Annotated in this window: 47 protein-coding genes and 1 riboswitch (1 of these 48 running past the window's edge); of the genes, 32 read left to right on the top strand and 15 right to left on the bottom strand. The window is 63.1% G+C overall.

Annotated elements, in window-relative coordinates:
• Positions 1-35 precede the first annotated feature (35 nt).
• Both AC1DYR_RS16280 and AC1DYR_RS16275 read left to right on the top strand, forming a co-directional pair.
• Positions 36-548 (top strand): serine O-acetyltransferase, encoded by a 513-nt coding sequence (locus AC1DYR_RS16280; RefSeq protein ID WP_477687709.1) that lies wholly within the window; start codon positions 36-38, stop codon positions 546-548.
• On the top strand, positions 538-1,572 hold the full coding sequence (locus AC1DYR_RS16275) for a glycosyltransferase family 2 protein (RefSeq protein ID WP_477706018.1): 1,035 nt from the start codon (positions 538-540) through the stop codon (positions 1,570-1,572). Before AC1DYR_RS16280 ends, AC1DYR_RS16275 begins: the two co-directional genes overlap by 11 nt.
• Positions 1,573-1,623: 51 nt before the next feature.
• Here the strand turns inward: AC1DYR_RS16275 and recQ are convergent, their stop codons facing one another.
• Together recQ and AC1DYR_RS16265 are read right to left on the bottom strand one after the other, a co-directional pair.
• A complete protein-coding gene (recQ, locus tag AC1DYR_RS16270; protein WP_477706017.1) occupies positions 1,624-3,516 on the bottom strand; it encodes a DNA helicase RecQ in 1,893 nt (630 codons plus the stop codon).
• A 119-nt stretch (positions 3,517-3,635) separates the two neighbouring features.
• Positions 3,636-4,028, bottom strand: coding sequence for a rhodanese-like domain-containing protein (locus AC1DYR_RS16265; protein WP_457281761.1), 393 nt, complete (start codon positions 4,026-4,028; stop codon positions 3,636-3,638).
• A gap of 209 nt (positions 4,029-4,237) precedes the next feature.
• Between AC1DYR_RS16265 and AC1DYR_RS16260 the strand changes: the two genes are divergently transcribed.
• Positions 4,238-5,284: a homocysteine S-methyltransferase family protein gene (locus tag AC1DYR_RS16260; protein ID WP_477687712.1), complete on the top strand. Its 1,047-nt coding sequence runs from the start codon at positions 4,238-4,240 to the stop codon at positions 5,282-5,284.
• A gap of 249 nt (positions 5,285-5,533) precedes the next feature.
• Positions 5,534-6,517 carry a Bug family tripartite tricarboxylate transporter substrate binding protein gene (locus AC1DYR_RS16255; RefSeq protein ID WP_457281759.1) on the top strand — a complete coding sequence of 328 codons (984 nt, stop codon included), beginning with the start codon at positions 5,534-5,536 and terminating at the stop codon, positions 6,515-6,517.
• A 69-nt stretch (positions 6,518-6,586) separates the two neighbouring features.
• Here AC1DYR_RS16255 and AC1DYR_RS16250 read toward each other — a convergent pair whose 3' ends face one another.
• Positions 6,587-7,195, bottom strand: coding sequence for a Crp/Fnr family transcriptional regulator (locus tag AC1DYR_RS16250; protein WP_477670305.1), 609 nt, complete (start codon positions 7,193-7,195; stop codon positions 6,587-6,589).
• A gap of 93 nt (positions 7,196-7,288) precedes the next feature.
• Positions 7,289-7,385: riboswitch (S-adenosyl-L-homocysteine riboswitch) on the top strand.
• 15 nt (positions 7,386-7,400) lie between these two features.
• Here AC1DYR_RS16250 and metH point away from each other — a divergent pair.
• The 6 genes from metH to AC1DYR_RS16220 all read left to right on the top strand — a co-directional run bounded on the left by metH (position 7,401) and on the right by AC1DYR_RS16220 (position 26,480).
• Entirely contained in the window at positions 7,401-10,220 is a 2,820-nt protein-coding gene (gene metH / locus AC1DYR_RS16245) for a methionine synthase (protein ID WP_477706016.1), read from the top strand.
• A gap of 210 nt (positions 10,221-10,430) precedes the next feature.
• Positions 10,431-11,231, top strand: a complete 801-nt coding sequence (locus tag AC1DYR_RS16240; RefSeq protein ID WP_477706015.1) for a glycine zipper 2TM domain-containing protein — start codon at positions 10,431-10,433, stop codon at positions 11,229-11,231.
• Between the two features lie 174 nt (positions 11,232-11,405).
• Positions 11,406-12,617, top strand: a complete 1,212-nt coding sequence (locus AC1DYR_RS16235) for a M23 family metallopeptidase (RefSeq protein WP_477706014.1) — start codon at positions 11,406-11,408, stop codon at positions 12,615-12,617.
• Between the two features lie 67 nt (positions 12,618-12,684).
• On the top strand, positions 12,685-14,010 hold the full coding sequence (locus AC1DYR_RS16230; RefSeq protein WP_477706013.1) for a DUF308 domain-containing protein: 1,326 nt from the start codon (positions 12,685-12,687) through the stop codon (positions 14,008-14,010).
• Between the two features lie 630 nt (positions 14,011-14,640).
• Complete coding sequence (locus AC1DYR_RS16225) at positions 14,641-22,344, top strand: DUF7933 domain-containing protein (protein ID WP_477706012.1); 7,704 nt, start codon at positions 14,641-14,643, stop codon at positions 22,342-22,344.
• The gene (locus AC1DYR_RS16220; protein ID WP_477706011.1) at positions 22,341-26,480 is read left to right on the top strand and encodes an OmpA family protein; all 4,140 of its coding nucleotides are present in this window, start codon (positions 22,341-22,343) and stop codon (positions 26,478-26,480) included. Before AC1DYR_RS16225 ends, AC1DYR_RS16220 begins: the two co-directional genes overlap by 4 nt.
• Positions 26,481-26,523: 43 nt before the next feature.
• On the opposite strand, the gene AC1DYR_RS16215 is transcribed toward AC1DYR_RS16220, so the two are convergent.
• Positions 26,524-28,068: a YifB family Mg chelatase-like AAA ATPase gene (locus AC1DYR_RS16215; protein ID WP_477706010.1), complete on the bottom strand. Its 1,545-nt coding sequence runs from the start codon at positions 28,066-28,068 to the stop codon at positions 26,524-26,526.
• A 578-nt stretch (positions 28,069-28,646) separates the two neighbouring features.
• On the opposite strand from AC1DYR_RS16215, the gene glnK reads away from it, so the two are divergent.
• From glnK to AC1DYR_RS16170, 9 genes are all read left to right on the top strand, one after another.
• Positions 28,647-28,985 carry a P-II family nitrogen regulator gene (gene glnK, locus AC1DYR_RS16210; protein ID WP_077591625.1) on the top strand — a complete coding sequence of 113 codons (339 nt, stop codon included), beginning with the start codon at positions 28,647-28,649 and terminating at the stop codon, positions 28,983-28,985.
• A gap of 32 nt (positions 28,986-29,017) precedes the next feature.
• Positions 29,018-30,556 (top strand): ammonium transporter, encoded by a 1,539-nt coding sequence (locus tag AC1DYR_RS16205; RefSeq protein ID WP_477706009.1) that lies wholly within the window; start codon positions 29,018-29,020, stop codon positions 30,554-30,556.
• Between the two features lie 227 nt (positions 30,557-30,783).
• Positions 30,784-31,710, top strand: a complete 927-nt coding sequence (locus AC1DYR_RS16200) for an SMP-30/gluconolactonase/LRE family protein (RefSeq protein ID WP_477706008.1) — start codon at positions 30,784-30,786, stop codon at positions 31,708-31,710.
• An 81-nt stretch (positions 31,711-31,791) separates the two neighbouring features.
• On the top strand, positions 31,792-32,913 hold the full coding sequence (glcE, locus tag AC1DYR_RS16195; RefSeq protein ID WP_477706007.1) for a glycolate oxidase subunit GlcE: 1,122 nt from the start codon (positions 31,792-31,794) through the stop codon (positions 32,911-32,913).
• A 3-nt stretch (positions 32,914-32,916) separates the two neighbouring features.
• Positions 32,917-33,693 carry a YoaK family protein gene (locus AC1DYR_RS16190; RefSeq protein WP_477706006.1) on the top strand — a complete coding sequence of 259 codons (777 nt, stop codon included), beginning with the start codon at positions 32,917-32,919 and terminating at the stop codon, positions 33,691-33,693.
• Between the two features lie 4 nt (positions 33,694-33,697).
• A complete protein-coding gene (glcF, locus tag AC1DYR_RS16185) occupies positions 33,698-34,930 on the top strand; it encodes a glycolate oxidase subunit GlcF (RefSeq protein WP_477706005.1) in 1,233 nt (410 codons plus the stop codon).
• 177 nt (positions 34,931-35,107) lie between these two features.
• A complete protein-coding gene (locus AC1DYR_RS16180; RefSeq protein WP_477706004.1) occupies positions 35,108-35,482 on the top strand; it encodes a VOC family protein in 375 nt (124 codons plus the stop codon).
• Positions 35,483-35,488: 6 nt separating this feature from the next.
• A complete protein-coding gene (locus tag AC1DYR_RS16175) occupies positions 35,489-35,974 on the top strand; it encodes an EVE domain-containing protein (protein WP_477706003.1) in 486 nt (161 codons plus the stop codon).
• Between the two features lie 45 nt (positions 35,975-36,019).
• Positions 36,020-36,700, top strand: a complete 681-nt coding sequence (locus AC1DYR_RS16170) for a helix-turn-helix transcriptional regulator (RefSeq protein ID WP_477706002.1) — start codon at positions 36,020-36,022, stop codon at positions 36,698-36,700.
• A 74-nt stretch (positions 36,701-36,774) separates the two neighbouring features.
• Here the strand turns inward: AC1DYR_RS16170 and AC1DYR_RS16165 are convergent, their stop codons facing one another.
• From AC1DYR_RS16165 to lplT, 3 genes are all read right to left on the bottom strand, one after another.
• Positions 36,775-37,269, bottom strand: a complete 495-nt coding sequence (locus AC1DYR_RS16165; protein WP_477706001.1) for a glutathione peroxidase — start codon at positions 37,267-37,269, stop codon at positions 36,775-36,777.
• A gap of 109 nt (positions 37,270-37,378) precedes the next feature.
• Positions 37,379-38,299 carry a DMT family transporter gene (locus AC1DYR_RS16160; RefSeq protein WP_477706000.1) on the bottom strand — a complete coding sequence of 307 codons (921 nt, stop codon included), beginning with the start codon at positions 38,297-38,299 and terminating at the stop codon, positions 37,379-37,381.
• On the bottom strand, positions 38,299-39,579 hold the full coding sequence (gene lplT / locus AC1DYR_RS16155) for a lysophospholipid transporter LplT (protein ID WP_477705999.1): 1,281 nt from the start codon (positions 39,577-39,579) through the stop codon (positions 38,299-38,301). Before lplT ends, AC1DYR_RS16160 begins: the two co-directional genes overlap by 1 nt.
• 189 nt (positions 39,580-39,768) lie before the next feature.
• On the opposite strand from lplT, the gene alr reads away from it, so the two are divergent.
• From alr to AC1DYR_RS16130, 5 genes are all read left to right on the top strand, one after another.
• Positions 39,769-40,863, top strand: coding sequence for an alanine racemase (alr, locus tag AC1DYR_RS16150; protein ID WP_477705998.1), 1,095 nt, complete (start codon positions 39,769-39,771; stop codon positions 40,861-40,863).
• Entirely contained in the window at positions 40,860-41,669 is an 810-nt protein-coding gene (locus tag AC1DYR_RS16145) for a hypothetical protein (RefSeq protein WP_477705997.1), read from the top strand. The genes alr and AC1DYR_RS16145 overlap by 4 nt, the downstream gene beginning before the upstream one ends.
• 44 nt (positions 41,670-41,713) lie before the next feature.
• Positions 41,714-42,175, top strand: coding sequence for an RDD family protein (locus tag AC1DYR_RS16140; RefSeq protein WP_477705996.1), 462 nt, complete (start codon positions 41,714-41,716; stop codon positions 42,173-42,175).
• 13 nt (positions 42,176-42,188) lie between these two features.
• The gene (locus tag AC1DYR_RS16135) at positions 42,189-42,656 is read left to right on the top strand and encodes an N-acetyltransferase family protein (protein WP_477705995.1); all 468 of its coding nucleotides are present in this window, start codon (positions 42,189-42,191) and stop codon (positions 42,654-42,656) included.
• Between the two features lie 182 nt (positions 42,657-42,838).
• Positions 42,839-43,252 carry a Cif family virulence factor gene (locus AC1DYR_RS16130; protein ID WP_477705994.1) on the top strand — a complete coding sequence of 138 codons (414 nt, stop codon included), beginning with the start codon at positions 42,839-42,841 and terminating at the stop codon, positions 43,250-43,252.
• A gap of 6 nt (positions 43,253-43,258) precedes the next feature.
• Here AC1DYR_RS16130 and AC1DYR_RS16125 read toward each other — a convergent pair whose 3' ends face one another.
• The 4 genes from AC1DYR_RS16125 to AC1DYR_RS16110 all read right to left on the bottom strand — a co-directional run bounded on the left by AC1DYR_RS16125 (position 43,259) and on the right by AC1DYR_RS16110 (position 46,750).
• On the bottom strand, positions 43,259-44,152 hold the full coding sequence (locus AC1DYR_RS16125; protein WP_477705993.1) for an NAD(P)-dependent oxidoreductase: 894 nt from the start codon (positions 44,150-44,152) through the stop codon (positions 43,259-43,261).
• 43 nt (positions 44,153-44,195) lie between these two features.
• On the bottom strand, positions 44,196-45,170 hold the full coding sequence (locus AC1DYR_RS16120; RefSeq protein ID WP_477705992.1) for a 2-dehydropantoate 2-reductase: 975 nt from the start codon (positions 45,168-45,170) through the stop codon (positions 44,196-44,198).
• 97 nt (positions 45,171-45,267) lie between these two features.
• The gene (locus AC1DYR_RS16115) at positions 45,268-46,254 is read right to left on the bottom strand and encodes a Bug family tripartite tricarboxylate transporter substrate binding protein (protein WP_477705991.1); all 987 of its coding nucleotides are present in this window, start codon (positions 46,252-46,254) and stop codon (positions 45,268-45,270) included.
• A gap of 88 nt (positions 46,255-46,342) precedes the next feature.
• Complete coding sequence (locus tag AC1DYR_RS16110; protein WP_477705990.1) at positions 46,343-46,750, bottom strand: 5-carboxymethyl-2-hydroxymuconate isomerase; 408 nt, start codon at positions 46,748-46,750, stop codon at positions 46,343-46,345.
• Between the two features lie 80 nt (positions 46,751-46,830).
• On the opposite strand from AC1DYR_RS16110, the gene radA reads away from it, so the two are divergent.
• From radA to waaF, 6 genes are all read left to right on the top strand, one after another.
• On the top strand, positions 46,831-48,210 hold the full coding sequence (gene radA / locus AC1DYR_RS16105; protein ID WP_477705989.1) for a DNA repair protein RadA: 1,380 nt from the start codon (positions 46,831-46,833) through the stop codon (positions 48,208-48,210).
• 20 nt (positions 48,211-48,230) lie between these two features.
• The gene (locus AC1DYR_RS16100) at positions 48,231-49,019 is read left to right on the top strand and encodes a metallophosphoesterase family protein (RefSeq protein ID WP_477705988.1); all 789 of its coding nucleotides are present in this window, start codon (positions 48,231-48,233) and stop codon (positions 49,017-49,019) included.
• 170 nt (positions 49,020-49,189) lie between these two features.
• Positions 49,190-49,624 carry a glycerate kinase gene (locus tag AC1DYR_RS16095; protein ID WP_477695351.1) on the top strand — a complete coding sequence of 145 codons (435 nt, stop codon included), beginning with the start codon at positions 49,190-49,192 and terminating at the stop codon, positions 49,622-49,624.
• Between the two features lie 107 nt (positions 49,625-49,731).
• Positions 49,732-50,670 (top strand): branched-chain amino acid transaminase, encoded by a 939-nt coding sequence (locus AC1DYR_RS16090; RefSeq protein ID WP_477705987.1) that lies wholly within the window; start codon positions 49,732-49,734, stop codon positions 50,668-50,670.
• A gap of 22 nt (positions 50,671-50,692) precedes the next feature.
• Positions 50,693-50,923 carry a zinc-finger domain-containing protein gene (locus tag AC1DYR_RS16085; protein WP_477705986.1) on the top strand — a complete coding sequence of 77 codons (231 nt, stop codon included), beginning with the start codon at positions 50,693-50,695 and terminating at the stop codon, positions 50,921-50,923.
• A 99-nt stretch (positions 50,924-51,022) separates the two neighbouring features.
• A complete protein-coding gene (waaF, locus tag AC1DYR_RS16080; protein WP_477705985.1) occupies positions 51,023-52,042 on the top strand; it encodes a lipopolysaccharide heptosyltransferase II in 1,020 nt (339 codons plus the stop codon).
• A 5-nt stretch (positions 52,043-52,047) separates the two neighbouring features.
• On the opposite strand, the gene AC1DYR_RS16075 is transcribed toward waaF, so the two are convergent.
• The 4 genes from AC1DYR_RS16075 to AC1DYR_RS16060 form a co-directional block, all read right to left on the bottom strand.
• Positions 52,048-52,671 carry a carboxymuconolactone decarboxylase family protein gene (locus tag AC1DYR_RS16075; protein WP_477705984.1) on the bottom strand — a complete coding sequence of 208 codons (624 nt, stop codon included), beginning with the start codon at positions 52,669-52,671 and terminating at the stop codon, positions 52,048-52,050.
• A gap of 309 nt (positions 52,672-52,980) precedes the next feature.
• On the bottom strand, positions 52,981-54,210 hold the full coding sequence (locus tag AC1DYR_RS16070) for an ATP-binding protein (RefSeq protein ID WP_477705983.1): 1,230 nt from the start codon (positions 54,208-54,210) through the stop codon (positions 52,981-52,983).
• 158 nt (positions 54,211-54,368) lie between these two features.
• Positions 54,369-55,085, bottom strand: coding sequence for a response regulator (locus AC1DYR_RS16065; RefSeq protein ID WP_457281718.1), 717 nt, complete (start codon positions 55,083-55,085; stop codon positions 54,369-54,371).
• A 191-nt stretch (positions 55,086-55,276) separates the two neighbouring features.
• Complete coding sequence (locus AC1DYR_RS16060; protein WP_477705982.1) at positions 55,277-56,683, bottom strand: AmpG family muropeptide MFS transporter; 1,407 nt, start codon at positions 56,681-56,683, stop codon at positions 55,277-55,279.
• Between the two features lie 31 nt (positions 56,684-56,714).
• Between AC1DYR_RS16060 and AC1DYR_RS16055 the strand changes: the two genes are divergently transcribed.
• Positions 56,715-57,557 (top strand): M48 family metallopeptidase, encoded by an 843-nt coding sequence (locus AC1DYR_RS16055; RefSeq protein ID WP_477705981.1) that lies wholly within the window; start codon positions 56,715-56,717, stop codon positions 57,555-57,557.
• A 24-nt stretch (positions 57,558-57,581) separates the two neighbouring features.
• A protein-coding gene (locus tag AC1DYR_RS16050) for an HPP family protein (RefSeq protein WP_477705980.1) crosses the window boundary here: on the top strand, positions 57,582-57,671 show its 5' end (the start). It continues 1,068 nt past the right edge of the window; only the first 90 of its 1,158 coding nucleotides appear in the window; it begins with the start codon at positions 57,582-57,584; its stop codon lies beyond the right edge, outside the window.

Below are 57,671 nucleotides of genomic sequence, written 5' to 3'. Positions count from 1 at the left end.
CACGTCTTGATGCATGTTATGAAAGCTCAATAACAATGGCTTTTCTTGAAGACTTGCGTGTGGCGCAGGAAGGCGCCTTGTCCCTGGGCTTCTGGGCGCTGCAGGTATACCGGCTGGGGCACCTGCGCTACCGGTTTCAGTCCAGGCTGGTGCGTTATCCGCTGGGCGCTGTGCACCTGGTGCTGGCCAAGCTGGCTGAAATGTTTTGCGGCGTCACGATAGGCGTCTCGGCCCAGATCGGGCGGCGCCTGGTGATTGAGCATTCCGGTGCGATTGTGGTGCATGGCCGGGCCGTGATCGGGGACGACTGCATCATCCGCCAGGGCGTCACCATCGGCAACCAGCGTATCGACAGGCCGCTCGAGGCGCCGCATATCGGCAACCGCGTCAATATCGGCGCCGGCGCGAAGATCCTCGGAGCTGTGCGGATCGGGGACGACGTCGACATTGGCGCCAATGCCGTGGTGATCACGGACGTCCCCGCCGGAGCCCTTGCCGTGGGTGTGCCGGCCCGCATTATTTTGAGGAGCCGTGACGATGCTTCCTGAAGCCAGCGAAACGCCTTGCACGGTCAGCATCGTCATCAAGGCCCTGAACGAAGAAAAGCGCATCGTGGCCGCGGTGGAAAGTGCGCTGGCGGCCGTTCGGATGGTCGGTGGCGAGGTCGTGCTGGCCGACTCCTGCTCCAGCGACCGCACCGTGGCGCTGGCGTCTGCCTATCCCATCCGTATCGTGCAGCTGGCACGCGCCGATGAGCGCTGCTGCGGCATCGGCCCCCAACTGGGTTATCAGCATTCGGCGGGCGAATTTGTGTACATCCTGGATGGCGACATGGAAATGCTGCCCGGGTTTTTGCCGCAGGCGCTGGCCTTCATGCAGGCGCATCCCGACGTGGCCGGCGTGGGAGGGCAGGTCGTTGAAATGAACACCAGCAGCCTGGAATATGTGGCGCGTGTGGAGCGGGGTTTGGGCCATATGCAGGCAGGCATGGTGGACCGCCTGGACATGGGCGGCCTGTACCGCAGGGCCGCGGTGGAGCAGGCCGGGTATTTTTCAGACCGCAACCTGCACAGCTATGAAGAGTTTGACCTGGCGATGCGCCTGCATGCCCGGGGCTGGAAACTGTGGCGACTGGGCACCGATTCCGTGCGGCACCATGGCCACGATGCGCCTCCCTATCAGTTGCTGGTGCGCCGCTGGCGCAGCCGCTACATCTGCGGCCTGGGTGAAGTGCTGCGCGCGGCCTGGGGCGAGTCTCACCTGGGGCTGGTGCTGACGCGGGTGCGCGAATTGCGGCTGTATGTCGCCGTGCTGGCGTGGTGGGCAGTGTTGCTCGCCGTTCTGGTGGTTCCCATGCCGTGGACAGCACGCATCGGGGCCTTCTCCGGCATTGCGGCGGCACCTCTCCTGTTGATGACATGGCGAAAGCGCAGCGCCACCAAGGCTGTGTTCTCGGTCGTGTCGTGGTGCTTTAACGCCGCTGGCCTGGTACGCGGGTTGTTGACACCGCAGCGCCCTGCGCGGGCCGCCATAGACAGCGTCGAAATCCGCAATACGTCTGGCGCAACTTAAGCGGCCGGGCGGCCGGCACCGCACGGGAATCGGCCATCGGCTTGCGAGGGCCTAATCCGCCCCGGCGCAGACGCGCAGCACTTCGGCCCCGTAGGCCTCGAGTTTTTTGACGCCGATACCGCTGATGCCTTCGAGGTCGGCAATGCCTTGCGGCGCGCGTTCTGCAATGGCTCGCAAGGTTGCATCATGAAAAATCACGAAGGCCGGCAGGTTGTGTTCGCGGGCGACTTCAGCGCGCCAGGCTTTCAGGCGGGCCAGGCGCTCCAGTGCACCGGCGTTGAGCGAGGCTTCGGCCATGCCTTTGGCGGAGGTCTTGGTGCCTTTTTTGGCGCTGCCTTTGCGCCGCTCGCCAGTCCCGGCTGACTGCTCGCGCAGCATCACGCTGACTTCGCCCTTGAGCACCTGGCGTGCATCAGGCAACAGCTGCAACGTGTTGAACGCGTCGGGGTCGACCCGTACCATGCCCTTGGCGATCAGCTGGCGCAACACGCCACGCCACTGCACTTCGGACAGGTCGGCGCCAATGCCGAAGGTGCTGAGCTTGTCGTGGCCGTACTGCAATACTTTTTCGGTCGCCTTGCCGCGCAGGATGTCCATCAGGTGGCCGGCGCCAAAGCTGATGCCGCTGGCCTGCTGCACGCGGTAAATGCAGCTGAGCATCTTGCGTGCGGCTTCGGTCGCGTCCCACACGGCTGGCGGTTGCAGGCAGTTGTCGCAGTTACCGCAAGGCTGACTGTCTTCGCCGAAGTAGCCCAGCAGGCTGACCCGGCGGCAGCGCGTGTCCTCTGCCAGCGTCAGCAAGGCATCGAGCTTGCCGCGCATGACCTGCTTGAACTCTTCGCTGGCGGCTTCGCTGGTGTCTATCATTCGGCGCTGGTTCACCACGTCCTGCAGGCCGTAAGTCATCCAGGCATTGGCCGGGAGGCCGTCGCGGCCGGCGCGGCCTGTCTCCTGGTAGTAGCCTTCGATGTTTTTCGGCATGTCCAGGTGGGCGACAAAACGCACGTCAGGTTTGTCGATGCCCATGCCGAAGGCAATCGTCGCGACCATCACCGTGCCTTCCTCGCGCAGGAAGCGGTCTTGCCGCTGTTGGCGCAGGGCACTGTCCAGACCCGCGTGGTAGGCCATGGCCTTGAGGCCGGCGTCCTGCAAGGCCTCGGCAATTTCCTCCACGCGTTTGCGTGACTGGCAATACACAATGCCGGCTTCCCCGGCGTGTTCGCTTTCAATGAATCGCAGCAGCTGGCGCGTGGCATCGGTTTTTTCGACGATGGTGTAGCGGATGTTCGGCCGGTCAAAGCTGCTGACGAATGCGCGAGCGTCTTCCAGCTTGAGCCGCTCGATCATGTCCTGCCGTGTCAGCGTATCCGCGGTCGCCGTCAGCGCGATACGCGGCACGTTCGGGAAGGTTTCGTGCAGCAGGCTCAAGGACCGGTATTCGGGCCGGAAGTCGTGGCCCCATTGGCTCACGCAATGCGCTTCGTCAATCGCAAACAGGCTGAGCAGGCCACGTTCGTGGAGAGAGCCGAGCAGGCCTTTCATGCGCGGCGTGTTGATGCGCTCAGGCGCGGCGTAGAGCAGCGTCAGCTCATTGCGCAGCAATTGCTTTTCAAGCTGGCTGCTTTCTTCAAAGCTTTGCGTCGAGTTCAAAAATGCAGCGGACACGCCGGCCTCATGCAGGGCGCCCACCTGGTCGTGCATCAGCGCAATCAGCGGCGAGATCACCACTGTGACCCCATGGCCGGCGTTTTGCCGCACGATGGCCGGGATCTGGTAGCACAGTGATTTGCCTCCGCCGGTGGGCATCAGCACCAGGGCATCGCCGCCGCGAACCACATGGTCCACGATGGCCTCCTGCGGCCCGCGGAAGCTGTCATAGCCAAAAACCCGGCTGAGCACGTCCAGAGGTGTCGGCGGAGGCGCAGAAATGGGCAGTGAAGACAAGGTGTTGAGCCGGAAAGTCGGGGCGGTGAAAAAGAAACGCTATGAAAAATATAGCTGCTGGCGAAAGTGGTGTATGGGCTAGAGGCTTGTTTGGTGCATAAATAACCGTAAAAAACCGGCTACATCTGCTCCCAGGGCAAGCCATCAAACCGCCAGCCCGAGAGCGTGGAGCGTTGGAACTGTTCGTCGAGCTCACCTTCAAAGCCGTGCACCACATGCTGCACATCAGAAAAACCGGCCGCTTCCAGTGCCTTGCCGGCGTCCAGCGTGCGCTTGCCGGATCGGCAAATCAGCAGCACCGGCTGCGCCTTGCCGGCAGCCTCACGCGCCACCGCATCGGCAAACTTTTGCGGGTCCGGCTGCAGGTCGGGGTATTCGTACCACGGCACGTTGACCACGCCTGGGGGGCGGCCGACGTACAGCGACTCGATCTCCATGCGCACGTCCACAAACAGCGCGTCAGGATGTGCCTGCAGCCAGGTCCAGGCTTCTTTGGGTTGAAAGTTTTTCATGTTCAGGACTGATAGTCTAAGGCCCCCACGCTCCCCCACTTCGTGTGGGTCGCTGCCCCCCGAGGGGGCCGCCCGCCTGCGGTCTGGCAAAGCCAGTCCCGCGGCTCATGCTGGGTTGAAGACCCCCATCGAAGGCTGACGATCCGGTGGCAAATGGGGTTGCCGTGTAGAAGCCTGCTGAAAAAGCGGCCAGACCTTAAAATCGGGGCATGAAGCCAATCATCTATACCCGCGGGCAGCAACTGCCGGCCATTCTGGAACAACGCATCGCCATTCTTGACGGCGCGATGGGCACCATGATCCAGCGCTTCAAGCTCAACGAGGCCCAGTACCGTGGCGAGCGCTTCAAGGACTTCCACAAGGACGTGAAGGGCAACAACGAGTTGCTGAGCCTGACGCGCCCCGACGTGATCCAGGACATCCATGAGGGCTACCTGGCTGCGGGCGCCGACATGATTGAAACCAATACCTTCGGCGCGACTACCGTGGCGCAGGCCGACTACGACATGGCCGGCCTGGCCGTCGAGATGAATTACGAGTCAGCCCGCATCGCCCGTGCCGCCTGCGACAAATTCTCAACGCCCGACAAGCCGCGTTTTGTCGTCGGCGCCCTCGGCCCCACGCCGAAGACGGCCAGCATCAGCCCCGACGTGAACGATCCGGGCGCGCGCAACACCAGTTTTGAGGAGTTGCGCAAGGCCTATTACGAACAGACGGAGGCACTGGTCAAGGGCGGCAGCGACGTGCTGCTGGTCGAAACCATCTTCGACACGCTCAACGCCAAGGCGGCGCTGTTTGCCATCGATGAGTATTTCGACAACTCCGGCGAGCGCCTGCCCCTGATCATCAGCGGCACCGTGACCGACGCTTCGGGCCGCATCCTGAGCGGGCAAACCGTGACGGCCTTCTGGCACAGCGTGCGCCATGCCGCACCACTGGCAGTCGGCCTCAACTGCGCACTGGGCGCCACCCTGATGCGCCCCTACATCCAGGAGCTGGCCCGCGTGGCGGGCGACACCTTCATCAGCTGCTACCCCAATGCCGGCCTGCCCAACCCCATGAGCGATACCGGCTTTGACGAAACGCCCGATGTGACGTCCCGCCTGCTGCGCGAGTTTGCCGAGGAAGGCCTTGTCAACATCGTGGGCGGTTGCTGCGGCACCACGCCGGATCACATAGGTGCCATCGCCCATGCGGTTGCGCCGGTTGCCAGCCGCTCCTTGCAGCGCGGCGCCTTCTACAAAGAGGCCGCCTGAGGGCAGCGCTGCCCGCATCACTTCCTGGTGATGCCCATCGGGCGGCTGAAAAAAGCCGCTTCCCGACCCGGATGTACGTGTAATCAATAAGTATGCATATGAAGTGCCATGCCGGCGATGCTCCGAAAAGTCATATTTCGCGGCTATAGTCAGGCCCCTTTGCCGAACCCTGTTTTCATTCTCCGGCGCTGCGCCCTGCAGCGTTGATGGTTCGGCAAAACAACGCAACACAACACAACCAAGGAAATCATGAAGGTGGGTTTATTCATCAAGGCCGCAGCGGCATTCACGTTGGCGATGACGGCTTTCGCAGGCCATGCGCAGCTGTCGCCGCAAAAACCGGTGACGATCGTCGTCCCCTATCCAGCCGGCGGCCCGCTGGACAACGCTGCGCGCATCCTCGCCGAGAAGCTGCGCCCCCTGCTCAAAACCGAAGTCACGGTTGACAACCGGCCGGGGTCCGGCGGAAACGTGGGTGCGGCCCTCGTCGCCAAGGCGCCTGCAGACGGCCATACGCTGGTGATGGGGGCGGTGGCCACCCATGCCATCAACCCGTGGCTCTACCCGAACATGCCCTACGACGCATTGAAGGACTTCACGCCCATCACCTTGGTGGCCCGTGTGCCGAACGTGCTGGTCATGAATGCGGAAACAGCCAGGCGGCTGAAAATCAAGGACACCAAGGACCTGATAGCGTATGCGCGCAAGAACCCCGGCCGGCTGAACTATGCCTCCGGCGGTAACGGCAGTGCCGGCCACCTCGCGGGCGAGCTGTTTAAAAGCCTGGCCAAGATCAGCGTGGTGCACCTGCCTTCCAGTGGCTCGGCCCAGGCGCAGGCTGGTCTGCTGTCCGGCCAGACCGACCTGATGTTCGACAACCTGGCCTCTGCCAGCGCCAACATCAAGTCGGGCAAGCTGGTCGCTTTTGGCGTGACCACCATCAACCGCTCCAGCAGCTTCACGGAAATTCCGACCATTAACGACGTGTTGCCCGGCTTTCACATCAGCACCTGGTTCGGCATCTTTGGCCCGGCCAACCTTCCCAAAGCCACGGCAGACCAGCTTCAGCGGGCATTCGCCGACGCGCTCAACACGCCCGATACCGCGGAAAAGTTTGCACGCATGAGCGCGACCCCCAGCCCCATGAGCTCTGCCGACTTTGCCTACATGGTGATGAAAGAGCACGCCGACTATGGACGCCTGATCAAGGTCGCCAAAATCAAGCTCGACTAAATCGAAAGGGCGGAAATGGCGCAAAGGGCGGCCAGCCTGGCGCTTTCCCGCTTTTCTGCCAGAGGGAAATCAGCCCGGCATAAGCCGGTCGATTTCCTGCTGCATGGCTTGCACCAGCTGGCTGTACATCTTGAGTTTTTCGCTGGTGTCGCGCAACCGTTCGGCGATGCGCAGCGAAACGGCAAACATCAGTTTGGCCGCAGTCACCGGTTGCTCTTCCCCCATTTTTTCAAGCGCTGCGCGCGACAGCACGGCGCAGCTCACGTCGCTGCTGGCAGTGCATGACGCCAGCCGCGCCTGGCCGTCGACCAGGCCCATCTCGCCGATCAGGCTGCCGGGCCCCAGCACCGTGATGGTGACCGGCGTGCGGCGGCTGACCACAATGCTTTCGACCGTGACTTCGCCCTCGAGCAGCAGCACCATATACCCGGTATCGCTCTTGTCGCCTTCGCGGATGAAGGTCGTTCCCTCGGAAATCCTGCGCGGCGTCATGTAGCTGACGACGGTGAAAGCCTCTTCGGGCGTGAGCTGCATCAGGGCGGTTGGTGCAATCAGCAGCCTGGCGGCGAGCTCGGCCGTGCTGGAGCCTTCAATGGCCCGCATGCGGTCTTTGGGACGCATGGACTCGGGCGCATCGGGCGTTCCCTTCTGTTTTCTGCCGAACAGGTTTTCAAACATGGTGGCTCCGGCTATCCCCTGGACTTTTGTTGGTATCTCTTGCCATTGGCGCAAAGATATGGCGCGGGCGGCGTTCAGCCCTTAAAATGATGGTAACCCAAGGAGCGTTGCAGCGAACACAAGCGTTCGTCAGGCTTGGGTTACAGGCGGCGGCTTCCGGCAGCCCCTGCAGCAACGACGCTCACCTTTGCCTCAAGGTGAGTCCGTGTCTGAAACTGAATCTTTACCCAATGTTCCCCCCATGAAGCTGTCCGGCCTGGAGCCGGTCGCCATCGGTGCGGGCACGCTGTTCGTCAATATTGGCGAACGCACCAACGTCACCGGCTCCAAGGCCTTCGCCCGCATGATCCTCAACGGTGAATACGAGCAGGCGCTGGCTGTGGCCCGCCAGCAGGTCGAAAACGGCGCGCAGATCATCGACATCAACATGGACGAAGCCATGCTCGACAGCCAGGCCGCCATGGTGCGTTTCCTGAACCTGATCGCCAGTGAGCCCGACATCGCGCGTGTGCCCATCATGATCGACAGCTCCAAGTGGAGCGTCATCGAAGCCGGCCTGCGCTGCATCCAGGGCAAGGGCATCGTCAACTCGATCTCGATGAAAGAGGGCCTGGAGCCCTTCAGGCAGCAGGCCAAACTGCTCAAGCGCTACGGTGCGGCGGCGGTGGTGATGGCTTTCGACGAAAAAGGCCAGGCCGACACCTACGAGCGCAAAGTCGAAATCTGCGAGCGCGCTTATCGTGTGCTGGTCGACGAGCTGGACTTCCCGCCCGAAGACATCATCTTCGACCCGAACATTTTCGCGATCGCCACCGGCATCGAAGAGCACAACAACTACGCGGTCGATTTCATCAACGCCACGCGCTGGATCAAGCAGAACCTGCCGGGTGCCAAGGTCTCTGGCGGTGTGTCCAACGTGTCCTTCAGCTTTCGCGGCAACGACCCGGTGCGTGAAGCCATCCACACCGTGTTCCTCTACCACGCGATCCAGGCGGGCATGGACATGGGCATCGTCAATGCCGGCATGGTCGGTGTGTACGACGACCTGGACCCCGTGCTGCGCGAGCGCGTCGAAGACGTGGTGCTCAACCGCACACCGGCCTACAAGCCCGGCGAGCCCGAACTCACGCCCAGCGAACGCCTGATTGAAGTCGCCGAAACCGCGAAAAGCGGCGCCAAGGACGACAGCAAGAAAAACGAGTGGCGTGCCCTGCCGGTGCGCCAGCGCCTGTCGCACGCGCTGGTCCATGGCATGAACGAGCACATCGTGACCGACACCGAAGAGGTCTACCAGGAGATCCTTGCGGAGGGCGGCCGGCCGCTGCACGTCATAGAAGGCCCGCTGATGGACGGCATGAACATCGTCGGCGACCTGTTCGGCCAGGGCAAGATGTTTTTGCCCCAGGTCGTGAAGAGCGCCCGTGTGATGAAGCAGGCCGTGGCGCATCTGTTGCCCTACATCGAAGCCGAAAAGTTGCTGCTCGAAGCCGCCGGCGGCGACGTCAAGACCAAAGGCAAGATCATCATCGCCACGGTCAAGGGTGATGTGCACGACATTGGCAAAAACATCGTGACGGTGGTTTTGCAGTGCAACAACTTTGAAGTCGTCAACATGGGCGTGATGGTGCCCTGCCATGAAATATTGGCGCGCGCCAAGGTTGAAGGCGCCGACATCGTCGGGCTGTCGGGCCTCATCACGCCCAGCCTGGAAGAAATGCAATATGTGGCGGCCGAGATGCAGAAGGACGATCACTTCCGCATCAAAAAAATCCCGCTGCTGATAGGCGGTGCCACCACCAGCCGCGTGCATACGGCCGTCAAGATCTCCCCGCACTACGAAGGCCCGGTGGTTTATGTGCCTGATGCGTCACGAAGCGTGAGCGTGGCGCAAAGCCTGCTCTCCGATCAGGCCGCCAGATACATCGAAGAGCTGTATACCGACTACGACAAGGTGCGCACCCAGCACGCCAACAAAAAGCAGGTGCCGATGTGGCCGCTGGCCAAAGCACGCGCCAATGCCACGTCGATGGACTGGGCCAACTACACACCGCCCGTGCCCAAGTTCATTGGCCGGCGCGTGTTCAAGAACTTCGACCTGTCGGAGCTGGCCCAGTACATCGACTGGGGACCCTTCTTCCAGACCTGGGATCTGGCGGGTGCGTTTCCGGCCATTTTGAAAGACGAGGTGGTGGGCACTGAGGCCGTGCGCGTGTATGCCGACGCGCAGCGCATGCTCAAGCGCCTGATCGAAGGCCGCTGGCTCACCGCCAACGGCGTGATGGCGCTGTACCCCGCCAACAGCGTAGGCGACGACGTCGAGATCTACACCGACGAGTCGCGCAGAGAAGTGGCCATGACCTGGTACGGCCTGCGCCAGCAAACCGAGAAAACCGCGATTGACGGTGTGATGCGCCCCAGCCGTTGCCTGGCTGACTTTGTTGCACCCAAGGTACTTGCTCCTGAATTGATAGCTGCTCGCGCTGGATCAGTGGGCGCCGCAGGCCAAAATCCCTCAAAAATTCCGGACTACATCGGTCTTTTTGCCGTCACGGCAGGCATTGGCGCCGAGAAAAAGGAAAAGTACTTTCTGGATGACCACGACGACTATTCGTCCATCATGCTCAAGGCGCTGGCTGACCGCCTGGCCGAAGCGTTTGCCGAAAGCCTGCACCAGCGCGTACGCAAGGATTTGTGGGGCTATGTGCCGGCCGAGTCGCTGGACGGCGACGCGTTGATCGCCGAAAAATACCAGGGTATACGCCCGGCGCCAGGCTATCCGGCCTGCCCGGACCACAGCGTCAAGAAAGAAATGTTCGAGTTGCTCAAGGCCGAAGAGGTCGGTATGGCGCTGACCGAAAGCCTGGCCATGACACCGGCGGCCAGTGTGAGCGGCTTTTACCTGAGCCACCCCGAGAGCACCTATTTCAATGTGGGCAAGATCGGCGACGACCAGCTGCAGGACTTGGCCAAGCGGCGCGGCCTCAAGGCCGAAGCGTTGCAGCGCCTGCTGGCGCCCAATCTCTGAAAGCCGGCTCACGGCCGGGCACAGGCCGTGAACGGTTCAGGGCCGCCGTTGCAATTCGCGTTTACGGCGACTTTGCCGGAAAATAACCTGCGTTTACATAAATACACAGCCGCCTGCCAAAGCGTGTTTACCTTCGCGGCATGGGAAACGTTGAACAACGACAGATGAAACCCCGTTGCGGGACCAATTGATTTCACAGAGGGAATTGCCATGAACACATCCACCGAAACACTCCAGCCGGGCCAGCAGGCTTCATCAGCCAGCAAGCCCTTGTGGGCCGCTGTCGGCATACTGGGAGTGGCCGTCCTGGCCATGGGCGGCACCATGATTTACCAGATGCGCAACCCGGTTACAGCGACCCCGGTGGCGCTTGCTGCACCGCAAGCCGCGCCGCAAGTGGCACCCCCTATGGCCGCGGCCAGCAATGCGGCGGACGACATGGCTGAAAAGCCGGTTGCCGCACCCGCCAAGCCCGCGCCCGTGCCGGCCAAAAAGGTGGTCAAGCCGACACCAAAACCGGCACCCGCCCCGAGTTATGCGGGCATTTCGCCCGCACCGGCTCCTTACCCTGCACCGGTTGCCGTGGCGCCGGCGCCTGTGTGCCATGTGTGCGGTGCGGTGGAATCGGTGACGCCGGTTGAGCGCTCCACCAAGCCGGCCGGTCCTGGCGTAGGTGCTGTGGCGGGTGGCGTGCTGGGAGCCGTGCTGGGTAACCAGGTCGGCCATGGGGGTGGGCGTACGGCAGCCACCATCCTGGGCGCGGTGGGTGGCGGTTTCGCCGGCAACGCCATCGAAGGGCATGTTCGCAAGGAAACGGTTTACCAGGTCGGCGTGCGCATGGAAGACGGTTCGCAACGCATGGTAGAAGTTGCCCGTGCTCCCAGCGTTGGCAGCCGTGTGACGGTGGAAGGGTCGACCTTGCGAACCCAGGATGGCGCCAGTTACGGCCCCAAACCGCCGCCGGCCCCCGTGGTCACGCAGCAGCAATCTCCCGACTACAGCAACCGCTGATCTAGTCAGAGACCGGAAGGCGCAAGCTTTAGCGCGCCTGCTTGTGCGGGGCTTGCCCCGGTGAGTCTTCCTTCTGATGCCGCGCGGGATTCCTTCGCGCGGCACGTCCCTTTTTATGCTTCGACGGTGCGATGCTTGGCGCTATGATGGCCCCGCCATCACAAGGAGGATCGCATGCGTCGTTTTTTTGTGGCCGTGCTGGTACTTGCCGGAAGTTTGCACGCCTTTGCGGCAGGACCCAAACCCGGACCAAACAACCTGGAATTTGCCGGTGCGCACGACCAGAACACGCCTGTACTGCTGAGCGCCGCCTCGCGCCCCGTGCCTTTTCGCGGCGCAGATGGGCGTGTGCACATCGACTACGAGCTGCAGGTCACCAATGCGCGAGCCGTGCCGGTCAAGCTGGTATCGCTGGAGGTATTGGATGCCGCTTCCGGCAAGGTGCTGACCACCGTCGCCGGGGCGGATGTTGCCGGCACTTTTTCGTTGCTGGACGGCGCGGGTGGTGACAGCATCGGCGCGGCGCAGGCCGGTTTGTTCTGGATTGACGTGGTGCTGGACGCCGGTCAGGCCATTCCGAAGGTCCTGTCGCACCGCGTGGTCACCGCCGGGCCCGAAATCAAGCTCACGGCAGCCGTCAAAACTGCCGGTGAGAGCAGCGTTCAGACCACGCAGACCGGTGGCAATGTTTCCGTCAGCACCCGGCCGGCTCCGCTGATCGGCCCGCCGCTTGAGGGGACCGGCTGGGTTGCATTCAATGGCTGCTGCAAAGAGGCGCCACACCGGCGTGCCGGTATCCCGGTGAACGGCGTTCTCTACGTCAGCCAGCGGTTTGCAATCGACTGGATCAAGATAGACGCTAACTCGCAGCAAAGCAACGGCGACAGCAACAAGAACGAAAACTGGCCGACCTATGGGCAAAAAGCGATTGCCGTGGCGGATGCCAAAGTGGTTTCCGTGCTCGACGGGCTGCCTGAGAGGGTGCCCAACGCCTTGCCGCCCGACACGACGATGCAAAACGTGACGGGCAACCATGTGATCCTGGACCTGGGGCGTGGTTACTACGCGTTTTATGCACATCTGCAGCCGGGCTCGCTGAAGGTGGGTGTGGGCGACCGGGTCAAGCGCGGCCAGGTACTGGCGCTGCTGGGAAATTCCGGCAACACCACGGCCCCGCATCTGCATTTCCATGTGTCGGATGGCATCGGCCCCTTGTCATCGCAGGGGGTGCCCTACGTGATCGACGCGTTTACGGCCAGGGGTGTTGCCACGGATGCGACCGAGCAGGGCAAAGTGCTGTGGACCGCGCTGCCGCAGCAGCAGGCCGTCCAGCGCGCCACCCTGCCCATGAATGGCTACGTGGTTGATTTCCCCTCTTTGAAGTGAAGCTTGGGCGCTGCGAGCCACACATTCCCTTGACGGATGGCACGGCCCCGGCTGCCAGCGTACCAACATGTTCAGACTTGCATTAACCCTTTTTGGCGGCGATGCGCTCGTAAAGCGCTGGAAGATCTTTCTGGTAGCGGGCCTGCTCGCGGTGTTGCTGGGTGTCGTGGTGTTGATAGACCTGGTCGACGGTGTGGCCGACATGGCAGGCTGGGTGTTCGGCGCCGTGCTGTTGCTGCAGGGCCTGGTTGAACTGGTGATAGGCACCACACACACACGTGCGCGGCGGCGCTTTGAAATGTTGCGCGGCGCGGCCATGGTGGTGTTTGCCTGTCTGCTGCTGGATTTCCCCTTGGACAATTCGATTGCTGCAGCCGTTCTTTTCGCCGCTGCTTTTACCTTCAACGGACTGGTCCGCATTGCGTCAAGTCTTTTAATCCGGTATCCAAACTGGCGCATCTCCAACATCATTGGTTGGGGTTATCTGGTCATGGCGATATTGCTGGTGACCGACTGGCCCCTGCCTTCCGCGATGAACGTGTCTTTTTGCACCGGCCTTGCACTCATGGCGGGCGGCTACGTCGTGATGCGCGGCGCCTGGCGCCTGCAACGCTTGCCGCCGGGGTCCCGGCTTGCGGCTATTGAGCTCTATAAAAGAAAAAGGGAGATGGGCACCAGTACGCCGCCATCCCCCCCGCCCGCAGGTGCCAGCATGCCCGGCGAGCAGATGGTGGTCCACATCTGGACCGCCGTGGATCAAAGCGAAGAGCGCATCCGCCTTCCGCTGGTCGACCGGTACATCGCGGCCCTCTCCCGCAAAGGCAGCGTTACTACCGGCCATGTCGCGCTGGAGTGCGGACCGCAGCTGTATATCAGCCACCATCCACGCGTGCGCCTGACCATCACGCAAAGCAACCTTGTCGACCAGGTGCGCGCCACACAAAGCAACGACCATCCGGGCATGTGGCTTCCCTCTTATGAGCAGGAAGCCGGTACGACACGCCCTTCAACTTTCCGCATCCGCTTTCGCCTGTTTAACCGCCGCCACCTGCAGTCGTTTTGGGATGCATATCGACAGGACGACACCTATAACCTGACGCACCGCAACTGCTCGGTGGTCGTGACCGAGGCTATCGACGCCGCGATGGAAGGTGTATTTGCCGACAAACCTTTCTGGCGAACCCTGCTGCGCCTGGCCTTTCACCCTGACATGTGGCTGGCCGGAAGCGTTCGGGTGCGTGCCGAATCGATCGCGTGGACACCAGGGCTGGCGCTGGATTATGCCGGCGCGATCCGGCGCATCACCCACCCGCATCAGGACTTGAGGGTGCACCTTGCGCGCTGGTGGAAGACGCGTCGGCCTCAAGGTCAGCGCGCAAAAAAAATCCCTTGAAAGCTCAGCGAGAAGGTTGACCTGCGCTGTGTGAAGGTCGCACTCCAGAAGTCCGGATTTAGTGCCGTTCCAGGGTCTAGCGACACCCATCTCAAAGGAAAAAGCATCAGGGCTGACGAACCTCAAAGGCGCAGCCCTTGCCGCAGGCAACCTGTCTGCGTTCGACAGCCGGTGCATGTACGGCGCGTGTCGCACGGGTGTTATTGGCCATTCCCGCTTGCGGGAGCTGCCTAGGCCGTAGTTACCGCCCTCTGTCCGTTGTAGGGATTCCGTTCACAAAAGCCGCAGTCATGCCTGGCTCAACGGCGGTTTCTTCAGGCATTTCCACCTGCTGCCAAAAATGTCCACTTGGTTTGCATCGGTACAACAAAAAATTACATAAAGAAACATATACAACTAATAGGGTCGTTAAAAAGTTCCATTTATGTCACTTCAAACTAACAAAGTAGTAAATTTAGTACTAGAAAAATCGCAACATAGTTAATCTTCGCACTGTTTGTTACCGGTACGTTGTCTGACATGAGACATGCCGGGTGAACGCTGTGCGTCCTCTGCCAGCGTTGACTCGGTGCTCCTGCGGACTGCTTACCGGCACGGTTCCCAAGCATTCAAAGAGTCGAACTGCCCACTATGTTGTCCTCGAAATTTCTGGCGAAAGCCGCTGCCGGCTCCTTGCTTCGTGCTGCGGCTCTCGGATTGGCCATTGGATTGATGCCCGTTGCGGCCCAAGCCTTGACGGCTTCGGTGACCGCGATCATTCCGGCGCAGGGAATGTATCCCGGCGAGACGGCAACCTTGCGAATTACCCTGTCCAACAGCGATCCGGTGCCCGCCACCAACGTGGACTTCAGCAACAGCTTGCCTGGTCTTCTGCCCAACGGCCTCAGCGTTGCGTCTGCGGCCATAAATGGTTGCGGTGGGGCTTTTACCGCCAACCCGGGAACGCAGGCGCTTGCCCTGGCTGGCGGCACCATACCCGCCGCCGCTGGCGGGATTGACGGCCAGTGCGTCATCGACATTCCGGTCACGGTCGGCACCTCGACGGGTAACGCAACCTCCTACGCGTACCAAATCCTCAATGGTGCGGTGACCAGCAGCGGCGGCAGCAACGTTGGAGACGTGTCGCAGACCTTTACGGTGCGGGCGCTGCAGCAACCGCAAATTTCGAAAGCATTCACCAGCTCGACGCTGGTGCTCGGCGGCGCTTCGACGCCTCTGACCATCACGCTGGTCAACCCGAACCCGGTGGCAATTTCCGGGTTCAGCATCACCGATAACTTTCCCCAGCTCGGTGGCAGCGCCATCATGAAGGTCGCGGCAGCGTCCGGCGCGAATGCAACGTGCACCAGCGGCCCGGCACCGGCCTTCAATCCCGCACCGGCAGCGGGCGCAACCAGTGTGACCGGCACCGGAGATCTGCCGGCGAACGGGAGTTGTACCTTCGTTGTGAACGTGGAGGCGAACCAGACCAACGGCCAGTTCTCGACCGGTGCCCAGAACAACATCATCAACCGGAGCACCGACTTCACCAATGTGCTTGGACTGCCCGCCCAGGCCAATGCGCAGGCCAGCGTGACGGTTCGGTCTCCGCTCGGGGTGTCCAAGGGCTTTACGCCCAGCACCTCCCTTTCAAGCGGTGCCTCGGGCTTTCTTACCCTTACCTTGAGCAATAGCGGCAATACGCCACTGACTGTCACCACCTTTGATGACACGCCGATCGACGGGATCGGTGGCGTCGACCCGACAAAAGGGTTGAACGTCACATCGGCGGTGACCAGCTGTGCGGGCGGCGCCGCTGCCGCGATCAATAGCAACAAAGGCGTCAGGTTGACCGGCGGGACCATTCCCGCCAATGGCAGCTGCACGGTGACGGTGAACTTCACCGCGGCTGTTCAGGCGAACGGCGTGCCAGTGACCTACACGAACAGCATTCCCCAAGGCGCCGTGGATGTGGGCGACCCCGCCATCAAGAGCCAGGCGGTATCGGCCACCATCCTGGTTGCCGACGACCTCCGTGTTCTCAAATCGGTACAACCCACGGCACCCGTGGCGCCGGGCAACCCGATCCAGTACCAGATCACCGTGCAAAACTTCGGCGCCGGCGCGATCAACACCGTATCGGTGACGGACAACCTCACCAACGGCCAGACATTCCTCACCGGCACGATCAACGGCTTCAACTACACGCCGACTGTCAGTGCGGGCTGCGGCAACGTCAGCTCCGCAAGTGCACTGGGCAGCAATGCGCCGGTCTTTACCATCGACACCGTCCCGGCCCGCACCAGTGTCAGCGTACCGGGTGCCTGCACCATCACCATGTGGGCGATGGCCTCCACTGTTGCGGTGGCCACCTCGAACAACATCATCGCTGCCGGCGGCGTCTGCTACAACGGCGGCGCCACTTGCAACGGAGGTGCTTCCAATTCCACCAGCGTAGGCACCAACCCGCCCGTGCTCGCAGCAACGAAGGCGTTTGCCCAGTCCTCTCCCGGCGCCAGCACGTTTGCCGAGGGAACCATTGTCCGCATGACCATCACGCTGACGAACAAGTCGGCGAATCCGCTGACCAGCGTTGCGGTTTCGGATACTCTGCAATTGGCAACCAGCGGCGGGGGGCAGCTTCGCATCGCCAGTCCGGCCAACGCGGCAAGCACCTGCGGCGCCCCTGCCATCACGGCGGTTGCCGGCTCCACTTCGATCGGCATCACTGGCGGCACCGTTCCGGCTCGCGCCAACAACGGCACGGGTGCGGACGGCAGCTGTACCTTGCAGGTGGATGTCGTAGGACCGGCCGGCGTCTATAACAACACCGCGACGGTCGACGGCACCGAAACCTACGGAAACGGCACGACACACACACTGGGTACGGTATCAACCAACACCCCCCAGCTGACCTACACCTCCGCGCTGACCGCGAACAAGAGCTTCAATCCACCCAGCGTGTCCTCGGGCGGCAAATCAACGGTCACGGTTCAGCTCCTGAATTCGAGCGCGCTCGCGCTGACAAACGTCAGTGTGACCGATCCGCTCCCGGCGGGCATGGTGCTGGCCACTCCGCCCAATGCGCAGACGACCTGCGCGGGAAGCACGTCCATCACGGCTGTTGCAGGGGCAGGCAGCGCAACGTTGACGGGCGCCAATGTGGCGGGTGGCGGAAACTGCGCTTTCCTGTTTGATGTGGTGGCAACAGGTGCCGCGAACTGGGTCAACAGCATCCCTCCCAGCGGCATCCTCGCGGACGGCGGCGTGCGTAATGTCACCGCCGTTGTCGGCACGCTGCTTTTCAATGCTCCTACTGGCTTGGCCATCAGCAAAACGACTTCCATCAGTTCCCTGGCTTTCCCCGGCCAGGTGAGCCGGCTGACGATCAACATATCCAACGGGTCCCAGGCGGTTACCAACCTGGATATCACCGACTACTTCACGGTCGGCGGTGTTGCAGGCGGCACCAACAATGGGTGGGTGGTGACACCTACCCCGGCAACCGCAACGACGTGCCCGGCCGGGGTTGTGACCGCTGCAGCGGGCGCGCGATCAGTCCGTCTGTCAGGGGCAAACCTGGCTGCAAACGCGACGTGCCAGGTATCGGTCAACGTGACGTCTGCCGTGACCGGCGGAAACACGAACACCATTCCGCCCGGCGCCATCATCACCGACCAGAACCTGACCAATGCCAACCCGGCAACGACCAGCCTGGCGATCAGCACGAACATTGGCATCGTCAAGCAGTTCACGCCCAATGTGGTCAAACCGGGTACCCGGTCCCGCTTGCGCATCACTTTCTATAACCCGCTTTCACAGCCCGTCAGCAACCTCGCGGTGACCGACACCCTGCCAGCCGGTGTGACCGTTCCCAGTGGTGCGAATCCCACGACAACATGCCAGGGTGCGACGGTTTCGTCGACGGCCAATACGGTACAGCTCTCCGGCGGCATCATCGCGGCTGCGGTCGGCAATACACCGGCGAGCTGCCAGGCGGAAATTGATGTCTTCGTGGCAGCGCAGGGCGACTATGTCAACACCATTCCAGCCAACGCACTAACGGCAACCGCGGGCGGCAATGCCCTGGCGAACACCCAGCCTACGAGCGATACGCTACGCGCGAGGTCACCAGTTGTGGTGCACAAGGCTTTCAGCGCCCGCACCCTGGACGCAGGCAATCCTGTGGGGTTCACGACCGGGTCCGACACCAGGGCGCCTGGCGCGGTGTCGGTGATGACGATTCGTTTTGACAATCCCAACAACACACAGCTCAACGGCATGGTCTTGACGGACGCATTGCCCGCCGGACTTGTCGTCGCGCCCACGCCGACGGCAGCCACGACTTGCGCAGGAGGCACCGTCGTTGCAGCAGCGTCCGCAACCAGCGTTCGCCTGACCGGGGCAACACTCGCAGCCAATGGGTTCTGCACCGTCACGGTGAATGTTCTGAGCAACATTTCCGGGGTGTACACCAACACGATTCCCGGCGGCAGCATTGCCACCACGGAAGGTGTGAGCAACGAGGAGCCCACCAGCGCACAGCTGATCACGTCAACACCGCCGACCGTAGGCAAGCAATTCGCTCCCGCGGTGATTCCGCCGAACGGCGTCTCGCGCTTGAGCATCGTCATTGGCAACACGAATGCCGCAGCAATGACCTTGAGCGCGGACTTCGACGACATCCTGCCAACGGCACCTGGCCAGATCCGCTTGACGGCAGCTCCGGGCATGACGACCTCCTGCGGTGGCACTGTCGTGGCTGCAGCCAACGCCACCAGCGTGAGGCTCAATAGCGGCGGCACCATCCCCGCGGGCGGTTGCACGATTGATGTCAATGTGACGGGGCTGACGGCGGGTGTACACACCAACAACATTCCGGCCGGTGCCTTGCAGACCAATCTGGGCAACAACCAGGCGCCTGCCAATGCGACGCTGACGATCAGCACCCTTGGCTACATCTCCGGCAAGGTTTTCAGGGACAACAACGTCACGCCCAACGGCACCTTTCAGAACGGCACCGACACGGGGATCGCTGGGGTCGGCATTGAACTGCGCAGCGGCGCAAGCTGCGGTGGCGCACTGCTGACTACAGGAACCACCGATGCGCTCGGCAACTACCTGTTCTCCTCACTGGCTGCCGGCAGCTACTCCGTTTGCCAGCCAGCGCAGCCCGCGGCAACCACCAACGGCATCACGACCGCCGGCCCCATCAGTGGCATCAATGGCAGCACGGGTTCAGCCGGTGCGGCATCCAACCCCACGGCTACCACCAGCCAGATCACCAACGTGGTTCTCAATGGTGACGGCGGAGCCGCCGAAATTTCGGGCTCCGCCAACAACAACTTTGCCGAAGTCGTTCCTTCGACCATTTCGGGCAAGGTGTTCAAGGACCTGAACAACAACGGCGCGCAGGACGGCGCGGACGATCCGCTCGCAGGCGTCACCGTCGAGCTCAGGGACGCAGGCAATGCGCTGGTCGCGACCGCGGTCACCGATGCGGCGGGCAACTATTCGTTCGGCAATCTTTTGCCTGGAACTTACAGCGTGGTGGAGCCCGCACAACCCGCCGGCACCTCTAACGGCATTACCACCGCGGGCACTGTTCCGAATGGCGGAACACCTGGAACGGCGACCACACCGGCCGTCACCCCGAGCCGGATCAGCAGCATCGTGCTGCCGCCTAACACGACTTCAACGGGCAACAATTTCGCCGAGGTGGCCAATGGCGGCACGATTTCCGGCAGGGTCTTCCTGGACTATGACAACAGCGGCCTGATGAATGGAAGCGATCACGGTATCGGCGGACAGACGATCAATCTGACGGGCACCGACATCAATGGGCTCGCTGTCTCCAGGTCAACGGTCACGCTGGCCGACGGTACCTATAGCTTTACGGGGCTCGCGCAGGGGACCTATACCGTGACGCAGCTGTTGCCCCAGGCGACGGGTACGACCAATGGCCAGACCATTGCCGGTAGCACGGGTGGAACGGCGACCTTGCCGGCCAATCCGGTGTCCTCGATCTCGAACATTCCGCTTGCCACTGCGAATGCCGTGTCGGCTGACAACAACTTTGCTGAAATTCCGCGCAATGCGCCTGACCTTGCGATCGTCAAAACGCACGCGCCGGTCAGTTTTGCCCAAGGGTCCAGCACAGGCTTTTACACCATCACCGTTTCCAATGTCGGTGCAGCAGCAACGTCCGGCACCGTGACGATGGTCGACACCTTGCCTGTGGGCATGACGGTGGCTGCCGTCAATGGCGGCGCAACCTGGTCCTGTTCCAACACCGCAACCACCGTCACCTGCAACACCAACAGCGTGATCGCCTCCGGCTCCACAGCGCCCGTCATCACGGTACGTGTTGCGGTGGCCGCCGGTTTGTCCGGACAGGTCCTGGTGAACACGGCGGTGATCTCCGGCGGCAATGAGCCCAGCGGCTTCTCCGGCAACAACACGGCAACCGACCCCACGGCGATCTCCGACGTGGCGGCGGTGCAAGGCAGCGTGTGGCGCGACCTCAACCATGACCGTATCAAGGACCCAGGTGAACCATTGGTCCCGGGCTGGATCGTCGAGCTGACTCTCGGCGGCGTGGTGGTGGGTACCACCACCTCCGACGCAAACGGCGCTTACAGCTTTTCCAGTGTGGCGCCGGGCTCGGGTTACCAGATCCGCTTCCGCGAACCCACGAGCGGCCGCATCTATGGACGACCGGTGCCCAATGAGACAGGGCTGCCCTATACCAACGGACAGGTGAATTCGACCTCCAACCCGGCCGGTGCGAACAATACCGACGGAACGTTAAGAGGCCTCACGCTCACCGCTGGCACCACGACCTTGGCCCAGAGCCTGCCGCTCGATCCAAGTGGTGTGATCTATGACGCAGTCAGCCGCCAGCCTGTGCCCAATGCCATCGTCACACTCTCGGCCCCAGGCCTCACTGCAGCCGATGTGATTGGCGGCAGCCTGACGCAGACGACGGGCGCTGATGGTTCTTACCAGTTCCTGTTGCTGGGCGGTGCTCCAGCAGGCGCGACCTTGTACACACTGACGGTGACTTCGCCACCGGGTTACCTGCCCGGTCCGTCGGCGATTATTCCAGCCTGTACCGCGACCCTGGGCGTGGGCCTGGCGCCTCCGAGCCCAGATCCGGCATTGGTGCAGAACAGCAACTTCGCACCCACAGCGGGCGTGCCGCTGCACAACCCCGCGGCTTGCCCCAGCAACACCCTGGCCCTTGCGGGCGGTGCGGCCACGACCCAGTACTTCTACACGTTCACTTTTGCCGCAGTACCAGGCTCGGCCAACGTGTTGAACAACCATATCCCGCTGGACCCGGTGTTGGGCGGCGCGATTGTGATGACAAAGAGCACGCCGCTGGTCAATGTGGTCCGCGGTGACCTGGTACCGTACAACATCACGGCGACCAACACGCTGAATGCGGTGCTCGGCAACATCAACATCGTGGATGTGATTCCGGCGGGCTTCAGGTATCGCACCGGCTCGGCATCGCTCAACGGCGTGGCACTTGAGCCCACAGTGAGCGGACGCAACCTCACCTGGGCCGGCCAGACGTTTACCGCGGGTGAGCGCAAAACACTGCGCATGCTGCTGGTGGTCGGCAGCGGTGTGTCGGAAGGTACTTACGTGAACCAGGTCGCAGCCCGCAATGCACTGGTCAACGCCCAGGTGTCCAACACCGCCACAGCGACGGTGCGTGTGGTCCCCGATCCCACCTTCGATTGCTCCGACATCATCGGCAAGGTCTTTGACGACAAGAACGCCAACGGCTACCAGGACGAGGGTGAGCCGGGCATCGCGAATGTCCGCATTGCAACGGCGCGCGGGTTGCTGGTTACCAGCGACCATGATGGACGCTTCCACGTGGCTTGCGCGGCAATCCCGAACGCTGACCGCGGTTCCAACTTCGTGATGAAGGTGGACGAAAGAACCCTGCCCTCGGGTTACCGGTTGACCACGGAGAACCCTCGCGATGTTCGGGTTACTCGCGGCAAGATGGTGAAGCTCAATTTCGGCGCAACGGTACACCGTGTAGTCCGGCTCGAGCTCTCCGGCGCGGCGTTCCTGAACGACGGCACGGAGTTGCAGCCCGCGTACCTTGCGACGCTGGAAAAGCTGCCTACGCAACTGGTCGGACGCCCATCCATCCTGCGCATTGCCTATCGCCGCAGCGCCGAGGCGCCAGGGCTTGCGGAAAAACGCGTGTCGGCGATCAGCGACCGGATACAGGCCTTGTGGAAGGAAAGACGAAAGAAGGAGAGCGCGGAAACAGACAGTGAACCCCTCCATCCCTTGATGATTGAAACCGAGCTGGAGTCGGCGAAATGAATTTCCGTACACACACTATTGCGGTAGCCGTCAGCATCCTTTGTGCAGGGTCTTCTGTCTGGGCCGCTACCGAGGTCAGCGGCAAGCGAATTGACAATGGCCGCATCGACCTATTTTCGGTGCCGCCGCCTGCGGAGGTGCAGCCGGCCATCAACTACCCGTTGCCTTCGGGCGTGACGCGGGAAGAGGCGGCAGGCATGCGCAGCCGCGCCGCGCAGGTGCCGCAGAGCGTGGCCTCCGTCAGCAAGGCGCTGGAAGAAGCCAGTGGCCTGAGCCTTTTTGTGTCGGGCAAGGCCGAGTTGCTGCCCGCCGCAAAAGCATCCATTGAGGCGCTGGCCACCGAGATACGCGCCAAGGGGGCGTCGTCTCCCGGCATGCGCATTGCCGTTGTCGGGCACACAGACAACCAGCGATTGGCGCCGGAGACAAAGCGGATATTCAAGGACAACCAGGGGCTTTCCGAGGCCCGCGCCCTGGCCGTTGCGGCCTATCTCAAACAACAGCTGAACAATCCCGCCATCACCTATTCAATCGAGGGTGCAGGCGAGAACAAACCGTTGGCATCGAACGCAACGCCCGAAGGGATGGCCCGCAATCGCCGCGTCGAGCTGCGCGTGTGGTTCGAGGCCGCAGCGCCGGCAACCGCTCCTGTTCCGCTGGCGGCCGCCAAGCCCTGCACGCCACAGGCCGTGGGGCAGTCCGCCGTGCCGTTTCGCATCACGATTGATGGCGAGCCGATCAATGCCTCCGAGATTCCCAATGAGGCAGATGGCCAGCGGTGCGCTGACGTCGCGCTCGAGAAGGCTGATATCCAGGTGCGTTATGACAGCCTGGCCATTGCGCCGGTGATGAATGCCTGGGCCACACCCAATGCCGTCGTCAAGGGGGAGGTGGTGGAGTTCCGGGCCTGGTCGAACTACATTCCCTGGATCAAAAAGGCCGAGCTGCGGCTTTTCCGTGCGGGGCAGAAAACACAGGAGCAGCCCTTTGAGGTCGTGCCCATCACATGGTCAGGCGCGCTCAACTGGACCGTTCCGGCCAATACGGCAGGCGACCAGCTGTTCTACCTCCTGCGTGTCTATGACGCCCAGGGGCGTTTCGACGAGACCAGCCTGAAATCCCTGAACCTTCTGGCGCGCGCCATGCCGGTCAATGAAGATGCGGAGAAGCTGGAGCGCGAACGGCTGACAGGCTATGGCGAAAACAGCCTGGCGCTACGCAATATTCCGGTGACCGGCGGCACCGTCACGGTCAACGGCACCAATCTCAAGCCGGGCCAACGTATCGAAGCGCTGGGGCTGGAACTGCCGATCGATGCGCAGGGCAAGTTCGCCATGAAGCAAATCATGCCGGCGGGCCCGCAGTCTGTAGAGGTGACGCTGAAAGAGTCGGACGGGCGCGCAAGCACCTTCCGCCGCAACCTCAACATCGCCGCGGATGACTGGTTTTACCTGGCACTGGGGGATTTGACGGTCGGGAAAAACAATGTCTCCGGGCCCGCCAAACTGGTGACCGGGGACTTAAGTCACTATGAAGACAAGGTGTATGTTGATGGCCGTGCCGCTTTTTACCTCAAGGGGAAAATCAAGGGCGAATGGCTGCTGACGGCTTCGGCCGATACCCGGGAAGGTCCCATCGAGGACCTGTTTTCCAACTTCTCCAGCAAGGATCCCAAGTACCTTCTGCGCAGCATTGACCCCAACCTTTACTACCCCGTTTACGGTGATGACAGTACGACGGTGGACGACGCGCCAACGCAGGGCAAGTTTTTTGTCAAACTGCAAAAAGGCGACTCGCACGTCATGTGGGGTAACTTCCAGACCTCGTGGAGCGGGACGGAGCTGATGCAGTACTCGCGCGGCCTGTATGGCGCGCAGGTGCGCTACCGCTCTGAAGATGCCACGACCTATGGCGAAAAACAGACCCAGATCGATGCCTTTGCCGCTGATCCGGGAACGCTGGCTTCGCGCGAGGAATTTCGCGGCACGGGAGGCTCGCTCTACTATCTGCGCCACCTCGACATCACACAGGGCTCGGAGCGCGTCTGGATCGAGGTCCGCGACAAGGACTCCGGCATGGTGATTGAACGCCGCGAACTCGCGCCCACGCAGGATTACGAGATCAACTACCTACAAGGCCGTATCCTGTTGCAGTCGCCGTTGTCCGCGACCGGCGCCGGCGCCGGCCTGATCATGGCGTCTGCGGTAGGCGGCCAGCCGGTCTACCTCGTGACGACATACGAGTTTGCGCCCGGCGTCACGGCCATCAACAACCTGTCGACCGGCATTCGCGCGAGCCAATGGCTGAACGACCATGTACAGCTGGGCGCCAGCAGCTACCACCAGGGCGAAACAGGCTCCAGCCAGACGCTCAAGGGGATCGACGGGACGCTGCGCTACAAGCCCGGCACCTGGCTGAAGTTTGAGGCAGCACGTTCCAAGGGGCCGGGCAATGGCGCCCAAACCTCTCTTGATGGCGGCTTTGGATTTAACACGCTGAACAACGGCGGCATCCAGTCGGCCGGGGCAGAACGTCTGGAAGGCTCGGTGGATCTCGCCGAAGTCACCGACAGCATGAAGGGGAAGATCACCTCTTATGTCCAGAACCGTGACCGCGGTTATTCGGCCCCGGGGCAGATCGGCATAGGCGGCGAGGCGGTCCGGCAGGCCGGTGCTGCCGCCGATGTGGAGCTGGCTCCGGGCACGCGCGTGCTGGTCAAGGCAGACAAGCGCGACGGCGATCTGCAGAATAACCAGAACGCCGAGCTTGCGGTGCGGCAGGCGCTGAACAGCGAATGGGAAGTCGCTGTCGGGGTCCGTGCGGACGATCGTTCCAATGTCACGCCGAATGCCAGCCCTTTGCTTTCCCAGACTGGATCGCGTACGGACGCCCAGGTGCGGGCGGATTACCGGCCTGATCGCGCGGATGGAAAACCCGGGGAAAAAGAAAACTGGGAAGCTTACGGTTACGTTCAGGGCACGCTGGAGCGTGACGATACGCGCGACCCCAACAACCGCGTCGGCCTGGGTGGCGCATTGCAAGTCAGCGAACGAGTGAAGCTCAGCGGCGAAGCGTCCGGCGGCAGCATGGGCGCCGGCGGCAAGCTGGGCGCCGACTACCGCATCTCCGACCGGAGCAATGCCTATCTGGCGTACACGATGGAAACAGAAAGCCCGGATGTCGCGTGGCGCGGCCGCCAAGGGACGCTGGTCTCTGGTGCAAGCACACAGGTATCGGATCAATTGCGGGTGTTCGGCGAGGGACGAGCCGTCAATGGGGCCGGCCCGCAAAGCCTGACGCAAGCCTTTGGCATGGACTGGTCGCCCAATGACCGCTGGAACTGGGGCGCCAAGGTCGAGTTCGGAACCGTGTCTGACCCGTTGGCCGGTGACCTGAAGCGCCGTGCGCTCGGTGGCTCTGTCGGCTACAAAAAGGACAGCCTGAAATACGGCGGTAATCTTGAGTGGCGCAACGACCGGAGCAATGTTTCCGGCGAACGTACCACCTGGTTGATGCGCAATACCATGGGCCTGCAGGTGGACCCTGCCTGGCGCGTGCTGGGCAAGCTCAATGTCTCGCGCTCAAGCAACAGCCAGGGGGCCTTTGTCGACGGCAACTACCATGAGTTTGTCTTGGGCAGTGCCTACCGGCCGGTTGACAACGACCGCTGGAACACCCTGTTCAAGTACACCAACCTGCACAACGTACCGACTGCGGGCCAACTGACCCCTTCGGGCCAGACGGCCGATTATGCGCAGCGCAGCCAGGTGTTTTCCGTCGACACGATTTACGACGTGAAGCCGTGGCTTTCCGTCGGCGCTAAATACGCGTTCCGCGTCGGCGAGCTGAAAATGCCGGTTGCCGGCGGGGAGTGGTTCTCCAGCCGTGCTGATCTTCTGATCTTCCGGGCGGATCTTCATTTGGTTAAAGAATGGGACGCCCTGATCGAATGGCGCAAGCTGCGCGCCACGGAGGCGCAGGATGCGAAGGCCGGCATGCTCCTTGGTGTCTACCGCCACCTTGGCAAGGGGGTGAAGGTCGGCGTGGGGTACAACTTCACCAAATATTCGGATGACCTGACCGACCTGTCTTACCGCAGCCGGGGCTGGTTCCTGAATGTGCTTGCCACCTATTGAGTGTTTGAAATCAACAGGCCTTCGAGTGGTTGTGCGGCGGCGGTCAATGGGCAGCCTTCAGCGCCCGGCGGTATTGCACGGCTTCAGCGACATGGACGACCTGGACGGCCTGCGCACCTGCGAGGTCGGCAATTGTCCTGGCCACTTTCAGGCAGCGATGGATGCTGCGGCCTGACCACCCCAATCGCGCTGCTGCGGTGTTCAGGAATTTCGCGGCCGCGTCATCGAGCTGGCACTGTGCATCAATGGCCTGGCCTTCCAGTGCCTGGTTGGTGGTGCCCTGCCGGGCAATAGCGCGGTCACGTGCCGTGGCAACCCGGGCCCGGATAACGGCGGTGGCCTCGCCCGGCGGCGCGTTGACCAGTTCATCGGCTGCGAGCGCACCCACCTCAACATGCAGGTCGATGCGGTCCAGCAGCGGGCCGCTGAGCTTGCCCTGGTAACGCGACACCTGTTCGGGCGAACAACGGCAAGCCCGCAAGCTCGAGCCGAGGTAACCGCAGGGGCAAGGGTTCATCGCTGCGACCAGCTGAAACCGCGCCGGAAACTCGGCGCGCTGGGCGGCTCGCGAAATGGTGATGGTGCCGGACTCCAGCGGTTCACGCAGGGCTTCCAGGGCTGCCCGCGGAAACTCCGGGAGTTCATCCAGAAACAGGATGCCGCGGTGCGCCAGGGAAATTTCACCAGGCCGCGGCGGGGAACCACCGCCGACAAGCGCAACGGCGCTGGCCGTGTGGTGCGGCGCGCAGGTGGGGCGTATCGCCCATTTGTCCAGCGTGAACCGGCCGCCCAATGACGCCACCGCTGCGCTTTCCAGCGCTTCTTCGGTAGTCATGGCCGGCAGGAGGCCCGCAAAGCGCTGCGCCAGCATGGATTTTCCGGAGCCTGGAGCGCCCATCATCAGTACACTGTGCCCGCCGGTCGCGGCAATTTCCAGCGCGCGCCGGGCCGCCGCCTGGCCTTTGACGTCGGCCAGATCAGGATACGGGGACTGCCCCGAAGGCACGATCGGCTTGACGCGCGACCAGCCTTCCCCTGCTTCAATCGGGGTGTCGCCCGGCAAAAATTGCCTCACCACATCGAGCAAATGGTGCGCCTGAAAGATTTCGGCGCCGGGGACCAGCGCTGCTTCCTGGGCACTGGCCTCCGGCAGCACCAGCTTCGGCAGTTTCTCGGCGGCAAGCCGTTCCGGGCGCGCCAGAGCGAGGCTCATGGCAAGCGCTCCCCGAATGGGCCGCAAATCGCCGCCCAGCGACAATTCGCCGGCGAATTCATAGCCTTCCAGTTTGCGGGCGTCGATCTGGCCGCTGGCCGCCAGGATTCCGAGCGCGATAGGCAGGTCGAACCGGCCGGAATCCTTGGGAAGGTCAGCAGGTGCCAGATTGACCGTAATGCGTTTATTGGCGGGAAATTCCAGGCCGGTGTTCTGGATGGCCGAGCGCACACGCTCACGTGCTTCCTTGACTTCTGTTTCCGCAAGCCCGACCAGCGTGAAGCTGGGCAAACCATTGGCAAGATGCACCTCCACCTGCACAGGCCTTGCTTCCAGGCCCAACAAGGCGCGGCTACGCACTAAAGACAAGCTCATTCGAAACTCCCTCCCTCAGAGGCGGCATCACAACTGAACCCGAGGCCATCCCGGGTTGCAGGCGCACCAGACCTTCACATAAGACGAGTATCGCCTAGCGAGAGAAGCCAGCCGCCGGTTCGCCGGAAAGGTGTGCCCCGCAGCCGATAGCGGCGCTCACTTTCGTCCTGCGCACTTGCCTGGTTGTGTCAGTGCCGGGATCCGCCATAGCACTCTTGCACCAATCTCCTGGTGCTGGCCCGGCCCAGAAACGAACGTTGCGGAAGACTACCGTGCACTAAAGACAAGCTTGATGATGCTTTTTCGGTTTCATGCGCCAAAATTGTGCGTCTATACGCCCTTTATTGGTGCATCGCATTCATTGCAATCCGCGGAGGTTGGCTCGAAGTTCGGGGGCAGGCTGATCATTCACGCAAAGTGTCTTTGGCACGTTACCTGCTAAGAAGTCCACGCAAGTTGCCAACCTTTGGAGCTTCTACGGAGACTCCATCAGCAATGACTCGTACAAAAGCCTTAATCCGGCTGAGGTGGTGCTTGACGATGCTGCTTCCCTATTCATCCCTGGAGGAAACCTGAAAATGAAACTCGTAACGGCCATCATTAAACCGTTCAAGCTGGACGAAGTGCGTGAAGCGCTTTCCGGCATTGGCGTGCAAGGCATTACTGTGACTGAGGTCAAAGGCTTCGGCCGCCAGAAAGGCCATACCGAGCTGTACCGCGGCGCCGAGTATGTCGTCGATTTTCTGCCCAAGGTCAAGATCGAAGCAGCAGTCTCCGACGAGCTGGTGGATCGCGTGATTGAAGCGGTTGAGGGCGCCGCCCGCACCGGCAAGATCGGCGACGGCAAGGTTTTTGTTTACAACCTCGAGCAGGTCGTGCGCATCCGTACCGGTGAAACCGGCAAGGAAGCGCTGTAAGGCTTACCCCAAAAAACGAAGAGAACATAGACATGAAAAAACTACTTGCCTCCCTTGTACTGGGATTAAGCCTGCTGATGACCGGCGCCGTGATGGCGCAGGCCCCGGCAGCTGCGCCCGCCGCTTCCGCTGCAGAAGCCAAACCGGCTGAAGCCGCGGCTTCAGCCGCCGCGCCTGCTGCAGCGACAGCACCCGCCGCTGCAGCAGCAGCCTCTGCACCGGCTGCCGCTGCGCCCGTTCCCAATAAAGGCGACACCGCCTGGATGATGGTTTCCACGCTGCTGGTCATCATGATGACCGTGCCCGGCCTGGCGCTGTTCTACGGCGGTCTGGTCCGCAGCAAGAACATGCTGTCGGTCCTGATGCAGGTCATGGTGACTTTCTCGATGATCGTCGTGCTATGGTTTATTTATGGCTACAGCCTGGCCTTCACTGAAGGCAACGCCTTCTTCGGCGGCTTCGACCGGCTCTTCATGAAGGGCATCTGGGACAACGTCGCGGGCACCTTTGCCAACGGCGCGACCTTCAGCAAGGGTGTCGTGATCCCCGAGATCGTGTTCGCCGCCTTCCAGGCCACCTTCGCCGGCATTACCTGCACGCTGATCGTCGGCGCTTTTGCCGAACGCATCAAGTTCTCCGCCGTGCTGCTGTTCATGGCCATCTGGTTCACCTTCAGCTATGCGCCTATCGCGCACATGGTCTGGTTCTGGATGGGCCCTGACGCCTACACCGGCAAGGAAGTCGCCGACGCCATGAGCGCCAAGGGTGGTTACCTCTGGCAAATGGGCGCCCTGGATTTCGCGGGCGGTACCGTGGTGCATATCAACGCCGCCGTCGCCGGCCTGGTTGGCGCCTTCTGCATCGGCAAGCGCATCGGCTACGGCAAGGAAGCCATGGCCCCTCACAGCCTCACGTTGACCATGGTTGGCGCCGCATTGCTGTGGGTGGGTTGGTTCGGCTTCAACGCCGGCTCCGCCCTGGAAGCCAACGGCTTCGCCGCCCTGGCCTTCATCAATACGCTGGGTGCTACCGCTGCCGCTGTGCTGGCATGGTGTGTCGGTGAAGCGCTGATGCGCGGCAAGGCCTCGATGCTGGGTGCAGCGTCCGGCGCTGTCGCCGGCTTGGTGGCCATCACGCCCGCAGCCGGCAACGTCGGCATCGGCGGCGGCCTGATCATCGGCCTGGTCGCCGGCTTCGCCTGCCTCTGGGGTGTGAACGGCCTGAAGAAACTGCTGGGCGCTGACGATTCGCTGGACGTGTTCGGCGTGCACGGCGTGGGCGGTATCCTGGGCGCGCTGCTCACAGGCGTGTTCAACTCGCCGGCCCTGGGCGGCCCGAGCTTTGTGGGCGACTGGGTCACCGCCACGGCCGTGACGCCTGACGCTTATTCCATTGCCAGCCAGGTCTGGATCCAGGCCAAGGCCGTGCTGGTCACCATCGTCTGGTCCGGTGTGGTTTCCTTCATCGCTTACAAGGTGGTTGACCTCACGATCGGCCTGCGCGTCAGCGAAGAAGACGAACGCGAAGGCCTGGACATCACCTCGCACGGTGAGACCGCCTACAACCGCTAATTAATAGTCGGACGAATTCGGGCTGCCCCAGGGCAGTCCCCCTGATTGAGTATCTCCTTTGGATGTTCAGCCCGCTGGCGCAAGCCGGTGGGCTGTTTTTTTTGGCGCGTGCCTTGTGGGCGTTGCACGATCGCCGGGATTCGGCTGGGGGGGCCGTTTCCGGCGGCGGCCCTGCCGGTGCTAACCTTGGGTCCCTGTCCACTTTTTAGCCTTTCAAGGAACGTCGCATGACATGGCAAACCGTTGTTGCACAACCCAGTGAACTGGGTGAATCGCCGTTCTGGCATCCCGATGAGCAAATGCTGTATTGGGTTGACATTCCAGGCCGGCAGATTCACCGCTGCAACGTCTTTATGGGAACGGTACAAAGCTGGGCCATGCCGTCGGAGCCCGGCAGCATTGCGCCGGCCCGTACACAGGGGCAAGGCAGCGGCCTGGTGATCGCATTGCGCGACGGCATTTATCGCGCCCGCGAGTGGGGTGCCGAGCTCCAGCAACTCATGCGGGCTGGCCATGACGCCACCACGACCCGGTTCAACGACGGCAAGGCCGATCCGCGCGGCCGCTTCTGGGCCGGCACGATGTACGAACCACGGGACAAGTCCGTGGCCGAGCTTTTTTCCATCGACTGCCGCAACAGCCTTGTGCCGGCGGTGGAGCGCAAGGCAGGCGGCGCCATCATCGCCAACGGCCTGGCCTGGTCGCCGGACGCCGCAACCGTGTACTGGACGGACACCCCCACGCACACCACCCATGCCTGGGACTGGGATGCCGACAGCAACGCCATGGCGAACCGCCGCGTTTTCCACCAATGGCCGGGCAAGCCAGCCGGCTGGCAGTTCGGCATGCCCGGCTATGGCGGGCGGCCCGACGGCGCCGCGGTAGACATCCAGGGCAACTACTGGGTGGCCATGTTTGAAGGTGCGCGCCTTCTCAAGCTGTCGCCGGCAGGAGAGTTGCTGGCTGAAATTCCCGTGCCCGCGCAGTGCCCGACCATGCCATGTTTTGGCGGCGACGACCTGCAAACGCTTTACATCACCACGGCGCGCTACAACCGGCTCCCTGCCGAACTGCAGGCCTATCCCGAGTCGGGTTGCGTGTTTTCGATGCGGGTGGATGTGCCCGGCCTGCCGGTGAATTTTTTCGAGGATTGAGCTTCGCCCTCTGAAAAAACCGAACAGGCGGCATGCAAAAAGATCAACGCCCCAAGCGCGATACCCACGTACCATCCAGCCATGCTTTCAGACACCGATGATGTGATGGAATCCCTGACCGGGCGGATACGCACCGCTGCTGCCGCCGGCACGCCGCTGCGTATTCGCGGTGGCGGTACCAAGGACTTCTACGGCCAATGCCTGGAAGGTGACATCCTCGACATGACGCCGTACGCGGGTGTCATCAGCTACGAACCCAGTGAACTGGTGGTGACCGCGCGCGCCGGCACGCCGCTGGCCGAACTCGAGGCCTTGCTGGCGGGCCAAGGCCAGTGCCTGCCCTTCGAGCCGCCGCGTTTTGACGATTCAGGGGCGAAAGCCACGGTGGGCGGCATGGTCGCCAGCGGCCTGAGCGGGCCGGCACGCGCCAGCGTGGGCGCAGTGCGTGATTACATGTTGGGCCTCCAGCTCATCAACGGGCGCGGCGAACCGCTCACGTTTGGCGGCCAGGTCATGAAAAATGTGGCGGGTTATGACGTCTCACGGCTCATGGTGGGAGCCTTGGGTACCTTGGGCGTACTCACAGAAGTCAGCCTCAAGGTGCTGCCGGTGGCGCCTGCCGAGGCCACCCTGCGTTTTGAATGCAGCCAGGCGCAGGCGCTTGAATGGCTGAACGCCTGGGGTGGCCGACCCTTGCCGCTTAATGCGAGTTGCTGGTCCAAAGAAGCCGGTGTTGGTACGCTCTATCTGCGATTGCGCGGCGCAGTCGCCGCCGTCGAAGCCGCCTGCAAAGTGATGGGCGGTGAGAAACAAGGCTGCGCCGAAGCTGCCGGTTATTGGCAGGCCTGCCGCAACCAGCAGCATCCGTGGTTCCAGGCACGCCAGGCCGACCAGGACTTGTGGCGGCTGTCCTTGCCGCAAACGGCGCCTGCTCAGAATTTGCCTGATTCGCCGCTGGTGGAATGGCATGGCGCCCAGCGATGGGTGCGGGCAGGCGCCGGGCAGGCAGAGGCACTGCGTGCGGCCGCCGCACAAGTTGGCGGTCATGCTACTCTTTTTATAGCTGCCGGCGCTTATTCGGCAGGCGCTACTGCCCGATTTGATGCATTAAAGCCACCACTGGACCGGATCCACCGGGAGCTCAAGCGCGAGTTCGATCCCGCCGGCGTCCTTAACCGCGGCCGCATGGCGGCGGGCTGGTAGTTCATGCGCCGCCTGCGCCATCTCACCGGGCAGCACCGCACGCCCACCATCAACCGCCTGCTCGGCGGCTTGCTCGCATTCAACGCCGGAGCTGTCAATGCCGGAGGCTTTCTGCTGGTCAGCATGTACACCTCGCACATGACGGGGTTTGTCTCGATCGTGGCCGACAACCTCATCCTTGGAAACCTGACACTGGTGCTTGGTGCGGTGGGCGCTTTGCTGGCCTTCACCCTGGGCGCAGCTGTGACAGCTGTGCTGGTCAATTGGGCGCGCCATCGTCACCTTCGCAGTGAATTCGCGCTGCCGCTGTTGCTGGAGGCCGTTCTTTTGCTCGTCTTCGGCCTGCTAGGCGCAACGCTGAACCGGCAGACGCCGTTCGCCGTGCCCCTGACCGTGCTGGTGCTGGCCTTCACCATGGGCCTGCAAAACGCGCTGGTCAGCAAAATCTCGTCCTCCCAGATCCGCACCACGCACATGACCGGTGTCATCACCGACCTCGGCATCGAGCTCGGCAAGATGTTTTACTGGAACCGTACCGCCAGCTCCATGGAGTCCCGTGTGCGCGCCAACCGCATCAAGGTGCGGCTTTTCGGCACCTTGCTGGCCATGTTCATCGCCGGCGGCCTGGTCGGCGCGGCCGGCTTTAAATATGTCGGCTTCATCTGGGTCGTGCCCCTGGCCCTCATGCTGCTGACCTTGTCCTTGCCGCCGCTGTATGCGGATTTCCGGCGCGCCGCTCGGCGCAAGGCCCTCGCTCTGGCCCTGAAAGAAGGGCCCTGACGCCATGCAAACCCATCTCGCCCCCGAATTCAAAAACACCGCTGACGGCCTGGAGGCTGAAGCCATCCTGCGCAAATGTGTGCACTGCGGTTTTTGCACGGCCACCTGCCCCACCTACCAATTGCTGGGTGACGAGCTTGACGGCCCGCGCGGGCGCATCTACCTCATCAAGCAGGTGCTGGAAGGCGAAGCGCCCACGCGCAAGACCCAGCTGCACCTGGACCGGTGCCTCACCTGCCGCAACTGCGAAAGCACCTGCCCCAGCGGTGTGGAGTACGGCCATCTGGTGGACATCGGCCGCAAGCTGGTTGATGAGCGCGTGCCGCGCCCGGCCGGCGAAAAGGCCTTGCGCTGGGCGCTCAAGGAAGGCTTGCCGTCGCCGCTTTTTGCGCCCGCCATGAAGGCCGGGCAAGCCGTGCGCGGCCTCTTGCCCGCATCGCTCAAAAACAAGGTGCCGGCCAGGCAGGCTGCCGGCCAGTGGCCCGCGCGCCAGCACGCCCGCAAGGTGCTTCTGCTCGAAGGCTGCGTGCAGCCCGCGATGATGCCCAACATCAATGCTGCCACGGCGCGTGTGCTTGACGCCGCCGGCATACAAACGGTGGTGGCGCAAAAAGCCGGATGCTGCGGCGCCGTCAAATTCCACCTCAATGACCAGGAGGGCGGCAAGGACGAGATGCGGCGTAACATCGACGCCTGGTGGCCGCTTGTGGAAGCCGGTGAGGGCGCCGGTGTTGAGGCCGTCGTCATGAATGCCTCGGGCTGCGGCGTCACCGTCAAGGAATACGGCCACCTCCTCGGGGACGATCCCGCCTACGCGGCCAAAGCCGTACGCATCAGCAAACTCACGCGCGACCTCAGTGAGCTCATGCCGGAGCTGGCCGGCGAGCTGCAGGGCAAGGTCAAGGCCCAGGCCGGCGCGCTGGTGTTCCACCCGCCCTGCACCCTGCAGCACGGCCAGCAGTTGCGCGGCGGGGTCGAGACGCTGATGGGCGCACTCGGCTTTAACGTCAAGCTGGCGGCCGGTGAATCGCACCTGTGCTGCGGTTCGGCTGGCACCTACTCCGTGCTGCAGCCCGACATCGCGTATCAACTGCGCGATCGCAAGCTCGGCAACCTGCAGGCCACTGCACCCGAAACCATCATCTCAGCCAATATCGGCTGCATCACGCACCTGCAAAGCGGCACGGCAACGCCGGTGCGGCACTGGGTGGAGGTGCTGGATTCTGCATTGAGATGAGCTAAACACGTACCAGCCGGGGCCGCGGAACTGGCTCTGCCAGGCCGCAGGCGCAGCGCCCCCTCGGGGGCAGCGCATTACACGAAGTGAAAAGCGTGGGGGCCAACATCCTCCTGACACCACGTTGTCAGTAGCCCCCCGACACCATCGAGGCTTCTTCAACACAAGGAGCCTCTCATGAAAAACGCCATCACCTGGTTTGAAATCCCCAGCGCCCAACTCGACAAAGCCCAGGCCTTTTACGAAGCCGTGCTCGAGTGCAAGATGCGCCGCGAGCCCATGGGCCCGTCCGAAGGCGCGGTGTTTCCCCATGAAGCGGAGGAGGGCGTGGGTGGCGCGATCCTGGCCGGCCCCACAGCGCCTGCTCCGGCGTCCGGCGGCACGTTGATTTACCTCGATGCTTCGCCTTCCCTGGATGCCGCACTGGCGCGCGCCGTCAAGGCCGGCGGCAAGGTCGCCTTGCCGCGCCAGGCGCTGCCGCCCGGCCTGGGTTTTTTTGCGCATATCACCGACCTGGACGGCAACCGCGTCGGCCTGCACGCCCTGGCCTGAGCCGCAATGGGCCGCAAGAACTGGATCGCCGTCGCCGGCGCAGAACATGCGCGGCGTGGCTGCGCGGATCCGCACAACGGCTACATGCAGGTTTGCCATGGCAAGTGCGCTCCGCTCAAACGGGTGCTGGCTGGGGATCGCGTGGCCTATTACTCGCCTGCGCTGACCATGGGCGGCAAAGACAAATTCCAGCGCTTTGTTTCCATAGGCGTGGTGCAGGCCGGCGAGCCGTATGCCTTCGACATGGGCGGCGGCTTTGTACCCTTCCGCCGCGACGTGACCTATGCGGCCGCGCGGGAGGTGACCATACTGCCTTGGCTGGACGAGTTCGAGTTTGTGGAAAGCCGCCGGCACTGGGGCTACAAGTTTCGCTTGGGTCTGTTCGAGGTCAGCGACCATGACATGCGGTTGATCGCAGGGGCCATGGGAGCAGACTGGGGCGCCCTGGAGGGCGCATCTCAAGTGCACGGTTCCACGCCATTATTTGAGTGATGGCAGGCGTGGCGAGGGCGCTATGCGCTCTATCATCCACTCACCATGCGCCGCGCCGACCGTCTCTTCCACCTTGTCCAGCTGATTCGCGGCCGCCGGCTCAGCACGGCAGAATTCCTGGCGAAGCGGCTGGAGGTGTCCGAACGCACCATCTACCGCGACGTGGCCGACTTGCAGCTGCAGGGCGTGCCGATTGAAGGCGAGGCGGGCGTGGGTTACCGGCTCGGCTCGGGTTTTGACCTGCCGCCGCTGATGTTTACGCAAAAGGAAGCCAATGCGCTGGTCGCTTCGGTGCGGCTGGCCCAGGCATGGCTGGACCCAGCCATGGCAGGTGATGCGGAGTCGGCCTGGAGCAAGATCTTTTCGGTGCTCCCGCTGGCTGCGCGCTCGGCCGCGGAGAACGTGCCGCTGTTTGCCGTGGTGATCAATCCTGATGAGGCGACGCAGCGCAGCCTCCAGCTTTTGCGTGAAGCGGTGCATGCGCGTCGCAAGGTCGCGCTGCGTTACCGTGATGCGCAAGAGCGGGAAAGCCAGCGCGTGTTGTGGCCGCTGGGCTGTTTTTACTGGGGCAGTGTCTGGACGCTGGGGGCCTGGTGCGAAAGCCGGCAGGACTTTCGCAGCTTTCGCCTGGACCGTATGACGGCGATCACCATGCTGGATGACCGGCTGGACCATGTGCCGGGCCGCACACTCGCGGATTTCCTGCGTGCCGTCAAAACCCGGTAAGCGCAATTCGCTATCAAATTAATAGCTGACTGCGCTTGTCCATATTGGGCTACAGCCTCTTTTTTCTCGAAAAATCAAGCCGCAAGGGCAGCCTCGATGTCCTTGGCCAGGTCTGCCGGCTTGTCGCTGGGCGCATAACGCCGTATGACTTTCCCGTCCTTGCCGACCAGGAACTTGGTGAAGTTCCATTTGATGGACTTGATGCCCAGCAGGCCGGGCGCCTCGGCCGACAGCCACTGGTAGAGCGGGTGGGCGGCGGGGCCGTTGACGTCGATCTTGGACATCATCGGGAAGCTCACGCCATAGTTGACCTGGCAGAACTCGGCGATCTGGTCGTCGCTACCGGGGTCTTGCGAGAGAAACTGGTTGCTGGGAAAACCCAGGACCGCCAGGCCTTTGCCAGCGTATTGTTTGTACAGCTCTTCCAGCCCCGCGAACTGCGGCGTGAAGCCGCATTTGCTGGCGGTATTGACGATCAGCATCACTTTGCCCCTGAAGGCGTCGAGTGCGACGTCTTTGCCCGTGATGTCTTTGGCCTGGAAGTCGTAAACCGTTTTTTCTGCGCCCATGGTTGTCTCCTTGTTAAATGTCGCTGAAAATTTCCCGTCGGTCAGCCCCCAGGGAAATTAGCCCCCACGGGGCAGCGCATTACACGCGGCGAAAAGCGTGGAGGCCTGTTTAATGGGATTTTGCGCTTTCCGGGGACGAAGGCGCTGTCGCCGCCAGCACAGCCGCCAGCACGATCAGGCCGCCGCCCAGCAGCACGCGAGGAGTCAGCTCGGCGGCGCCCATTGCAGCGGACGACAGGCTGGCAAAGAGGATTTCAGTCAACATCACGATGGCGGTTGTGCCTGCAGCCAGCCTCGCGGCGCCGTACTGCAGGCCGGCGTTACTGGCCATGAAGGCCAGAGCCAGCCCCAACACCACCGGTATGCCGGCTGCCGCTAGTGCAGGTGCGGGCACCACGGCTTGCGACATGCCCATCAGCGCCGCAGCCGCCGCCATCAGGCCGCTGCCGCCGAACATGGCCAGCATGCGCGACTCGCTGGGTGTGTGGTTGTATTTGCGCAGTACCGAATTGGTCACGGCAAAGCTGAAACCCCCCATGATGGCCAGCCAGTCTGCGGCGCCCTGTGGCACCGGCCACGGCGACTCGGGCGCCTTCAGCACGATCAGCACGCCAGCCATGGCTAGCAGCAGCCGCAGCAGCGAAGCGCCCGAAGGCTTTTCACCCAGCATGACCCAGGCCACCAGCACCGACCAGGCCGGCATCAGGTAAAACAGCAGCACCACGCGCACTACGTCACCCACTGTCACAGCCCAGTTGAATCCGACGTTGGTGAGTCCCGAAGCCGCCGCCAGGAACCACAGCTGGGGGTGCGCCACAAAGCCGCGCCAGGCGGTGGGGCGCAGCGTCAGGAGGCCGGTCACCACGACCGCATAGACCAGCGCCGTGGTCCACAACGGGTGCAGGCCATGGCCTTGCAGCTGGCGCAGCGGCCACCACGAAACGCCCCAGACGAACGCATTCAGCGTGAGCGCGAGAACGGCTTTTGACGTGCCGCCGCGTACGGGAGCACCGGGAGCATCGGCCAGCATCAGTGCGATTTATCGCTGCGGGCGATGCTCAGCAGGTGGTCCACCTGCTCTTTGTATTTGACGGTGTTGCGCTTGTGCCAGCGCTGGATCACCCACATGAAGCCTGCCACTACGACGCCAAAGGCTGTGATGGCACCAAAGGCCGACAGGCCCATGCCGGTGGAGAGGCTGTAGAAAGCCCCCAGGCTCAAAATGCAGGCCTGTTCGTTGAAGTTCTGCACAGCAATCGAACGGCCCGCGCCCATCAGGTTGTGGCCGCGGTGCTGCAGCAGCGCGTTCATGGGCACGACCAGGAAGCCGCCCAGGCCACCCAGCAGGATCAGGAAAGGCGCGGCCACCCAGACATTGCCGATGAAGTTCATCAAGATGACCAGAAGGCCCATGGCAATACCCAGCGGCATCACGCTGGTGGCCTGGTCCAGCCGCATGCGCATGGAGGCCAGCACGGCACCGACGGCGGTGCCGATGGCGACCACACCGACCAGGGAAGAGGCTTGTGTCGTGCTGTAACCCAGGGCGGCCGCGCTCCAGGCCAGCACGATGTAGCGCAAATTACCCGACACGCCCCAAAACAGGGTGGTGGTCGCCAGGGAAATCTGACCCAGCTTGTCGCGCCACAGCGCCGAGTTGCAGTTCCAGAAATCGGGCAGCAGTTCCAGCTTGTTGCGCGGCATGGGCCGCATCTCCACGCCGGTGTCGGGGATACGGGTGTTGAACCAGGCCGCGATGATGTAGAGCAGGATCAGCACGGAAATCGCGGCTTCAGGGGCGGTGTCGATGCCGGTGGTGATGACGGGAAAGTCAAACGAAAGCAATAGCGACGACACTGAATGGCCCACGAGCTGGCCGCCCAGCAAAACGCCGAGGATGATGGAAGAAATCGTCAAGCCTTCAATCCAGCCGTTGGCCTTGACCAGCTGCGAAGCCGGCAGGAGTTCGGTGAGGATGCCGTATTTTGCGGGGGAATACGCCGCCGCCCCGAGCCCGACGATGGCATAGGCCAGCAGCGGGTGGGAGCCAAACAGCATCATCAGGCAGCCGATCACCTTGATGGCATTGCTGACGAACATGACGTTGCCCTTGGGGCGCGCATCGGCAAAAGCCCCCACAAAAGGCGCCAACACCACGTAAAAGAGCGCAAACATGGGCACCAGCGCCGCCGGCTGCCATTTGGGCGCACCGCTGGTTTTCAGCAGCTCCACGGCGGCCACAAACAGCGCGTTATCAGCCAGCGAGCTGAAAAACTGGGCCGCCATGATGGTGTAGAAACCGCGCTTCATTAAACTGTTGTGGTCACTGCATCAATGCATCAGCGGATCTGATGCGGCAAGATATGGGTGAATGTCTCCAGACGATTCCGGTTTATAGCATGGGGGGCGGTGTCAGAATGCAAAAGACCTCATCCAGAGGCTTTTCGTCCCGACGGGCCCGTCAGCCTGCCACGCTCCCGGAAAACAATTTACTGCGCCATGCCACGTCCCATTCTTGCCACCATTCACACCGCAGCGCTTGCCCACAACCTTGCCCGCGCGCGCTCTGCCGCGCCCGATGCGCGGGTCTGGGCCATCGTCAAGGCCAATGCCTATGGCCACGGCATCGAACGTGTTTTTGATGCGCTGCGCAGTGCCGACGGATTTGCGCTGCTGGACCTGGCTGAAGCGCAGCGCCTGCGCGCGCTGGACTGGCGCGGCCCCATCCTGTTGCTGGAAGGCTGCTTCGAGGCGCGGGATCTCGAGCTGTGCTCCCGCCTGGGCTTGTGGCATGCCATTCACTGCAACGAGCAGATCGACATGCTGGCTGCCCACAAGACGCAGCTGCCGCACCGTGTCTTCCTCAAGATGAATTCGGGCATGAACCGGCTGGGCTTTGCGCCCGAGCGCTACCGTGCAGCGTGGACGCGCCTGAATGCGTTGCCCCAGGTCGAAGAGATCACGCTGATGACGCATTTTTCCGATGCAGACGGCCCTAAAGGCATCGCCACAGCGCTGAAGGCCTTCGACGCCGTGACGCACGACCTGCCGGGTGAGCGCACCCTCAGCAACAGCGCCGCCACCTTGCGGCACGGCGATGTGCTGGCCGGGCGTTCTGACTGGGTGCGTCCGGGCATTCTGGTTTATGGCAGCTCGCCCGACTTCCCCGAGCACAGCGCGGCCGACTGGGATTTGAAGCCCACCATGACGCTGTCATCGAAAGTCATCGGTACCCAGGAGCTCAAAGCCGACGAGACCGTGGGTTACGGCTCCCGCTTCACGGCCGACGGTCCGCTGCGCATAGGCATCGTCGCCTGCGGCTATGCCGACGGCTACCCGCGGCATTGCAGCACAGGCACGCCGGTGCTGGTGAACGGTGTGCGCACGCGCATGGTGGGGCGCGTCAGCATGGACATGATCACGGTGGACCTGACTCCCGTGCCCGGCGCGGGCATCGGCACCGAGGTAACGCTGTGGGGGTGCGCCTCCAGCGGTGCGGTGCTGCCGATCGACGAAGTGGCGTACGCCGGCGGCACTGTGGGCTATGAACTGATGTGCGCGCTCGCGCAGCGTGTGCCCGTGCAGGTCGAATGAAGAATCTCTCCAACTGGCGCTCGGTCCGCGTGCTCGAGGGCCGGCTGGAGCGCGAGCTGCGCCAGCGCCACAGCCTCGGGCTGCACGGCCTTTGCATCGGTTCGCTGACCTTGGGCATGATGTGGGCGGTGTCCCACCTGCAGATGGTGATGGGCGTGGACTCGCTGGCGCTGCGCTACCTGATCACCCTGGGCGCCGGCTACCTGGCCTACCTGATGGTTTTGCGCGGCTGGGCCGCTTTGCTGGTGAACCGGCGCGCTGAATCGGGCAAGGCCGACGGCAACTGGGGCGACCTGCTTGATGTGCCTGGCAACCTGCCTTCGGGCGGCGGTGCCAGGCTGCCCATGCAATCTGGCGGTGGCGGCAACTTCGGCGGCGGCGGCGCAAGTGGAGATTTCGGCGGTGTGCCCGACGCGGTCAGTGGGTTGGGCGATGCGGCCGGCGGAGCGTTGGATGCCCTGGGCAGCGCGGACGAAGGCGCCGTGGTGGTCATCCCGGTCGTCGCGATTTTCCTGGTCGGCGCGGCCATTTTGTTCGGCGCGGGATCCTTGCTGCTGCTGTTCTTCGGCTGGGAAGTACTGCTGACCGTAGCCGTCGAGCTGGCTTTCTCTTATGTGTCAGCGCGCGCTGCGGTGCGCGTGGTGCGGGAAGGCTGGGTTTCGGCCGCCGTGCGCCTGACCTGGAAGCCCATGCTGGGCGCCCTGGCGTGTGGCGTATTGCTGGGCGCTACGATAGATCACTTCATCCCCGCGGCCCACTCGCTGCCGCAGGCGATCAAGCTGATCAGCCGGCGGGACGCGCGCTGAAGGGGCGGCACGTTCTTTCTTCTTTTACGTACGAGGAGCTTTCCATGGCATCGCAAGAACTGGAATACGCAGGCTTCTGGATTCGCGTCTGGGCGTCCATCATTGACACCCTTCTTCTCGGCATCGTTCTGTACCCGCTGCTCACGACGATTTACGGCAACGCTTATTGGGAAGGTACGAGTTTTGTCCACGGTCCCCTGGATTTTTTGATTTCCTGGGTGCTGCCCGCTATCGTGGTGCTGCTGTTCTGGGTGACGCGGCAGGCCACGCCCGGCAAGATGGCGATTGCCGCCTGCATCGTGGACGCCAGAACCGGAAACCACCCCAGCACCGGCCAGCTGATGATCCGCTACCTCGGCTATTTTGTTTCCTCCATCCCTTTCGGCCTGGGCCTCTTCTGGGTGGCTTTTGATTCGCGCAAGCAGGGCTGGCACGACAAGATGGCCGGCACGGTGGTGGTGCGCAAAAAATCCGGCACCACCCGGCCCGTGGAATTTACGGATTGAGATTCAGCCACCCATGACAAATACTTCTTCCCCCAGCATCCGCCCCGTCCGCAAATCGGACTTCGCCGCCTGGTTTCCGCTTTGGAACGGCTATAACAGTTTCTACGGCCGCTCCGGCCCCACGGCTTTAGCGGGCGAGATCACTGCCATGACCTGGTCGCGCTTCTTTGATTCCTATGAGCCGATTCACGCGCTGGTAGCCGAAGCCGACGGCGAACTCGTGGGGCTTACCCATTACCTGTTCCATCGCAGCAGCACCCGCATCGTTCCGGTCTGCTACCTGCAGGACTTGTTCACGGCCGAATCTGTGCGCGGCCGCGGTGTCGGCAAAGCCTTGATCGAGGCTGTCTATGAACGAGCCAGGGCGGCGGGCTGCGACCGGGTGTACTGGCAAACCCACGAAACCAATGCCACGGCCATGCGCTTGTATGACCAGGTGGCGGAGAAATCCGGTTTTGTGGTTTACGCCAAGGCGCTTTAACCCCCACCCCTTTCGAGCCATCACGCCGGCCCACACGCTGTGTAGGTTTTGGCGGACGCCAGCCTTTGCCGCGATCCGCTAATTTTTAAGCGGGGGCTGCTCGAAACCCGCCCGCCGCCCGCTGTGATGCCATGCCGGTGAAGCCTTGCAGCCGTTCGGGATGCCGGCGTCAAGGAGTGTCCATGAGCCAGTTTGAGACCAAAAAAGAGCAGGACGTGCAGTCCATGCTCGAAACATTCGCCAAAGCTTTTACCCGCGGCGACGGCAAGACCGCCGCGACTTGCTGGGAAGTCCCCGCGCTGATCGTCGCGGACCAGGGAAGCAAGGCCGTCGCCACGCTGCGAGAGGTGGAAGAGTTCTACGGCGGCGCCGCCAAACAATACAACGACATGGGTATCACCGACACGCGGCCGGAAGTCCAGTCCGTCACCTGGCTGACGGACAAGCTGGCCTGCGTCCATGTACGCTGGCCTTACCTCGACGCCAAGGGCCAGGCGCGGCCGGAGTCGGAGGCCTCGACCTATGTCATGCGCATCGGCGACGACGGCCGGCCAAGGATCAACGTCGTCGTCATGATGGGATTCAAAAAGGGCTGAGCGGATTTATTGCGGCGCGACTTTTGCGCCGGTCAGTTTTTCCTGCGCCTTCACCAGCGCCGGAACAAACTCCTTGCCGTAACCCAGCGCGCTGGCCGTCACCAGGCTCTGGTGCACGGCTTCGCCGACCAGGGACGGCACTTTGACCATCTCGGCCAGGTGGGTGTAGTAGCGCAAGTCCTTGCGCGCATTGTCGAGTTCGAATTTGAGCCCGGCAAAGTCGCCGCCCAGGGTCTTGGCCATGGCCTGGAACAGGCCCGAATTGACCGCGCCGGCGGACACCACGTCGACCAGCTTTTGCGGCTCAATGCCGGCCAGCGCACCCACGGCGAAGGCTTCGGCCGTGGCGGTGCAGATGGCCTGGGCTATGAAGTTGTTGAGCAGCTTGACGACGTGGCCGGCGCTGGGGCCGCCGACGTGGAAGATGTTTTCGCAATAGGCGGCCAGCACCGGGCGGATCTTGTCGAACACGGCCTGCTCTGCGCCCACCATGGTGTTGAGCTTGCCGAGCTCGGCCTCCACTGGCGTGCGCGCCAGCGGCGCGTCTACCAGGGTGGCGCCGCGCTCGGCGCACAAGGCGGCCAGGCGACGTGTGGATTCGGGCTCGCTGGTCGAGGTGTCGATCACGATCAACCCGGCGCGCGCCTTTGACAGTACGCCGTTGGCCCCGAGCAGGGTCTCCTCGACCTGCGGCGATCCCGTCACGCAAATGATCACCGCGTCGCAGGCGCCCAGCTCTGCGGGGCTTGCGGCCTGCTTCGCACCGGCGGCCAGCAGGTCAGCCACGCGCTCCGTGTTGCGGTGTACGGTGAGACTCACGTCAAAGCCCTTGGCCTGCAGGTTGCGCGCAATGCCGTGTCCCATGAGGCCCGATGCGCCGATAACGCCGATGTGTTTCATGTTGTCTCCTGAAAGATGGTGGTGAGAGGAAATCCGTGAAGGATCAATAAAGGCCTTTGACGCGCGCCTGCAACCGGGCCAATCCCAGCAGCGCGTCGGTATAGGGTGTGGGCACCGCCGTCAATTGCCCCAGCTCGCGCACAGCCGTCACCAGCGCGTCCAGCTCGACCGGTTTGCCGGCTTCAACGTCCTGCAGCATGGATGTCTTGAAGGCGCCCAGCTTGCGCGTGATGACGTGGCGCTCTTCAGGGGTCTGGTTGATCGGTATGCCGATGCGCGCGCCGATTTCCTTGGCTTCGAGCATCACGCTGTGGGTAAAACCCGTTACCAGTTCATCGTCCAGGACGCGGTCCATGGTCGCGCCGGTCAGCGCGCTGATCGGGTTGGCGGTCATGTTGCCCCAGAGCTTGAACCAGATGTCTTTCTGGATCTGCCCGGACACCGGCGCTTCAAAGCCGGCTTTTTCAAGCAAGGCCGCAAGTTGTTGCACCCGGTCGGTTGTCTCGCCGGAGGGCTCGCCGACGATGAGCTTGTTGCCGAAGTGGTGGTGCACCTGGCCGGGCTCATCCACCGAACAACTGGCATGCACCACGCAGCCGACGATGTGCTTTGCCGGAATGGCCTGCGCCAGCTCGCCGCCAGGGTCCACTGAGGTTAACTGGGTGCCTTCAAGCGTCCCGCCAAAGCCTTGCAAGAACCACCAGGGCACGCCATTCATGGCGGTCAGTACCACCGTTTCCGGGCCAATCAGTGGCGCGATCCGGCGCACCACTTCGGACAGCGAAGGCGCCTTGACAGCCAGCACCACCAGGTCCTGCACGCCGAGGGCGGCCGGCGAGGCGCTGGAGGCCACGGCTTGTGACGTGATCTTGCCGCCCTGGTTCAGCCGCAGCCCGTGCAATTGCAGCGCATCGAGCGTGGCCCCGCGTGCCACCACGCTGACGTCACAGCCCGCGTGCGCCAGCCCGTGGCCGATCCAGCCGCCAATGGCGCCAGCGCCGTAAATACACACTTTCATCCGTCAAAACCCTGATTTATAAGAAGAAAAATGGCTGCAGCCCAGGAAGAGTCTCCGCGAGAAGCTCCTGATTTGATAGCGTCGTGAATCGAATGGATTAACCCTCAGGCGTAAAACCCACGGCTTTGACCAGCGGGCCCCACAGCTCGGTGTCGGCCTTGAGCATGGCGGCCAGCTGTGCGGGCGAGGTCGGCGCTGCTTCCAGGTACGACACCGCCAGGCCGTCAATCACGTCCTGTGAGGCCAGCGCGGAGCGGATGCCGGCATTCAGGCGTTGCACGACATCCTGTGGCGCTTTTGCGGGCAGGAAGAAGCCGAACCACTCGGTGAACGCCATGTCCTTGAAGCCTTGCTCCAGCAGCGTCGGTGTGTTGGGGGTAAAGCGGCTGCGCTTGGGCCCGCTGGTCGACAGCAGGCGGCACTTGCCCGATGCGACATGCTGGGTGAACTCGCCGGTAGGGCCCGACACGGCGGCAATCTGCCCGCCCACCATGTCCAGTACGGCCGGCTGGGTGCCGCGAAAAGCCACGTGGCGCAAATCCACGTTGCCGGCACGGCCCAGCAGCGCGCCGATGAAGTGCGGCGATGAGCCGGCGGCCGGCGAGCCGAAGTTGGCCTGGCCCGGGTTGGCCTTGCACCAGACAAGAAAGTCCGGCACGTTTTTGACGCTGGCCGGCACCAAGGGGCCGACGGCGAAGCCGTAGTCGAAGATCGCGCCGGCAGATACCGGGGTCAGGTCGGCGACCGGGTCGTAAGGCAGTTTCTTGTAGGTGTGCGGGTAGATGCCCAGCATGGACATGGGCGTCAGCAAAACGGTAGCGCCGTCGGGCGCGGCGGATTTGACGAACTGCACGGCGATTTGGCCGCCCGCGCCGGTCTTGTTTTCCACCACGGCGCTCTTGGCATATCCGGGGTGCAGCTTGTCGGCGACGCGGCGCGACACGATGTCTGCGGTGCCGCCGGGCGCGAAGCCGACGATGACCTTGGTGCTGTCAATGGCCTGGGCCCAGGCGCGCTGGCCGATGCCGGTGAGCAGTGCTGCAGCGCTGGATGACTGGATGAGCTGACGGCGCGAAATGTTCATGGTGTGACCTCGTGAAATCAGTGGGGGCTGTGGCGCGCTGGCGGGCACAAAAAAGCCATTGTTGTGCAAGATGCGGTTTTGTGCAGGATCAGGCGGCATCCAGATGCGCGGCGAGGTTGTTGCGCTTGCCTTCATACACGGGCGTGCCCTCGTCGATCTGCAGTGTCATGCCTACGGCATGCTGCGCGAACACCGCTTCCAGGTGTGCGCTGGCGCTGGCCAGCACGGCGTCGCCGGCCCGCTTTTTCATGGCTTCGCTGCGGCCGGGGTTGATCAGGAGGTTCAGGTAGATAAAGGCGCGGTCGGGCTGGCCGTCCGCCACCGCAAAGTGCTGCGCCGGCCAGGCCATGACCCGCGTTCCGGCCACCGGGAAAAGCGGCGTAACGTCGTTCTCGCCGCGCAGGGCCACCAGTGTGGTGGCCAGCGTGTGGCACAAGGCGTTCATGTCGGTGAGGTTATCCAGGTTGGCGGTGTATTGAATGTTCAGGTGAGGCATGGCGGTGGTTGCGCAAGGCAAGTGAAACCCGCATCATGACCAAATTGCAAAAGCTGGTTATTTGTACAGTAATATCGCGCATGGCCAAAGACAAAACGATTTACACCTGCACCGAGTGCGGCGGCACCAGCCCTAAATGGCTGGGCAAATGCCCGCACTGCAACGCCTGGAACACGCTTATCGAGTCGGCCGCGGAAAGCAGTGCGCCGGTCAAGAACCGCTACAGCAGCCAGTTCCAGTCGCTGGCCAAGGCCTCCGACGTGACCGCCCTGGCCGACATCGAAGCCACCGACATGGAGCGCACGCCGACCGGGCACGAAGAGCTGGACCGCGTGCTGGGCGGCGGCATCGTCGAAGGCGGCGTGGTGCTGATTGGCGGCGACCCGGGCATCGGCAAATCGACGCTGCTGCTGCAGGCGCTGGATTCGTTGCAGCGCGCGGGGCTCAACACCCTTTATGTGACCGGCGAGGAAAGCGGGGCGCAGGTCGCGCTGCGTTCACGCCGGCTCGGGCTGGACGGCTCTCAGGTCAAGGTGCTGGCCGAAATCCAGCTTGAAAAAATTCTCGCCACGCTGGAGGCCACACAGCCGGCCATTGCCGTGATCGACTCCATTCAGACGGTGTACTCCGACCAGCTCACGTCGGCGCCAGGCTCGGTCGCGCAGGTGCGTGAATGCGCGGCGCACCTGACGCGCGCCGCCAAGTCCAGCGGCGTGTGCATTGTGCTGGTGGGTCACGTCACGAAGGAGGGCGCACTCGCCGGCCCGCGCGTGCTCGAGCATATGGTCGACACGGTGCTGTACTTTGAAGGTGACACGCATTCCAGCTTTCGCCTGGTGCGCGCCATCAAGAACCGTTTCGGCGCCGTCAACGAGATTGGTGTGTTCGCCATGACCGAGAAAGGCCTCAAGGGCGTGGCCAACCCGAGTGCGATCTTTTTGAGCCAGCACAGCGAGCCGGTGCCCGGCAGCTGCGTGCTGGTCACACTGGAAGGCACACGCCCCATGCTGGTCGAAATCCAGGCGCTGGTCGACAACGGCGGGCCCAGCCCGCGGCGCCTCTCGGTGGGCCTGGACCGCGACCGCCTGGCCATGCTGCTGGCGGTACTGCACCGCCACGCCGGCGTCGCCTGCATGGACCAGGACGTGTTCGTCAACGCCGTGGGCGGCGTGCGCATCAGCGAGCCGGCGGCCGACCTGGCCGTGATGCTGGCGATTACCTCCAGTTTGCGCGGTAAACCGTTGCCCAAGGGTTTCATCGCCTTTGGCGAGGTCGGGTTGGCCGGAGAAGTGCGCCCGGCCCCGCGCGGCCAGGAGCGCCTGAAGGAAGCCGCCAAGCTGGGTTTCAGCGTAGCCGTGGTGCCCAAGGCCAACGCGCCCAAGAAACCGATTGAAGGCCTCACCATCCACGCCGTCGAGCGTGTGGAAGAGGCCATGGAAGTGGTGCGCAGCCTGAGCTGAGGCATTGCACAATCAGGGTCATGAAACTCGCCGTCATCTCCGACATTCACGGTAACCTGCTGGCGCTTGAGGCCGTGCTGGCGGACATTGCCGGGCAGGGCGTTGACCAGACCGTGAACCTGGGCGACATCCTGAGCGGCCCACTGCAGCCCGCGGAAACGGCGGACCTGCTGATGGCCCGCAACTTCACCACCATCCGCGGCAACCATGAGCGGCAGGTGCTGGATCTGCTGGACCAGGGCCAGCATCTCGACCCGCTCGGCACCGACGGCTATACCGCGGGCCAGCTGACGTCGGCGCAGGTGGCGTGGATCAGGTCGCTGCCCGCGAGCCTGGAGCTGGCGGGCGGTGACGTGCTGCTGTGCCACGGAACGCCCGGCAGCGATTTGATCTACTGGATGGAAACCACGGAGCCCGGTTTTCCTGACGCGCATCCGACGGGTATCCGGCCTGCCACGGCCGAAGAAGTTTTCCTGCGGCTTGGCGACGAGAGCCCCCAGGCGCATTCGCTGGTTCTTTGCGGCCACACCCATGTGCCGCGCATGGTCCAGTGCGGCAACCTGCTTGTCGTCAATCCCGGTAGCGTCGGCCTGCAGGCTTATGACGATGACCATCCTCACCCGCATGTGGTGGAAAACGGCGCCCCGCACGCGCGGTACGCGGTCGTGGAGAAAACCACGCAAGGCTGGTGGGTCGACTTGCGCGCCGTGCCCTACGACCACATGGCGGCATCCAAGGCGGCATTTGGCCGAGGCCGCCCTGACTGGGCGTATGCGCTGGCGACCGGTTGGGCACAACGAGGCAGTTAACAAAGCGCTATTAAAAACATAGCATCTGGCGCAATACCTAATTGGGCAACAGCCACTTTTGGCTTAAAAAGAGCCCTCCACGCTGCCTGCAGGCCGTTTTCGGCGGTTTTTTCATGCCGCTACGCACTCCCCGCAGCGTTGGCGTCCCCGGCGGCTGCGAAAATACGGCCATGAACTTCCAGAAAATCATTGTTCCCGTGGCCGGCATCGCCGGGGTCTTGCTGGCGTACCGCTTTTACGGCTGGGCCGGTGTAGCCGCCGCCGCCAGCGCCCTCGTGATGTGGGTGCTGCTGCATTTCACCCGCATGATGCAGGTCTTGAAGCGTGCAGCCAACCGGCCCATCGGCTATGTCGACAGTGCGGTCATGCTCAACGCCAAGCTGCGGCCCGGCATGACATTGCTGCATGTGGTGGCGATGACGCGGGCGCTGGGCCTGCTGCAGTCGGCCAAGGACGAACAGCCCGAAATCTTCCGCTGGACGGACGGTTCCGAGTCGCATGTCACCTGCACCTTTGTGGGCGGCAAACTGTCGCACCATGAACTCTTCCGCCCGGCGCCCGCAGATTCGCCCGAGGCCGGGGGCGCAGCGCCGCCCGCGCCGTAAAATCAGACTTTCGGGTTTTGCCCGGCCTTGCACCGCATTCCGGATTGCTGCCGGCGGGCGCCGATACAGCATAACCATTCCACGACATTTACCACAGGATCAGCACCATGTCCCCAGTTATTCCTTCCATGGCAGACCGCGACGGCAAAATCTGGATGGACGGCCAGATGGTCGACTGGCGCGACGCCAAGATCCACGTGCTGAGCCACACCCTGCATTACGGCTGCGGCGCGTTTGAAGGCGTGCGGGCCTACAACGCCCAGGGCGGCACGGCGATTTTCCGACTGGAAGAGCACACCGAGCGCCTCTTCAACAGCGCCAAGATTCTGCGCATGAAGATTCCTTTTACCCAGGATCAAGTCAACGAAGCCACGAAAGCCGTCGTGCGCGAGAACAAGCTGGAGTCCTGCTACATTCGCCCGCTGACCTGGATCGGCTCGCAAAAACTCGGCGTCAGCCCCAAGGGCAACCAGATCCACCTGATGGTGGCAGCCTGGCCCTGGGGCGCCTACCTGGGCGAGGAGGGCATGAAACGCGGCATCCGCGTGAAGACCTCCAGCTACACGCGCCATCACGTCAACATCACCATGACGCAGGCCAAGGCGGTGAGCAATTACACCAACTCCATCCTCGCCAACATGGAAGCGCTGGATGACGGCTACGACGAAGCGTTGCTGCTCGACGCCTCGGGCTTTGTCAGCGAAGGCGCGGGTGAAAACATTTTTGTGATCAAGGGCGGCGTGGTCTACACGCCCGACCTGTCGGCCGGCGCCCTCAACGGCATCACCCGCAACACCATCCTGCACATCTGCAAGGACCTGGGCCTGGAACTCGTGCAAAAACGCATTACGCGCGACGAGGTGTATATCTCCGACGAAGCCTTCTTCACCGGCACGGCCGCCGAAGTCACGCCGATCCGCGAACTCGACCGCATTGAAATCGGCGCCGGCTCACGCGGCCCCATCACTGAGAAAATCCAGAGCGCGTTCTTTGACATCGTCAACGGCCGCAATCCGAAGTACGCGCACTGGCTGGCCAAGGTCTGAAGCGCTGACTGAAAGTCCCAATATGAGCACCCCCACGATGACCGCACATTCTTCTTCTGTCGAGCTGCTGGCTTCCGACCTGAACGCCCAGGGCGGCGTGTATTGCCCGAGCCCCCAGGCCGACATGAAAATCTGGAACAGCCACCCCAAGGTTTACCTGGACGTGGCCCGCACCGGCCAGGCCAAGTGCCCGTATTGCGGCACGGTTTATGCGCTGAAAGCCGGCGAACACTTCGGCGCTGGTGGACATTAGTCCCCCCCGAAGCGGCCTGCGGCCGCCTCCCCCTCAAGGGGGCGCCGCTGGCGGCCCGGCAAAGCCGGTTCCGCGGCGGCCTTGGCCTGGACACCTTTGATGTCCGCATCGCTCGTCATTGCACCTCAGTGGATTGGTGACGCCGTCATGACGGAGCCGCTGCTGCGCCGGCTGCACGCGCGCGGCGAACGCCTCACGGTAGGCGCCTTGCCCTGGGTGGCGCCGGTTTACCGGGCGATGCCGCAGGTGGCCGATGTCATTGAGTTCCCTTTCGCGCACGGCGGTTTGCAGTTCCGCGAACGGCGTGCAATTGCCAAACGCATCGAAGGCCGTTTCGACAAGGCCTATGTGCTGCCCAACTCGTTGAAAAGCGCGTTGCTGCCTTTTCTGGCCAGCATCCCGGAGCGCATTGGGTATTTCGGCGAGGCGCGGGTGGGCTTGCTCACGCACCGGCTCAAGAACCCGAAGAACAAGCCTCCCATGGTGGCGTTCTATTCAGCGTTGAGTGGCGGGACGGACCTCGACAAAGATCGGCCGCAACTGCAGATGGCGCCCGCTGAAATTGAGCAGGCGCTGGCTGAACTGGGCCTGCAGCGTGGCGGCTATTACGTGTTTGCGCCCGGTGCCGAATACGGTCCTGCCAAGCGCTGGCCCGCCCGTCGCTTTTCAGAACTCGCCGCGCGGCTGGCTTTGCCGGTGGTGTTGCTGGGCTCCGGCAAGGAAGCTGCGCTCTGCGAAGAAATTGCCGCGCCTGTGAACGCAGCGCAGCCCGGCACGTGCCTGAACTTCGCGGGCAAGACCTCGCTGGTACAGGCCCTGTGCCTGATCGCCGCAAGCCAGAGCACGATCAGCAATGACTCGGGGCTGATGCATGTGGCTGCGGCCTTCGGCGTGCCGCAAGTGGCGATCTTCGGCTCATCCAGTCCGCTGCATACGCCGCCATTAAGCGACAAGGCCACTGTGCTGTGGCTCAAAGCCGATGCAGCCTACCAGCCCCCGCTCGATTGCGCGCCCTGCTTCGAGCGCGAATGCCCATTGGGCCATACGCGCTGCCTGAACGATGTGGGCGCCGACCGGGTACTGGCGGCGCTGCCACCGGCTCCCCGGGCGGAAAGTTAGGCCTGTCAGGCGGGGAAGGCCGCCAGCGGTGAAAAACCCGGTTTGCCCTGGGTCGGCGTACGCGCCACGTTCATCACCCAGCACACCATCACAAAATAGCCGGCGAGGCTGACCAGCTCGACCACACCCTGTTCGCCGAAAGTTTCCACTGCCGCGGCGTAGGTGGCGTCGCAGCAGCCATGCTGGCGCAGCACTTCGAACGTGAGGTCCAGCGCGACGGCCTCGTCGGCGGCCGGTTCGCGCGGCTGCCTGCCGTCGGCGATTGCGTCCACAGTGGCCTGGCTCACGCCCGCAGCCACCGCCAGCGGCGCATGCATCAGCCATTCAAACTGGTTGGCGGTATGGCGGGCCGCCACGCAGGTGACGAGTTCGCGGATGCGCGCGTCCAGCGCGCTTTCAAAGCGCAGGTAAGCCCCCACGTCGCCGATGCGGCCCATGAGCTGCGGGCTGCGCAGCAGGGGAATGAACGGGCCAAACACGGCCTTGCGCGGGCCGGCGATCAGTGCGTCCGCAGCGGCCTGCTGCGCGGGTGACATGGCCTCCCGCGGCATCAGCGGCATCCGGTCTTCGGCAAGCGGGAAGAAGCCCTGGGGGACGGCGGGAGTTGGGGGTGTGGTGGCAAGGCTCATGGGGTTCCTGTGAGTGCTGAATCCCTGAGCGTATCAAAGGGCGCGTTGCCATGTTTTCAGGCAAAAAAAAGCCACCGCGAGGTGGCTGTTGCAAACTTCTTCCGTGAGGAAGATGTCGTTGGGAATCATTGAAATGTTTCACCGACGTTTGATTTATTAGTCCCTTTTAGTTCCCCTTTTCCCCTACCCATTGTTGTGACAGCAACGGAAAGAAATGTCGGTGATTACACCCTGTCTGACCATTCTCCAAATAGAGGAGACCACGCGGTTAGTGTTGCTGGAGGCTATTTTTCGTGATTTATTTCACGTTCATGGATGGACAACCGGCAATTCAACAACAAAAGTTGCGCCGCCGCCGGGCCGGGCTTCGCAGCGAACGCTACCGCCATGGCGCTGGCTGATCGACTTCACCAGGGCCAGGCCGAGCCCCACGCCGCCTTCGCGTTCACTGGCGCCGGGCAGTCGGTAAAACGGCTCAAAAATGCGCTCCCGCTGCTCGGCGGGCACGCCCGGGCCGCGGTCGTGCACCTTGATCACGGCCTGCTGTTTTGCGCCGGCCCGGGCCTGTGCCAGCTCCAGGCTGATCTCGCCGGTGCTGTAGCGCCGCGCATTTTCCAGCAGGTTACGGATCAGCCGGCGCAAGAGGCGTGGAGAACCCTGCACCGTCAGGCTGTGGCTATCGGCGTCAATGCCCAGGCCGGCGCCAGGGCCGCTGGAATCGTGGCCCAGCTCGGCGCTCAACTCCGCATTGACGCGCGAGCATTCTTCCGCCGCCAGGCCGGTGAGGTCCAGGGTTTCAAAAGGCTCCGCGTCGGCCTGCTTGGCGTCGAGGCGGCTGGCCAGCAGGATCTCGTCGATCAGCTGGTCGAGTTCGGAGATGCTGCGGGAAATTTCCTTGCGCTGCGGCGATGCGGCGTCGGTGCCCATGAGTTCCAGCCCCATGCGGATACGCGCCAGTGGTGAGCGCAATTCATGTGACGCGTTGGCCAGCAGCGATTTGTGCGACTCCATCAGGGTTTCGATGCGCTCGGCCGCGTGGTTGAAGCGCCTGGCCAGGAAGGCCACCTCGTCCTTGCCGTCGGCATTGACGCGGGCCGACAAATCACCGGCGCCCCAGCGCTCCACGCCCCGCTGCAGGGCTTCCAGCCGCAGCGTCAGCCTTCGCATCACGGGGTAGGCGCCCAGCGCCACGGCCAGGCCGACCACGACCAGCATCCAGCCAAAACCAAACGGAGGGCGGTTCCACGGGTTATTGCCGGGTGGGCGTTTGGGCCGCGGCAACACCAGGTTCAGCGTCTGGCCGTCTTTGGTCAGCACGTCAAATTCGAGGCCGTCACCGGGCTTGCGGTCGGGCTTGGTCTGCGCCGTGCCTATGACCTCGCCCTTGTCGTTGTGCACCAGGACTTCGCGAATCGGCAGCTGCGGCGGGTCGGCGCTCAGGCGCCAGGCCGCCCCCACCAGAAAGGTGAGAACCAGGACTGTGGCGACAACAGCCAGCCAGATTCGCACATACAGGTGCGAGGTAAAACGTCCCCACATATGGAACTCCTATAAATCCAATTTTCGGGCGCATGGCGTCGTTGCGCGGTGCTCGGAATCCTCATGCACCCAAGTGCATTCCGGTGTCCTGCGCTCCGGGCGCCTCGCCCTGCATCCCGACAATTGCATTTCCAGAAGCTCCATAACTACTTCCCTCCTTAGTCCTGCTGTTTGGCAAAAACGTAGCCGACGCCGCGCACCGTCAGAATGCGTTTCGGGTCTTTTGCGTCGGCCTCGATGGCGCTGCGGATGCGGCCCATGTGCACGTCGATGGAACGGTCAAAGGCCTCGAGTTCGCGGCCGCGTACGGCTTCCATGATCTGGTCGCGGCTCAGCACGCGGCCGGCACGTTCGGCCAGTGCCACCAGCAGGTCGAACTGGTAAGACGTCAGCTCGCAGGGGTTGCCGGACACCGACACGGTGCGTGCATCGCGGTCGATTTCCAGCGAGCCGAAGCGCATGACCTTGTGGCCGCCGCTGGAGGCTGCTGCACCCGTTTCGCCGCCGCGGCGCAGCACGGCCCGGATGCGCGCCAGCAACTCGCGCGGCTCGAAAGGTTTGGGCAGGTAGTCGTCAGCGCCAATTTCCAGGCCGACGATGCGGTCCATGGGGTCGCCCTTGGCCGTCAGCATCAGCACGGCGGTGTTGGCGTTTTCGCTGCCCTGGCCCTTGATGCGCCGGCACACTTCCAGTCCATCCATGTCGGGCAGCATCAGGTCCAGGATGACCAGGTCAGGCGTTGCGGCTTCCAGTGCTGCCAGGCCTGCCGCGCCGTCGGCAGCGTGGGTAAAGCCGTAGCCCGACTGGCGCAGGTATTCGCCCACCATATTGGCCAGGCGGGTATCGTCTTCAATCATCAAAAGCTGTTGGGTCATGGCTGGTCCTCGTGTGCAGGTGTTCCCCGTGGGGTGGAATCACAATGAAATTCATGGTGCGCCGCGCGCAACAATCCCGCTTGAAGCCACCGTAAAGTTACGGTAAACCGGCGCAGCGAACCTCCAGCATACTCTCTGTGCGGTGCGCTGCAGACGCGTTTTTTTGCTATCGAATTAATAGCTGCTTGCGCTCATTCCTTCTGGGCTTGCGGTGCTTTTAGCCTTGAGGCAAAACCCACCAGAAGCAACACGGGCAGGCCCAGCAGGGCCGTTGCGGTGAAGAAGTTGCTGTAACCAAAAGAGTCCACATACTTGCCCGAATAACCGGCAAGGAACTTGGGCAGCAACAGCATCATGGAGCTGAAAAGTGCGTATTGGGTGGCCGAATAATTGATGTTGGTGAGGCTCGACAGGTAGGCGATGAAGGCGGCTGAAGCAATGCCGCTGGAGAGGTTGTCGGCCGAGATCACGAAGATCAGCGCATTGACGTCGTGCCCGCGCGTGCCCAGCCAGGCAAACAGCAGGTTGCTGGCGGCACTCAGCACGGCGCCCAGCATCAGCACGCGCATCACGCCGAAGCGCATGGCCAGCGCACCGCCCACGAAGGCGCCTGCCAGCGTCATCACCACGCCGTAAATCTTGGTCACCGCAGCGACCTCGTCCTTGGTGTAGCCCATGTCGACATAAAACGGGTTGGCCATGATGCCCATGACAACGTCGCTGATGCGGTAGACCGCGATCAGCGCCAGGATCAGTAGCGCCTGCTTGCCGTAGCGGCGCAGGAAATCGGCGAACGGGTCGACCAGCGCGGTTTTAAGCCACTCTGCAGCGTTGCGTGATGGCGCCAGCGGGCGCGGCGCTGGTTCGGGCGACAGCAGCACCGTCGCCATGCCCAGCAGCATGGACGCCGCCATGGCCAGGTAGGCCACTTGCCATGCGCCGTGCTGGTAAGTGACGGCGTCACCTGCGACTTCGGCACGCGCTGCGATCCACAGCGCCCCGGCGCCGGCCCAGATCATCGCGATGCGGTAACCCGTCTGGTAGGCGGCAGCCAGTGCAGCCTGGCGCTGGATGTCGGCCGACTCGATGCGGTAGGCGTCCAGCGCGATGTCTTGTGTGGCCGACCCAAATGCCACGGCCAGTGCGCACCACACGACCGGTTGCAATGCCAGTCTGGGGTCCGTCAGCGCCATGCCGACGAGCGCCGCCACGATGACCAGTTGCGACAGCAGCAGCCAGCTGCGCCGGCGCCCAAGCAGGCGCGTGAGCAGCGGAATGGGCATGCGGTCCACCAGCGGTGCCCACACCCACTTGAAGCCGTAGGCCAGCCCGACCCAGCTCAGGTAGCCGATGGTGGTGCGGTCTATGCCGGCTTCGCGCAGCCAGAAGCTCAGCGTGCCAAACACCAGCAGCAGGGGCAGGCCGGCGGAAAAGCCCAGGAACAGCATACGCAGCGTGGCGGCCTCGGCATACACGTGCCAGACATCGCGCCAGGCGGGCTTGGGTGCGGCTTTCACAGAGGGGGCCGTAGATGCCGCGCTGTGCGCAGCGACAGGGGCGAGTGATGGCAGTTCGGAGGAGGGGGTTTTGTCTGACATGGGCATCTTGATTTGTGACTATTATTCACCCATGTGCTTTTTATGCGAGGCCAAACACTCTGCCTGGGCTGGCCGCCGGGCGTTCCTGCTGGCGGCCGGCGGCGCCGCAGCGACGGCCGTCACCACCCCGCTGCTCGCGCAGGTTGATGTCGGGCCGTCGTCGGGGCTGCGCAAGCTGATCCCTGCCGAGGAACTGGAAAACGCCGCCGCGCAGGAATATGCCAAGCTGCTGGCGGAGGCCAAGTCCAAGGGGGCGCTGGCCTCGCCGGGCAACCCCCAGTTGCAGCGCATACGCGGCATTGCCACCCGGCTGGTGCCGCAGGCCGCACAGTGGAACGACCGCGCCAACCAGTGGCGCTGGGAGGTCAACCTGCTCGGCAGCAAGCAGATCAACGCCTTCTGCATGCCCGGAGGCAAGATCGCGTTCTACACCGGCATCATCGATCAGCTCAAGCTCACCGACGATGAAATTGGAATGATCATGGGTCACGAAATGGCCCATGCGTTGCGCGAGCATGCGCGCTCCCGCATCGCCAAAAGCGCGGGAACCGGGCAGCTGCTCTCGCTCGGTGCGCAACTGCTGGGCCTCGGCCAGCTCGGCGACGTCGCTGCCAACATTGGCACCCAGCTGCTGACGCTGCGCTTCAGCCGCGAAGACGAGACGGACGCCGACCTCGTCGGACTGGAGCTGGCCGCGCGCGGCGGCTACAACCCGCAGGCATCCGTCAGCCTCTGGGAAAAAATGGCGCAGGCCGGTGGCGGTGCCGGCGGCCCGAGCTTTCTGTCCACCCATCCCTCCGGTCCTGAACGCATCCAGCAGCTGCAGGCCAATGTGCCCAAGGTGCAGGGTCTTTATCAACGCGCCCGCGGCTGATCGGGCTGGCCCCTGGTGACTGGGTTGACGCAGCGCGCCGCATTCTTCACGCGCGCCTGGTGGCGAGGCTTCCGGCCGGGACGCACCCGCATCAACTCACGCGAGCGGCTGCGC

The organism is Polaromonas sp. P1_F9 (genome assembly GCF_056405615.1).
This window is presented reverse-complemented; position numbering and strand designations above follow the sequence as displayed.

Excerpts from the sequence above, each read along its gene's own strand:
- AC1DYR_RS16115 (WP_477705991.1), bottom strand. The coding sequence starts at position 46,254 with ATGAACATTTCGCGCCGTCAGCTCATCCAGTCATCCAGCGCTGCAGCA.
- AC1DYR_RS16060 (WP_477705982.1), bottom strand. The coding sequence starts at position 56,683 with ATGTCAGACAAAACCCCCTCCTCCGAACTGCCATCACTCGCCCCTGTC.
- AC1DYR_RS16205 (WP_477706009.1), top strand. The coding sequence starts at position 29,018 with ATGAAAAAACTACTTGCCTCCCTTGTACTGGGATTAAGCCTGCTGATG.
- AC1DYR_RS16200 (WP_477706008.1), top strand. The coding sequence starts at position 30,784 with ATGACATGGCAAACCGTTGTTGCACAACCCAGTGAACTGGGTGAATCG.
- AC1DYR_RS16100 (WP_477705988.1), top strand. The coding sequence starts at position 48,231 with ATGAAACTCGCCGTCATCTCCGACATTCACGGTAACCTGCTGGCGCTT.
- AC1DYR_RS16075 (WP_477705984.1), bottom strand. The coding sequence starts at position 52,671 with ATGAGCCTTGCCACCACACCCCCAACTCCCGCCGTCCCCCAGGGCTTC.
- AC1DYR_RS16130 (WP_477705994.1), top strand. The coding sequence starts at position 42,839 with ATGAGCCAGTTTGAGACCAAAAAAGAGCAGGACGTGCAGTCCATGCTC.
- AC1DYR_RS16055 (WP_477705981.1), top strand. The coding sequence starts at position 56,715 with ATGTGCTTTTTATGCGAGGCCAAACACTCTGCCTGGGCTGGCCGCCGG.
- AC1DYR_RS16085 (WP_477705986.1), top strand. The coding sequence starts at position 50,693 with ATGAGCACCCCCACGATGACCGCACATTCTTCTTCTGTCGAGCTGCTG.
- AC1DYR_RS16225 (WP_477706012.1), top strand. The coding sequence starts at position 14,641 with ATGTTGTCCTCGAAATTTCTGGCGAAAGCCGCTGCCGGCTCCTTGCTT.
- AC1DYR_RS16095 (WP_477695351.1), top strand. The coding sequence starts at position 49,190 with ATGAACTTCCAGAAAATCATTGTTCCCGTGGCCGGCATCGCCGGGGTC.
- AC1DYR_RS16275 (WP_477706018.1), top strand. The coding sequence starts at position 538 with ATGCTTCCTGAAGCCAGCGAAACGCCTTGCACGGTCAGCATCGTCATC.
- AC1DYR_RS16230 (WP_477706013.1), top strand. The coding sequence starts at position 12,685 with ATGTTCAGACTTGCATTAACCCTTTTTGGCGGCGATGCGCTCGTAAAG.
- AC1DYR_RS16190 (WP_477706006.1), top strand. The coding sequence starts at position 32,917 with ATGCGCCGCCTGCGCCATCTCACCGGGCAGCACCGCACGCCCACCATC.
- lplT (WP_477705999.1), bottom strand. The coding sequence starts at position 39,579 with ATGAAGCGCGGTTTCTACACCATCATGGCGGCCCAGTTTTTCAGCTCG.
- AC1DYR_RS16145 (WP_477705997.1), top strand. The coding sequence starts at position 40,860 with ATGAAGAATCTCTCCAACTGGCGCTCGGTCCGCGTGCTCGAGGGCCGG.
- AC1DYR_RS16240 (WP_477706015.1), top strand. The coding sequence starts at position 10,431 with ATGAACACATCCACCGAAACACTCCAGCCGGGCCAGCAGGCTTCATCA.
- waaF (WP_477705985.1), top strand. The coding sequence starts at position 51,023 with ATGTCCGCATCGCTCGTCATTGCACCTCAGTGGATTGGTGACGCCGTC.
- radA (WP_477705989.1), top strand. The coding sequence starts at position 46,831 with ATGGCCAAAGACAAAACGATTTACACCTGCACCGAGTGCGGCGGCACC.
- alr (WP_477705998.1), top strand. The coding sequence starts at position 39,769 with ATGCCACGTCCCATTCTTGCCACCATTCACACCGCAGCGCTTGCCCAC.
- AC1DYR_RS16110 (WP_477705990.1), bottom strand. The coding sequence starts at position 46,750 with ATGCCTCACCTGAACATTCAATACACCGCCAACCTGGATAACCTCACC.
- AC1DYR_RS16140 (WP_477705996.1), top strand. The coding sequence starts at position 41,714 with ATGGCATCGCAAGAACTGGAATACGCAGGCTTCTGGATTCGCGTCTGG.
- AC1DYR_RS16280 (WP_477687709.1), top strand. The coding sequence starts at position 36 with ATGGCTTTTCTTGAAGACTTGCGTGTGGCGCAGGAAGGCGCCTTGTCC.
- AC1DYR_RS16170 (WP_477706002.1), top strand. The coding sequence starts at position 36,020 with ATGCGCCGCGCCGACCGTCTCTTCCACCTTGTCCAGCTGATTCGCGGC.
- glnK (WP_077591625.1), top strand. The coding sequence starts at position 28,647 with ATGAAACTCGTAACGGCCATCATTAAACCGTTCAAGCTGGACGAAGTG.
- AC1DYR_RS16120 (WP_477705992.1), bottom strand. The coding sequence starts at position 45,170 with ATGAAAGTGTGTATTTACGGCGCTGGCGCCATTGGCGGCTGGATCGGC.
- AC1DYR_RS16135 (WP_477705995.1), top strand. The coding sequence starts at position 42,189 with ATGACAAATACTTCTTCCCCCAGCATCCGCCCCGTCCGCAAATCGGAC.
- AC1DYR_RS16265 (WP_457281761.1), bottom strand. The coding sequence starts at position 4,028 with ATGAAAAACTTTCAACCCAAAGAAGCCTGGACCTGGCTGCAGGCACAT.
- AC1DYR_RS16175 (WP_477706003.1), top strand. The coding sequence starts at position 35,489 with ATGGGCCGCAAGAACTGGATCGCCGTCGCCGGCGCAGAACATGCGCGG.
- AC1DYR_RS16070 (WP_477705983.1), bottom strand. The coding sequence starts at position 54,210 with ATGTGGGGACGTTTTACCTCGCACCTGTATGTGCGAATCTGGCTGGCT.
- AC1DYR_RS16255 (WP_457281759.1), top strand. The coding sequence starts at position 5,534 with ATGAAGGTGGGTTTATTCATCAAGGCCGCAGCGGCATTCACGTTGGCG.
- AC1DYR_RS16235 (WP_477706014.1), top strand. The coding sequence starts at position 11,406 with ATGCGTCGTTTTTTTGTGGCCGTGCTGGTACTTGCCGGAAGTTTGCAC.
- AC1DYR_RS16260 (WP_477687712.1), top strand. The coding sequence starts at position 4,238 with ATGAAGCCAATCATCTATACCCGCGGGCAGCAACTGCCGGCCATTCTG.
- AC1DYR_RS16180 (WP_477706004.1), top strand. The coding sequence starts at position 35,108 with ATGAAAAACGCCATCACCTGGTTTGAAATCCCCAGCGCCCAACTCGAC.
- glcF (WP_477706005.1), top strand. The coding sequence starts at position 33,698 with ATGCAAACCCATCTCGCCCCCGAATTCAAAAACACCGCTGACGGCCTG.
- AC1DYR_RS16250 (WP_477670305.1), bottom strand. The coding sequence starts at position 7,195 with ATGTTTGAAAACCTGTTCGGCAGAAAACAGAAGGGAACGCCCGATGCG.
- AC1DYR_RS16215 (WP_477706010.1), bottom strand. The coding sequence starts at position 28,068 with ATGAGCTTGTCTTTAGTGCGTAGCCGCGCCTTGTTGGGCCTGGAAGCA.
- AC1DYR_RS16065 (WP_457281718.1), bottom strand. The coding sequence starts at position 55,085 with ATGACCCAACAGCTTTTGATGATTGAAGACGATACCCGCCTGGCCAAT.
- AC1DYR_RS16125 (WP_477705993.1), bottom strand. The coding sequence starts at position 44,152 with ATGAAACACATCGGCGTTATCGGCGCATCGGGCCTCATGGGACACGGC.
- AC1DYR_RS16160 (WP_477706000.1), bottom strand. The coding sequence starts at position 38,299 with ATGCTGGCCGATGCTCCCGGTGCTCCCGTACGCGGCGGCACGTCAAAA.
- AC1DYR_RS16165 (WP_477706001.1), bottom strand. The coding sequence starts at position 37,269 with ATGGGCGCAGAAAAAACGGTTTACGACTTCCAGGCCAAAGACATCACG.
- glcE (WP_477706007.1), top strand. The coding sequence starts at position 31,792 with ATGCTTTCAGACACCGATGATGTGATGGAATCCCTGACCGGGCGGATA.
- AC1DYR_RS16220 (WP_477706011.1), top strand. The coding sequence starts at position 22,341 with ATGAATTTCCGTACACACACTATTGCGGTAGCCGTCAGCATCCTTTGT.
- AC1DYR_RS16090 (WP_477705987.1), top strand. The coding sequence starts at position 49,732 with ATGTCCCCAGTTATTCCTTCCATGGCAGACCGCGACGGCAAAATCTGG.